Source organism: Bradyrhizobium sp. 160, from assembly GCF_023073735.1.
Classification (GTDB): Bacteria; Pseudomonadota; Alphaproteobacteria; order Rhizobiales; family Xanthobacteraceae; genus Bradyrhizobium.
The window spans coordinates 57672-113045 of sequence record NZ_JADPKD010000013.1; the positions used below are offsets into that span (position 1 = coordinate 57672).

At 62.8% G+C, this 55374-nt stretch carries 57 protein-coding genes and 4 pseudogenes (2 of these 61 running past the window's edge); 29 read left to right on the top strand and 32 right to left on the bottom strand.

What is annotated here, in order from left to right:
* The 3 genes and pseudogenes from IVA98_RS06380 to IVA98_RS37155 form a co-directional block, all read left to right on the top strand.
* Positions 1 to 1050: the 3' portion of a bifunctional aminoglycoside phosphotransferase/ATP-binding protein gene (locus IVA98_RS06380; RefSeq protein WP_247354497.1), read on the top strand. The gene continues 483 nt to the left of window position 1, outside the view; 1050 of the gene's 1533 nt are visible here — the last part of the coding sequence; its start codon lies off the left edge, out of view; the stop codon is at positions 1048 to 1050.
* 26 nt (positions 1051 to 1076) lie between these two features.
* Positions 1077 to 2048: a CHAD domain-containing protein gene (locus IVA98_RS06385; RefSeq protein WP_247354498.1), complete on the top strand. Its 972-nt coding sequence runs from the start codon at positions 1077 to 1079 to the stop codon at positions 2046 to 2048.
* Between the two features lie 2 nt (positions 2049 to 2050).
* Positions 2051 to 2234, top strand: a pseudogene (locus tag IVA98_RS37155) (CBS domain-containing protein); the annotation flags it as partial.
* A 16-nt stretch (positions 2235 to 2250) separates the two neighbouring features.
* Here IVA98_RS37155 and IVA98_RS06395 read toward each other — a convergent pair.
* From IVA98_RS06395 to IVA98_RS06405, 3 genes are all read right to left on the bottom strand, one after another.
* On the bottom strand, positions 2251 to 2712 hold the full coding sequence (locus IVA98_RS06395) for a RidA family protein (RefSeq protein WP_247354500.1): 462 nt from the start codon (positions 2710 to 2712) through the stop codon (positions 2251 to 2253).
* Positions 2713 to 2727: 15 nt separating this feature from the next.
* Complete coding sequence (locus IVA98_RS06400) at positions 2728 to 4419, bottom strand: benzoate-CoA ligase family protein (protein ID WP_247354501.1); 1692 nt, start codon at positions 4417 to 4419, stop codon at positions 2728 to 2730.
* Between the two features lie 147 nt (positions 4420 to 4566).
* The gene (locus tag IVA98_RS06405; RefSeq protein WP_247354613.1) at positions 4567 to 5085 is read right to left on the bottom strand and encodes a MarR family winged helix-turn-helix transcriptional regulator; all 519 of its coding nucleotides are present in this window, start codon (positions 5083 to 5085) and stop codon (positions 4567 to 4569) included.
* A 250-nt stretch (positions 5086 to 5335) separates the two neighbouring features.
* Between IVA98_RS06405 and IVA98_RS06410 the strand changes: the two genes are divergently transcribed.
* Together IVA98_RS06410 and IVA98_RS06415 are read left to right on the top strand one after the other, a co-directional pair.
* Positions 5336 to 6511, top strand: coding sequence for an ABC transporter substrate-binding protein (locus IVA98_RS06410; RefSeq protein ID WP_247354502.1), 1176 nt, complete (start codon positions 5336 to 5338; stop codon positions 6509 to 6511).
* 27 nt (positions 6512 to 6538) lie between these two features.
* The gene (locus tag IVA98_RS06415) at positions 6539 to 6994 is read left to right on the top strand and encodes a cupin domain-containing protein (RefSeq protein ID WP_080136282.1); all 456 of its coding nucleotides are present in this window, start codon (positions 6539 to 6541) and stop codon (positions 6992 to 6994) included.
* A gap of 9 nt (positions 6995 to 7003) precedes the next feature.
* Here IVA98_RS06415 and IVA98_RS06420 read toward each other — a convergent pair whose 3' ends face one another.
* The 4 genes from IVA98_RS06420 to IVA98_RS06435 all read right to left on the bottom strand — a co-directional run bounded on the left by IVA98_RS06420 (position 7004) and on the right by IVA98_RS06435 (position 12393).
* Positions 7004 to 8254 (bottom strand): flavin-dependent oxidoreductase, encoded by a 1251-nt coding sequence (locus tag IVA98_RS06420; protein ID WP_247354503.1) that lies wholly within the window; start codon positions 8252 to 8254, stop codon positions 7004 to 7006.
* A gap of 51 nt (positions 8255 to 8305) precedes the next feature.
* On the bottom strand, positions 8306 to 10657 hold the full coding sequence (locus tag IVA98_RS06425) for a bifunctional salicylyl-CoA 5-hydroxylase/oxidoreductase (RefSeq protein WP_247354504.1): 2352 nt from the start codon (positions 10655 to 10657) through the stop codon (positions 8306 to 8308).
* 94 nt (positions 10658 to 10751) lie between these two features.
* Positions 10752 to 11588: an enoyl-CoA hydratase family protein gene (locus IVA98_RS06430; protein ID WP_247354505.1), complete on the bottom strand. Its 837-nt coding sequence runs from the start codon at positions 11586 to 11588 to the stop codon at positions 10752 to 10754.
* 43 nt (positions 11589 to 11631) lie between these two features.
* Positions 11632 to 12393 carry an SDR family NAD(P)-dependent oxidoreductase gene (locus IVA98_RS06435; RefSeq protein WP_247354506.1) on the bottom strand — a complete coding sequence of 254 codons (762 nt, stop codon included), beginning with the start codon at positions 12391 to 12393 and terminating at the stop codon, positions 11632 to 11634.
* Between the two features lie 210 nt (positions 12394 to 12603).
* On the opposite strand from IVA98_RS06435, the gene IVA98_RS06440 reads away from it, so the two are divergent.
* The 5 genes from IVA98_RS06440 to IVA98_RS06460 are packed head-to-tail and all read left to right on the top strand — an operon-like array spanning position 12604 to position 18322.
* Positions 12604 to 13401 (top strand): alpha/beta fold hydrolase, encoded by a 798-nt coding sequence (locus IVA98_RS06440; protein WP_247354507.1) that lies wholly within the window; start codon positions 12604 to 12606, stop codon positions 13399 to 13401.
* A 12-nt stretch (positions 13402 to 13413) separates the two neighbouring features.
* Positions 13414 to 14703, top strand: a complete 1290-nt coding sequence (locus IVA98_RS06445) for an acyl-CoA dehydrogenase family protein (RefSeq protein WP_247354508.1) — start codon at positions 13414 to 13416, stop codon at positions 14701 to 14703.
* Positions 14704 to 14705: 2 nt separating this feature from the next.
* Positions 14706 to 16241, top strand: coding sequence for a class I adenylate-forming enzyme family protein (locus tag IVA98_RS06450; RefSeq protein ID WP_247354509.1), 1536 nt, complete (start codon positions 14706 to 14708; stop codon positions 16239 to 16241).
* The gene (locus IVA98_RS06455) at positions 16238 to 17326 is read left to right on the top strand and encodes an NAD/NADP-dependent octopine/nopaline dehydrogenase family protein (protein ID WP_247354510.1); all 1089 of its coding nucleotides are present in this window, start codon (positions 16238 to 16240) and stop codon (positions 17324 to 17326) included. Before IVA98_RS06450 ends, IVA98_RS06455 begins: the two co-directional genes overlap by 4 nt.
* Before the next feature lie 3 nt (positions 17327 to 17329).
* Entirely contained in the window at positions 17330 to 18322 is a 993-nt protein-coding gene (locus IVA98_RS06460) for a 3-hydroxybutyryl-CoA dehydrogenase (RefSeq protein WP_247280598.1), read from the top strand.
* Here the strand turns inward: IVA98_RS06460 and IVA98_RS06465 are convergent.
* The 6 genes from IVA98_RS06465 to IVA98_RS06490 form a co-directional block, all read right to left on the bottom strand.
* Entirely contained in the window at positions 18319 to 19365 is a 1047-nt protein-coding gene (locus IVA98_RS06465) for a 2,5-dihydroxypyridine 5,6-dioxygenase NicX family protein (protein WP_247354511.1), read from the bottom strand. The genes IVA98_RS06460 and IVA98_RS06465 overlap by 4 nt on opposite strands.
* Positions 19366 to 19402: 37 nt before the next feature.
* Positions 19403 to 20167: an ABC transporter permease gene (locus IVA98_RS06470; RefSeq protein ID WP_249816807.1), complete on the bottom strand. Its 765-nt coding sequence runs from the start codon at positions 20165 to 20167 to the stop codon at positions 19403 to 19405.
* Positions 20167 to 20952 carry an ABC transporter permease gene (locus IVA98_RS06475; RefSeq protein ID WP_247354513.1) on the bottom strand — a complete coding sequence of 262 codons (786 nt, stop codon included), beginning with the start codon at positions 20950 to 20952 and terminating at the stop codon, positions 20167 to 20169. Before IVA98_RS06475 ends, IVA98_RS06470 begins: the two co-directional genes overlap by 1 nt.
* Positions 20949 to 21794: an ABC transporter ATP-binding protein gene (locus tag IVA98_RS06480; RefSeq protein WP_247354514.1), complete on the bottom strand. Its 846-nt coding sequence runs from the start codon at positions 21792 to 21794 to the stop codon at positions 20949 to 20951. Before IVA98_RS06480 ends, IVA98_RS06475 begins: the two co-directional genes overlap by 4 nt.
* Before the next feature lie 123 nt (positions 21795 to 21917).
* Positions 21918 to 23612 carry a dihydroxy-acid dehydratase gene (gene ilvD, locus IVA98_RS06485; protein WP_247354515.1) on the bottom strand — a complete coding sequence of 565 codons (1695 nt, stop codon included), beginning with the start codon at positions 23610 to 23612 and terminating at the stop codon, positions 21918 to 21920.
* 77 nt (positions 23613 to 23689) lie between these two features.
* Positions 23690 to 24676, bottom strand: a complete 987-nt coding sequence (locus IVA98_RS06490; protein WP_524536346.1) for an ABC transporter substrate-binding protein — start codon at positions 24674 to 24676, stop codon at positions 23690 to 23692.
* Positions 24677 to 24728: 52 nt separating this feature from the next.
* Between IVA98_RS06490 and IVA98_RS06495 the strand changes: the two genes are divergently transcribed.
* The gene (locus tag IVA98_RS06495) at positions 24729 to 25775 is read left to right on the top strand and encodes an NAD(P)-dependent oxidoreductase (protein WP_346657688.1); all 1047 of its coding nucleotides are present in this window, start codon (positions 24729 to 24731) and stop codon (positions 25773 to 25775) included.
* A 5-nt stretch (positions 25776 to 25780) separates the two neighbouring features.
* On the opposite strand, the gene IVA98_RS06500 is transcribed toward IVA98_RS06495, so the two are convergent.
* The 4 genes from IVA98_RS06500 to IVA98_RS06520 all read right to left on the bottom strand — a co-directional run bounded on the left by IVA98_RS06500 (position 25781) and on the right by IVA98_RS06520 (position 30059).
* A complete protein-coding gene (locus tag IVA98_RS06500) occupies positions 25781 to 26344 on the bottom strand; it encodes a flavin reductase family protein (protein WP_247332752.1) in 564 nt (187 codons plus the stop codon).
* A 9-nt stretch (positions 26345 to 26353) separates the two neighbouring features.
* Positions 26354 to 27583, bottom strand: coding sequence for an acyl-CoA dehydrogenase family protein (locus IVA98_RS06505; RefSeq protein WP_247354517.1), 1230 nt, complete (start codon positions 27581 to 27583; stop codon positions 26354 to 26356).
* A gap of 181 nt (positions 27584 to 27764) precedes the next feature.
* A complete protein-coding gene (locus IVA98_RS06510) occupies positions 27765 to 29036 on the bottom strand; it encodes a CaiB/BaiF CoA transferase family protein (protein ID WP_247354614.1) in 1272 nt (423 codons plus the stop codon).
* A gap of 723 nt (positions 29037 to 29759) precedes the next feature.
* A complete protein-coding gene (locus IVA98_RS06520) occupies positions 29760 to 30059 on the bottom strand; it encodes a hypothetical protein (protein ID WP_247280589.1) in 300 nt (99 codons plus the stop codon).
* Between the two features lie 184 nt (positions 30060 to 30243).
* Here IVA98_RS06520 and IVA98_RS06525 point away from each other — a divergent pair, with 184 nt between their 5' ends.
* From IVA98_RS06525 to IVA98_RS06535, 3 genes are all read left to right on the top strand, one after another.
* A complete protein-coding gene (locus tag IVA98_RS06525) occupies positions 30244 to 30480 on the top strand; it encodes a hypothetical protein (RefSeq protein ID WP_247354518.1) in 237 nt (78 codons plus the stop codon).
* Between the two features lie 56 nt (positions 30481 to 30536).
* Positions 30537 to 30881 (top strand): response regulator, encoded by a 345-nt coding sequence (locus IVA98_RS06530; RefSeq protein WP_256464850.1) that lies wholly within the window; start codon positions 30537 to 30539, stop codon positions 30879 to 30881.
* Positions 30882 to 31107: 226 nt separating this feature from the next.
* On the top strand, positions 31108 to 32640 hold the full coding sequence (locus IVA98_RS06535; protein WP_247354519.1) for an FAD-dependent monooxygenase: 1533 nt from the start codon (positions 31108 to 31110) through the stop codon (positions 32638 to 32640).
* Positions 32641 to 33469: 829 nt separating this feature from the next.
* Here the strand turns inward: IVA98_RS06535 and IVA98_RS06540 are convergent.
* On the bottom strand, positions 33470 to 33955 hold the full coding sequence (locus tag IVA98_RS06540) for a DUF417 family protein (protein WP_247280585.1): 486 nt from the start codon (positions 33953 to 33955) through the stop codon (positions 33470 to 33472).
* Positions 33956 to 34304: 349 nt separating this feature from the next.
* Between IVA98_RS06540 and IVA98_RS06545 the strand changes: the two genes are divergently transcribed.
* The gene (locus IVA98_RS06545) at positions 34305 to 34505 is read left to right on the top strand and encodes a hypothetical protein (protein WP_247280584.1); all 201 of its coding nucleotides are present in this window, start codon (positions 34305 to 34307) and stop codon (positions 34503 to 34505) included.
* Positions 34502 to 34708: a hypothetical protein gene (locus IVA98_RS06550; RefSeq protein WP_247280583.1), complete on the top strand. Its 207-nt coding sequence runs from the start codon at positions 34502 to 34504 to the stop codon at positions 34706 to 34708. The genes IVA98_RS06545 and IVA98_RS06550 overlap by 4 nt, the downstream gene beginning before the upstream one ends.
* Here IVA98_RS06550 and IVA98_RS06555 read toward each other — a convergent pair.
* The gene (locus tag IVA98_RS06555) at positions 34702 to 34971 is read right to left on the bottom strand and encodes a DUF6894 family protein (protein ID WP_247280582.1); all 270 of its coding nucleotides are present in this window, start codon (positions 34969 to 34971) and stop codon (positions 34702 to 34704) included. The two genes, IVA98_RS06550 and IVA98_RS06555, sit on opposite strands and share 7 nt — an antisense overlap.
* A 779-nt stretch (positions 34972 to 35750) precedes the next feature.
* On the opposite strand from IVA98_RS06555, the gene IVA98_RS06560 reads away from it, so the two are divergent.
* Complete coding sequence (locus IVA98_RS06560; RefSeq protein ID WP_247354520.1) at positions 35751 to 36077, top strand: nuclear transport factor 2 family protein; 327 nt, start codon at positions 35751 to 35753, stop codon at positions 36075 to 36077.
* A gap of 175 nt (positions 36078 to 36252) precedes the next feature.
* Here the strand turns inward: IVA98_RS06560 and IVA98_RS06565 are convergent, their stop codons facing one another.
* Positions 36253 to 36666, bottom strand: coding sequence for a hypothetical protein (locus tag IVA98_RS06565; protein WP_247280579.1), 414 nt, complete (start codon positions 36664 to 36666; stop codon positions 36253 to 36255).
* Between the two features lie 270 nt (positions 36667 to 36936).
* Positions 36937 to 37065: a hypothetical protein gene (locus IVA98_RS36925; protein WP_256468156.1), complete on the bottom strand. Its 129-nt coding sequence runs from the start codon at positions 37063 to 37065 to the stop codon at positions 36937 to 36939.
* 553 nt (positions 37066 to 37618) lie between these two features.
* On the opposite strand from IVA98_RS36925, the gene IVA98_RS06570 reads away from it, so the two are divergent.
* The 4 genes from IVA98_RS06570 (at position 37619) to IVA98_RS06585 (ending at position 40480) form a co-directional block, all read left to right on the top strand.
* The gene (locus IVA98_RS06570; RefSeq protein ID WP_247337048.1) at positions 37619 to 37933 is read left to right on the top strand and encodes a hypothetical protein; all 315 of its coding nucleotides are present in this window, start codon (positions 37619 to 37621) and stop codon (positions 37931 to 37933) included.
* A gap of 12 nt (positions 37934 to 37945) precedes the next feature.
* Positions 37946 to 38572, top strand: a complete 627-nt coding sequence (locus IVA98_RS06575) for a general stress protein (protein ID WP_247354521.1) — start codon at positions 37946 to 37948, stop codon at positions 38570 to 38572.
* Positions 38573 to 38804: 232 nt separating this feature from the next.
* Positions 38805 to 38990 carry a hypothetical protein gene (locus IVA98_RS06580; protein WP_247354522.1) on the top strand — a complete coding sequence of 62 codons (186 nt, stop codon included), beginning with the start codon at positions 38805 to 38807 and terminating at the stop codon, positions 38988 to 38990.
* 203 nt (positions 38991 to 39193) lie between these two features.
* The gene (locus IVA98_RS06585; RefSeq protein WP_247354523.1) at positions 39194 to 40480 is read left to right on the top strand and encodes an NRAMP family divalent metal transporter; all 1287 of its coding nucleotides are present in this window, start codon (positions 39194 to 39196) and stop codon (positions 40478 to 40480) included.
* Positions 40481 to 40548: 68 nt separating this feature from the next.
* On the opposite strand, the gene IVA98_RS06590 is transcribed toward IVA98_RS06585, so the two are convergent.
* Positions 40549 to 40833, bottom strand: a complete 285-nt coding sequence (locus IVA98_RS06590) for a hypothetical protein (protein WP_247301807.1) — start codon at positions 40831 to 40833, stop codon at positions 40549 to 40551.
* A gap of 115 nt (positions 40834 to 40948) precedes the next feature.
* Positions 40949 to 41926 (bottom strand): arginase, encoded by a 978-nt coding sequence (rocF, locus tag IVA98_RS06595; RefSeq protein ID WP_247354524.1) that lies wholly within the window; start codon positions 41924 to 41926, stop codon positions 40949 to 40951.
* 261 nt (positions 41927 to 42187) lie between these two features.
* Between rocF and IVA98_RS06600 the strand changes: the two genes are divergently transcribed.
* Positions 42188 to 42448, top strand: a complete 261-nt coding sequence (locus tag IVA98_RS06600) for a hypothetical protein (RefSeq protein WP_247354525.1) — start codon at positions 42188 to 42190, stop codon at positions 42446 to 42448.
* 46 nt (positions 42449 to 42494) lie between these two features.
* On the opposite strand, the pseudogene IVA98_RS06605 reads toward IVA98_RS06600, so the two are convergent.
* Positions 42495 to 44094: pseudogene (locus IVA98_RS06605) on the bottom strand (putative bifunctional diguanylate cyclase/phosphodiesterase); the annotation flags it as partial.
* A gap of 143 nt (positions 44095 to 44237) precedes the next feature.
* Here IVA98_RS06605 and IVA98_RS06610 point away from each other — a divergent pair.
* The gene (locus IVA98_RS06610) at positions 44238 to 45068 is read left to right on the top strand and encodes an alpha/beta fold hydrolase (RefSeq protein ID WP_247354526.1); all 831 of its coding nucleotides are present in this window, start codon (positions 44238 to 44240) and stop codon (positions 45066 to 45068) included.
* Positions 45069 to 45529: 461 nt separating this feature from the next.
* Here the strand turns inward: IVA98_RS06610 and IVA98_RS06615 are convergent, their stop codons facing one another.
* The 4 genes from IVA98_RS06615 to IVA98_RS06630 form a co-directional block, all read right to left on the bottom strand.
* Positions 45530 to 45871 carry a phasin gene (locus IVA98_RS06615; protein ID WP_247301816.1) on the bottom strand — a complete coding sequence of 114 codons (342 nt, stop codon included), beginning with the start codon at positions 45869 to 45871 and terminating at the stop codon, positions 45530 to 45532.
* Positions 45872 to 46011: 140 nt separating this feature from the next.
* Positions 46012 to 46197: a hypothetical protein gene (locus IVA98_RS06620; RefSeq protein ID WP_247354527.1), complete on the bottom strand. Its 186-nt coding sequence runs from the start codon at positions 46195 to 46197 to the stop codon at positions 46012 to 46014.
* Positions 46198 to 46696: 499 nt separating this feature from the next.
* Positions 46697 to 47272 carry a hypothetical protein gene (locus tag IVA98_RS06625; RefSeq protein WP_247354528.1) on the bottom strand — a complete coding sequence of 192 codons (576 nt, stop codon included), beginning with the start codon at positions 47270 to 47272 and terminating at the stop codon, positions 46697 to 46699.
* 49 nt (positions 47273 to 47321) lie between these two features.
* Positions 47322 to 47855: a GcrA family cell cycle regulator gene (locus IVA98_RS06630; protein WP_247354529.1), complete on the bottom strand. Its 534-nt coding sequence runs from the start codon at positions 47853 to 47855 to the stop codon at positions 47322 to 47324.
* 165 nt (positions 47856 to 48020) lie between these two features.
* Between IVA98_RS06630 and IVA98_RS06635 the strand changes: the two genes are divergently transcribed.
* Together IVA98_RS06635 and IVA98_RS06640 are read left to right on the top strand one after the other, a co-directional pair.
* The gene (locus IVA98_RS06635) at positions 48021 to 48629 is read left to right on the top strand and encodes a S24 family peptidase (RefSeq protein ID WP_247280567.1); all 609 of its coding nucleotides are present in this window, start codon (positions 48021 to 48023) and stop codon (positions 48627 to 48629) included.
* A gap of 96 nt (positions 48630 to 48725) precedes the next feature.
* Positions 48726 to 49002, top strand: a pseudogene (locus IVA98_RS06640) (hypothetical protein).
* 40 nt (positions 49003 to 49042) lie between these two features.
* Here IVA98_RS06640 and IVA98_RS06645 read toward each other — a convergent pair.
* Positions 49043 to 50017, bottom strand: a complete 975-nt coding sequence (locus tag IVA98_RS06645) for a quinone oxidoreductase family protein (RefSeq protein WP_247354530.1) — start codon at positions 50015 to 50017, stop codon at positions 49043 to 49045.
* 239 nt (positions 50018 to 50256) lie between these two features.
* Here IVA98_RS06645 and IVA98_RS06650 point away from each other — a divergent pair, with 239 nt between their 5' ends.
* From IVA98_RS06650 to IVA98_RS06660, 3 genes are all read left to right on the top strand, one after another.
* The gene (locus IVA98_RS06650) at positions 50257 to 50457 is read left to right on the top strand and encodes a hypothetical protein (protein WP_247301825.1); all 201 of its coding nucleotides are present in this window, start codon (positions 50257 to 50259) and stop codon (positions 50455 to 50457) included.
* A 146-nt stretch (positions 50458 to 50603) separates the two neighbouring features.
* Positions 50604 to 51551: an AAA family ATPase gene (locus IVA98_RS06655; RefSeq protein ID WP_247301828.1), complete on the top strand. Its 948-nt coding sequence runs from the start codon at positions 50604 to 50606 to the stop codon at positions 51549 to 51551.
* Positions 51552 to 51556: 5 nt separating this feature from the next.
* Entirely contained in the window at positions 51557 to 52933 is a 1377-nt protein-coding gene (locus IVA98_RS06660; protein ID WP_247354531.1) for a vWA domain-containing protein, read from the top strand.
* A gap of 25 nt (positions 52934 to 52958) precedes the next feature.
* Here IVA98_RS06660 and IVA98_RS06665 read toward each other — a convergent pair whose 3' ends face one another.
* Positions 52959 to 53141: a hypothetical protein gene (locus IVA98_RS06665; RefSeq protein WP_247354532.1), complete on the bottom strand. Its 183-nt coding sequence runs from the start codon at positions 53139 to 53141 to the stop codon at positions 52959 to 52961.
* A 346-nt stretch (positions 53142 to 53487) separates the two neighbouring features.
* Between IVA98_RS06665 and IVA98_RS06670 the strand changes: the two genes are divergently transcribed.
* Positions 53488 to 53709: a hypothetical protein gene (locus IVA98_RS06670; protein WP_247280561.1), complete on the top strand. Its 222-nt coding sequence runs from the start codon at positions 53488 to 53490 to the stop codon at positions 53707 to 53709.
* A gap of 124 nt (positions 53710 to 53833) precedes the next feature.
* Here the strand turns inward: IVA98_RS06670 and IVA98_RS06675 are convergent, their stop codons facing one another.
* On the bottom strand, positions 53834 to 55204 hold the full coding sequence (locus IVA98_RS06675) for a hypothetical protein (protein ID WP_247354533.1): 1371 nt from the start codon (positions 55202 to 55204) through the stop codon (positions 53834 to 53836).
* 97 nt (positions 55205 to 55301) lie between these two features.
* A pseudogene (locus IVA98_RS06680) lies at positions 55302 to 55374 on the bottom strand (allantoate amidohydrolase) (it continues 1174 nt past the right edge of the window).

Genomic DNA, 55374 nt, shown 5'->3' on the forward strand with positions numbered 1-55374 from the left:
ATCGATGGCAACAGCAATGGCCTGGGAAAAGATAATCGTTTTGACGCCGAAGAAATCGCGCAGCTCGGCAGAGCCTCGCACGCGATGTTCCTGCGCCTCCGCACCTTGCTCGAAGCGCGCAGCCACCGCGGCTTCGTGCGGCATTGCCACGGGGACCTGCATCTTGCGAACATCGTCTTGATCGGCGAACAGCCGGTCCTGTTCGACGCCATCGAGTTCGATGCGCAGATGGCAACAGTCGACGTGCTCTACGATCTCGCATTCACGCTGATGGACCTGTTGCACCACGATCAAGCACGCGCGGCCAACGTTGTCCTGAACCGATATCTCGCTGCGACGCCAGCCGACAATCTCGACGCGCTCTCCGTCCTGCCGCTGTTCATGTCGATCCGGGCGGCGATCCGCGCTCAGGTGGCGCTGGCACGGCTGAAGCTGCCGCGTTCTGATGATGCCGGCATCCTTGACGATGCACGGCGCTATTTCGGCCTCGCCCGGGCGGTGATCCACCCCCCAGCTCCGCGGCTGATTGCCGTCGGGGGACTGTCCGGCACCGGAAAGACGGTTTTGGCGCGCGCGCTCGCATCGGTCGTCGCGCCACAGCCGGGGGCGATCGTGCTGCGCAGCGACATCGTCCGCAAGCAGATGTTCGGAGTCAAGGACACGCAGCGACTGCCACCATTCGCATACACGCCAGAGGTCACGGCCCGCGTCTACGACACCTTGGCTCAGTACGCCCGGCGCGTGCTGGCGCAAGGCCATTCGGCGATCATCGACGGCGTATTCGCCGCCGAGGGCGAACGAGACGCGATCGCCGCACTGGCGCGCGAGCGCAACGTGCCGCTGAACGGTTTTTTCCTCGTCGCCGACCTCGCGACCCGGCAGGCGCGCATCGGAAGCCGCCGGGGAGATGCATCCGACGCCACGCAAGAGGTTGCCGCGCAGCAAGAGCGCTATAATATCGGTCATGTCGGTTGGGCAACCATCGATGCATCCGGTACACAGGAGCAAACGCTCCAGAGCTGCCGGGACGCAATCGCTGAGGGCAAATAAAGGCAATCTGATTGACGCGGGCAAGGATGGCGCGACCCAGCACGACCTCGACGGCCGCCCGCGCAATGCCGGCAACACGGCGCAATGCCCTGCCCGGCCGCCTCAGCTCCGGCATGGCCTGCGACACGGCGTTCCGGATCATCGCACGCCGTCACCTTGATGCCGTCCTCGCCCAGCACGACGGCACCTGCCGCGGCGATCCTGATGCCCTGCACCAGATCCGGATCGCGCTGACACATCTGCGCACCGCCATCCGCTTCTTCTCGCCGATGCTCGACGACGCGCTGCGGCCGACTGTCTGGGCCGAGCTGAAATGGCTCAACAGCCAGCTCGGCATGGTGCGGGACCTCGACGTGGCGATCGAGCGGGTCGTCGCCGAAAGTGGCGACGAGCTCGCCGTGATCGCCGAGCTCCAGCACTGGGACGAGAAGCGCGCCGAGAGCCACCGCCTGCTGGCGCGCGCGCTGCAATCCGCACGCTATCGCCGCCTGGTCGAGCAGACCTCGGCCTGGATCGAGAGCGGCCCGTGGTCGACGCGGCGCAGCAAGGAAGCCATCAGATTGCGTCGCTGTTCGCTCGCCGAGCATGCGACAGCGCGATTGACCGAGTGGGAGACGACGCTGCTCAAGAAAGCGCGAAAGCTGGGCAAGCTCGACGTCGAGAAGCGGCACAAGCTGCGGCTGCTCAATAAGCGGATGACCTATTCGGTCGAATCGCTGGCGGATCTGTTCACCGACGGGGCGGCGACGAAGCAGAAGTCCATCCTCAAGCAATTGCGCAAGGCGCAAAGATCTCTCGGGCAACTGAATGATGATGCGCGAGGGCAAACGCTGGCGGCGTCGCTGAATGGTGTCGGCTTCGAGGCCGGCACTCGCTTCCTCGACCGCAAACGGGAAAAGAAGCTGTTGCGAACCGCCGCGGCGGCCTACCGCAAACTGGACAGAGCCAAGCCCTTCCGCTCCTCCGACCTCGCGCCGAACGCAGAGCCTGAGAATTAGGTGTGAGGCAGTCGGTCATCTCGGTTACCCCCAAGATCAGCATCGTCGAGACCGCGAACATCATGCTGAAGCGGCATGTCAGCGGCCTTATGGTCGTCGTCGATACCGGCAAGCTGGTCGGCGTCGTCTCGGAAGGAGATTTTCATCCGTCGTAGCGAAATCAGCACCGGACGCAGGCGCGGGCGCCGCCGGACGGCCGAGCTCAGCGAGGAACGACGGCGGTGGCCTCAATTTCGACGCGCGCCGCCTTCTCGACGAGACGGACCACCTGAACCAGGGCCATCGCAGGATAGTGCGCTCCGAAGACTTCGCGGTAGGCCCTGCCCAACTCCTTCAGATTGGCCAGGTATTCGTCCATATCGACGACATACCAGGTCAGGCGCACGAGGTGCTCGGGCCGTGCTCCGGCTTCGGCCAGGATCGCAGCGATGTTGCTCAGGGTCTGGCGCACCTGCGCGACGAAGCCGTCCGCGAGACGCTCTTCGGCATCCCAGCCGATCACCCCGCCGGTGACGACGATGCGTCCCTCGGCAGCCATGCCGTTGGCATAGCCCTTCGGCATTGGCCAGCCAGATGGCTGGAGGATCTGCGCCTTGGGGCGGATTTCCTGCTCGGCTGCTGTCGGCAGCACCGCGAGCTGCGGGCCTTTTGACGTCACGGACAATTCTCTATCCTTCTCTCATTCCGCAGCGACGCCGGAGGACGTCGCTGCAGCCTGCGCCAGCTGACGCAGGGCAAAGCGCTTCAACTTGCCGGTCTCGGTTTTTGGCAGTTGCGCAACGAATTCGATCGCGCGCGGATATTTATATGGCGCGATCTCGCGTTTGACATGCTCCTGCAATTCGGTCACGAGCTGCGCGTCCGGCGTGACACCAGGCGCGGCGACGACATACGCCTTCACGATCATGCCGCGTGCCTCGTCCGGCGCGCCGACCACCCCGCATTCGGCGACCGCCGGATGCGTGAGCAGCGCCGCCTCGACATCGGTTCCTGCGATGTTGTAGCCCGCCGACACGATCATGTCGTCGGAGCGCGACTGGTACCAGAAATAGCCGTCGCTATCCATCACATAAGTATCGCCGGTGATGTTCCAGCCGTTCTGGACGTATTTCCGTTGTCGCTCATCGGCAAGATAGCGACAGCCGGTCGGGCCGCGCACGGCGAGACGACCCATCGTCCCCGGTGGCACGTCACGGCCTTCATCGTCGACGATCTTGGCCTCATAGCCTGGCACCGGCTTGCCGGTCGCGCCTGGGCGAATCTCGTCCTCGGTCGCGCTGATGAAGATGTGCAGCAATTCGGTCGAGCCGATACCGTCCATCAGCTTGATGCCGGTGGCCTTCAGCCAGGCCTCGAATGTCGGCTTGGGCAGCGTCTCGCCCGCGGAGACGCATTTGCGAAGCGAGGAGATGTCACGGCCGGCGAGCTTGCCGAGCATGGCCCGATATGCGGTCGGCGCAGTGAAGCAGACCGTGATCTTGTACTGCTCGATCGCATTCAGAATGTCGTCCGGCGTCGTCTTCTCCAGCACCACGAAGGAGGCGCCAATATGCATCGGAAACAACACGCCGCCGAAGCCGAAGGTGAAGGCGAGCGGTGCCGAGCCGACGAAGCGATCCTTCTGCTCGGCGCGCAAGATGTTGCGCGCATAGCCGTCGCAGACCGCGAGCATGTCCCGGTGGAAATGCATGGTGCCCTTGGGATCGCCTGTCGTGCCCGAGGTGAAGGCGATCAGGCAGACGTCGTCGGACGAGGTATCGACAGCCCTGAACTCGGGGCTCGCATCCGCGATCAGCGCTTCGAGCGAATCGGCCGCGCCATTGCCCCAATAGACCACGTGCTTGAGGCCGGGCGCCGCGGCCTTCGCCTTCTCCATCTCCTCGGAGAGCTTTCCGTCACACAGCGCGAGCCCGATCTCCGCCTTCTGGATCGGATATGATAGCTCCTTGGCCCGCAGAAGCGGCATGGTCGCCACGACGATGCCGCCGGCCTTGATGACCGCGAGATAGGTCGCGACCAGCATCGGATTGTTGGCCGAGCGCAGCAGCACGCGTCCGCCGGTCACGAGACCCAGCTTGCCGACCAGCACATTGGCGATGCGGTTCACGAGCGCTTGCAGCTCGCGATAGGTGTAGCTGACCGCAGGACTGATGACGCAAGGCGCATCGCCGTGGCCTTGCTCGACCCAGCGATCGAGGAAATAGCTGACGCAGTTCAATCGCGCGGGATAGCGCAGCTCCGGTCGCGTGAAGATGAATTCGGGCCAGAGCTCGCGCGGCGGCAGATGTTGCCGCGCGAACGTATCGACATGGGCCGTCGCAGCATTGCCGTCACACGAACCCGACACTTGAACCTTGGCAGCGTTGGCCATCGCACGCTCCTTTCAGCATGGATTGCACCCGGCAGCACGATCTGGAAAACATTTTAGGCTTAAAACAATTTGGTGCAATAGCGGATTCTGGGATTTCCTTGCTTTTTCCTGCGGCAAATAGGGTCTGTGGCCCGTCCCGCCGCCTACTTACGGTCGGCTGCGCGCGGCCGATTTCTGCGCCGACGCCTTGGTCTTGGCCAGGAGCCGCATCAATTCCCGCACATCCTTCGGCGTCAGATCGGCGAACAGGTCGGCAATCCAGGTTTCGTGTTCCGCAGCCATCCTGCGAAACTCGGCGCGCCCGAGTTTTGTGAGGCGGATCACTTGGACGCGGCGGTCCGTCTCCGAGGTACGCCGATCGAGGTGACCGGACTCAACGAGACGCTCGACAAGACCGGTGACGTTGCCGTTCGACACCATCATGCGCTTGGAGACATCGGACAGCGTCATGCCGTCCGGCGCCTTGTCGAGCTGCGCCATAAGGTCAAACCGAGGCAGCGTGACGTCGAACCGCTGCCGCAGCCGGCCGCGGACTTCCCCTTCGATCAGGGTCGTGCAGGTCAAGAGCCGCAGCCACAGCCGAAGCTCCTCGGCATGGTCCTCCGGCGTTTCTACGGCCTTGGTTTCGGAATCGAGCATGTTGATGCAGTCACTCGCGGCCGGCATTGGCGCCGGCACGGATTCCCCAACGTTTTGAGCTTCAAATAAATCGGAGCCGGCCGCAAGTCCAAAGCTGCACCAATCGACCGCCGGTCAATTTCTTTAGGCTTCAAATAATTGGCGCGCCGCTTGCATGCGCTGCTGCCCGCAGGATACGACGTCTTGAGCTCGGCTTGCCGCGGCAGCCATCATCGGCATAAGCTTGGATTGGAGTACGCGGCTTGCAGCGCAAGCCGATGGTCATGAAGGACAGATCATGAAGACGCAAATGGCCTTGGCCGCAGCCGCCATGCTGCTCGGCACCGCGATGAGCCCTGCCCTCGCCCAGGAGAAAATCAAGCTCGGCGTGGTCGTAACCCTGTCGGGACCTGCCGCTGCGCTGGGCCAGCAAGTCCGTGACGGCTTTGCGCTCGCGATGAAGGATCTCGGCGGCAAGATGGGCGGCCGCAATGTCGAGGTGATCGTCGCAGACGACGAATTGAAGCCCGATGCGGCGGTGACCAAGGTGAAAGGCCTGCTCGAGCGCGACAAGGTCGACTTTGTGGTCGGCCCGATCTTCTCCAACATCCTCCAGGCGATCCACCGGCCCATTACAGAATCGAAAACCTTCCTGATCAGCCCCAATGCCGGTCCGTCGACGTTTGCCGGCAAGGACTGCAATCCGTTCTTCTATGTGACGTCCTATCAGAACGATCAGGTCCATGAGATCCTTGGCAAGGTCGCGCAGGATCGCGGCTATAAGCGCATGTACCTGATGGTCCCGAACTATCAGGCCGGCAAGGATTCGGTGGCGGGCTTCAAGCTCGACTACAAGGGCGAGATCGTCGAGGAATCCTACATGCCGCTGAACACGCTGGACTTCCAGCCGGAGCTTTCCAAGATTTCCTCGCACAAGCCCGATGCGCTGTTCACCTTCATGCCGGGTGGCCTCGGCGTCAACCTCGTCAAGCAGTACCGGCAGGCAGGGCTTGCCGATACCATCCCGGTGCTCTCCGCGTTTACGGTGGATGAATCGACCTTGCCGGCGCAGCAGGACGCGGCCGTCGGCATGTTCGGCGGCGCGAACTGGGCGCCCAATCTCGACAATCCGCAGAACAGGAAGTTCGTTGCCGCCTATGAGGCCGCCTACAACAGCGTGCCCGGCACCTACGCCTTCCAGGCCTATGACGCCGCCATGCTGATCAACAGCGCGATCAAGGCCGTGAAGGGCGACCTCTCCAACAAGGAGGCAGTCGCCGCCGCCTTGAAGAAAGCCGATTTTACCTCGCTCCGCGGCGCCTTCAAATTCAACACCAATGGCTATCCGATCCAGGATTTCTACCTGACCAAGGTCGCCAAGCGTCCGGACGGCAAGTTCCAGACCGAAATCGTGCAGAAGGTCTTCGAGAATTACGGCGACCGCTACGCCAAGGACTGCAAGGCGGCGAACTAGGCTGAAGCGTATTACGGGAGGACTGCAATGAAGAGCGAAATCACCGGCATCACCCGGGCCAATGAGGGCATCCAGGGCATTTCCTGGAACATCCTTGGCCAGACCTATGTGCCGAAGAGCTACGCCGAAAACAGCTTCTCCTGGCATGCGACACTGCCGCCGGGCACGTTCGTGCCGCCGCACATTCACCCCGATCAGGATGAGTATCTGTACATGCTGGAGGGCAAGCTCGATTTCATGCTCGGCAATTCGGAGGCGCAGGCGACCGCGGGCGACCTGATCCGCCTCGGCATGGGCGTGCCGCACGGCATCTTCAACAAGTCGGAGCAGACCGCAAAGGTGCTGTTCTGGGTGTCGCCGAGCCGCAAGCTGTTCGATCTGTTCTGGGGGCTTCACAACATGAAGGAGCAGAAGCCCGAGGACGTGGTGGCGATGGCCGCCGAGTTCAACATCCACTTCCTGCCGCCGCCGCCCGGCGGCTAGCCGGGTCTTTTAAGCGCGCACCGCCGCAAGTCCCGGCACTGCGGCGAAGCCTGCCTTGGTGGCGTAGCCACGCACGATCGCTTCGCGCTGGGAATAGCTCAGGACGTTCTCGACATTGTCGAAACCATTAGGCGCAAGCTGCTCGACGGCGTCGATGACGCCTTCGGGACCGCCGCGCCGGTTGGAGCGGACGATCTCCGCCGTCATCGGCAGACGCTTCTTCTCGTACTCGACCAGCGCCTGGCGCGGATGCTCGGCGCGCACCAGTGCATCGGCAAGGCAACGCGCATCGAGGATCGCCTGCGAGGCGCCGTTCGAGCCAACCGGATACATCGGATGCGCGGCGTCGCCGAGCAGCGTGACGCGCCCGGACGACCAATAGGGCAAGGGATCGCGGTCGCAGGTCGGATATTCGTAGAATTCGGGCGTCGCCGAGATCAGGCTCTTTACGTCGATATAGGGCACCGAGAAGCGCGCGACGTGCGGCATCAGTTCCTCGCGGCGGCCCGGCCGCGACCAGTCTTCTTTCCGCGGTGGGGGTGCATTGCCTTCGCCCACCTTGACCAGCACCGCCCAGTTGGTGAGCCGGCTCGCCGGGCTTGATCCTTCCGCGATCGGATAGATCACCACCTTGGCGTTGAGACCACCGGCCACGATCATGGATTTGCCGGTGAGGAACAGCGGCCAGTCGCGGGCGCCGCGCCACAGCATCAGGCCGTTCCAGCACGGCGGCCCCTCATTCGGGAACAGCGTGTCGCGGACGCGCGAATGGATGCCGTCGGCACCGATCAGGATATCGCCGCGCGCGGTGTGGACATGGGCGCCGACCCGATCGAAGAAATAAGCGGTGACGCCGCCCTCGTCCTGCGTGAAAGCGCCGAGCCGGCGGCCGGTGTGAATCGCTTGCTGCCCGAGCCGCTCCTCGACGGCGCGATGAATGACGCCCTGAAGGCGGCCGCGATGGATCGAGAATTGCGGCACGTCGTGGCCGGCGTCGATGCCGCGGGCTTCGCGCCAGACCTCCTGGCCGTGGCGATTGAGATAATAGAGCTGATCGGTGCGGATCGCGACCTCGTCGAGCTTCTGCAACAGGCCGAGCCCCGCCAACTCGCGCATGGCATGCGGCAGCGTGTTGATCCCGACGCCGAGCTCGCGAATGGTGTCGGCCTGCTCGAAGATCTCACAATCCAGGCCTCGCGAGCGCAGCATCAATGCCGTGGTGAGACCACCGATACCGCCACCGACGATAATCGCCTTCATCGCCCTCACTCCACTCGAAACACAGGCAATGGGTTAAGGTCGCACGGGCCGTCACTCCGCCGCAAGCGGCTTTGTCGCCTCCGCCTTGAGCTCGGCCCGGGTCTTGGGCTTAGCCTTAATTCTCAGCTCCTCGAGGTCCTCCCGGTCGCGAACGCTGTTGCGGAAAATCTGATCTTTTCCGGGCAGATATTGCGGCGGGCAGAACACGTCGTTTGCCCCGTACCAGGCTGCCGCCTTCATGGTGAAGAACGGGTCGACAAGATGCGGACGGCCGAGCGCGACGAGATCCGCCCGGCCGGCGGCCAAAATGGTGTTGGCCTGATCCGCCGTCGTAATGTTGCCGACGCACATGGTGGCTACCCGCGCCTCGTTGCGGACCTGGTCCGAAAAGGGCGTCTGGAACATGCGCCCGTAGACCGGCTGTGCGTCGCGCACGGTCTGGCCGGTCGAGACGTCGACGAGATCGACACCAGCCTCCGCAAAGGCGCGCGCGATGGCGACGGCATCATCGCCAGTGATGCCGCCATCAGCCCAGTCGGTTGCGGAGATGCGCACCGACATCGGCTTGTGCGACGGCCATGTCGCGCGTAGCGCCTCGAAGATCTCGAGCGGGAAACGCAGACGGTTGGCGAGCGAGCCGCCATAGTCGTCCGAGCGGGTGTTCGTGAGCGGCGAGATGAAGCTCGCGAGCAGATAGCCGTGGGCACAGTGCAATTCGAGCATGTCGAAGCCGCAGCGCTCGCCGCGCTCGGCCGCCGCGACGAAAGCGTCCCTCACCGCATTCATGCCGGCACGATCGAGCTCGCGCGGCACCTGACTGTCGGGGAAATAGGGCAGCGGCGATGCCGAACAGACCTCCCAACCGCCCTGCTCCAGCGGCCGGTCCATGCCGTCCCACATCAATTTGGTCGCGCCCTTGCGGCCGGCGTGGCCCAATTGCAGGCAAATTTTCGCGGCCGAATTGCCGTGGACGAAATCCACGATGCGCCGCCACGCGGCTTCCTGCTCGTCATTCCAGAGGCCGGCGCAGCCGGGCGTAATCCGGGCATCGCGGCCCACACAGGTCATCTCGGTGAAGATCAGCCCGGCGCCGCCGATCGCACGCGAGCCGTAATGCACCAGGTGGAAGTCGGTCGGCACGCCTTCCTTGGCCGAATACATGCACATCGGCGACACCACGGCGCGATTGGCAACCTCCATCTCGCGCAAGCGGAAGGGTTGGAACAGCGGCACGCTCGGGTTGTCGATGTCGGCATCGAAGCCGCTGCTGCGCACCTGCCTGGCGAACGTTTTTTCGACCTCGGCCACGAAATCCGGCGCGCGGAGCTTGAGGTTGTCATAGGTGATTGCCTTCGAGCGAGTCATGACGCCGAAGGCGAATTGCACGGGATCAAAATCCCAGAAGCGGTCGACGTGCTCGAACCAGACCAAGGAGACGTCCGCGGCATGCTGCGTCTTTTCGACCTCCTCGCGGCGGCCGTTCTCATACTCCGCCAGCGCCGCCTCGATGCTGGGCGCCTTCTCCATCGCTTCGGCCAGCGCGATGGCGTCTTCCATCGCGAGCTTGGTGCCCGAGCCGATGGAGAAATGGGCGCTCGCCTTGGCGTCGCCGAGCAGGACCATGTTGTCCTTGACCCAGCGCTTGCTGCGGATCATCGGGAAGTTGCGCCACATCGAGCGGTTGGTCAGCAGCTTGTGCCCATCGAGGAACCAGCCGAAGATCTCCGCCATCCGCGCGGCGGACTGAGCCTCGTCCAGCCCCATCAGCCCGGCGCGCGCAAACGTCTGCGGATCAGTCTCAAAAATCCAGGTCGAATGCCCGGCCTCATACTGATAGGCATGGGCGATGAATGGCCCCCACTCGGTTTCCTGGAAGATAAAGGTGAAGGCATCGAGCGGCCTTGTCGACCCCATCCAGGCGAACTTGTTGGAGCGGACGTCGACCTCGGGCTGGAAGTGATCGACGTATTTCTCGCGGAAGCGGCTGTTGATGCCGTCCGCGAGCAGGATGAGATCGACATCGGCGAAACGGGATTCGTCGTCGATATCCACTTCGAAATGCAGGGAGACGCCGAGCTCGCGTGCCCGCTCCTGAAGAATCAGCAGCAGCTTCTGCCGTGAGCAGCCGCAAAAGCCGTTGCCGCCGACCCGGTGCACCGTGCCGCGGAAATGCACGGCAATGTCGTCCCAATAGGCGAATTCCTGAGTGATGCGGCGGTAGCTCGGAAGATCGTGCTTCTCGAAATTGTCCAGCGTGGCGTCGGAGAACACGACGCCAAAGCCGAAAGTGTCATCGGCTCGATTGCGCTCATACACCGTGACTTCGGCGCCTGGGCGCTGCTTCTTGAGCAGGATCGCAGCGTAGAGACCCGCAGGTCCGCCACCGATGATCGCGATTTTCATGGGAGCCTCGCCAATTCACCTGCAAACTATTTTAAGCCTAAAATAATTTCGCGCAAGCCCCCGTCGCTGGTCTGGCCCCGTACAGACGGTTATCCTAGTCGCCCCTGAAGACCGGCTTCACCTTGTTGGCGAAAGCCTCGAAGGCGCGCTCGAAATCGGCCGTCGTCATGCACAACGCCTGCGCGACGGCTTCCGCCTCGATCGCCTCTTCCACCGACATCGCCCATTCCATCGCCAGCATCCGCTTGGTCATGGTGTTGGCGAAGGTCGGCCCTTCCGCGACCTGCTTGGCCAGCAATTGCGCCTGGGGCAGCACCTGCTCGGGCGTAACGAGGCGGCTGAAAAAGCCCCAGCGCTCGCCCTCCTCCGCGGTCATGAACCGGCCGGTGTAGAGCAGTTCGGAGGCGCGTGACTGACCGATGATCCGCGGCAGGATCGCGCAGGCGCCCATGTCGCAGCCGGCAAGGCCAACCTTATTAAACAGGAACGCGACCTTTGTGCCACTCGCCGCGAGGCGCATGTCCGACGCCATGGCGATGATCGCCCCAGCGCCGGCGCAGATGCCCTCGACGGCAGCCACGATCGGCTGCGGGCAGGCGCGCATCGCCTTGACGAGGTCGCCGGTCATGCGCGTGAAGGCCGTCAGCCCCTTGGTGTCCATCTTCACGAGCGGGCCGATGATCTCGAACACGTCGCCACCAGACGAGAAATTACCGCCAGCGCCGGTGACGACGATGGCCTTGACCGCTTCGTCGAACGCGCAGGCGCGAAAGAAATCGGTCAGTTCCCGATAGCTTTCGAAGGTGAGCGGATTCTTTCGTTCGGGGCGATTGAGCGTAACCGTCGCAACACCATCGACCACCGCCAGCAGGAAATGCTGCGGCGAGTAATCTGCAAGCGGTATGGTGACGGGATTGGCTGGTCTGCTCATGCGATCTCCTTAGCTTCCTTGTTCCGCGCCTGCGCCACACACGCTAGATTTCACCGCCCGCAACCGCGATCGCCTGCCCGGTGATCGCGCCGGCACCCTCGCCACACAGCCACAGCACGGCATCGGCCACCTCTTGAGGCGTGATCAGCCTTCCTTGCGGATTATGTTTGGCGAGCTCGGCAATCGCCTGCTCGCGGGTTCTGCCGGTCTTCGCCATGATGTTTTCGATACTGCCGGCGACGAGATCGGTGTCGGTGAAGCCGGGACACACTGCATTCACGGTCACATTGCTTCCGGCCATCTCGAGAGCGAGCGAACGCACGAGACCGACCACGGCGTGCTTGGCCGCGGCGTAGGCGCTGACATAGGCATAGCCCTTGAGCCCGGCCGTGGACGCAACTGCGACAATGCGGCCATAGGGGCGGTCTTTCATGCCCGGTAATACACCGCGGATGGCATGGACCACGCCCATGAAATTGACATCCATCATGCGGCTGAACAGAGCGCTGTCCGACGTCGCGAATGGCGCGGATTCAGCACTGCCTGCGTTGGCAACCAGGATGTCGATCGGCTTGCGCGTACTCGCCTCAAGGATGGCGGTCTTCAATGAGGCTTCATCAGAGACGTCGGCAACAGCCGCGAAATGCGCCGCGCCTGCGTTGACGGCCCCTGCAAGAGTCGCGGCATTCCGACCGAGCACGGTCACGGTCGCGCCGGCACCGACAAGCGAGGCCGCGATGGCACGGCCGATGCCGCGACCGCCGCCGGTCACCAGCGCGTGCGGCGAATGCGGCAATCCGGACATGCGCTGGCTCCCTGAGATGCTGATCGTTTCCTGGATATATTTTAACCTTCAAATTTTTGCAACGAAAGCGCCGATAGACGATCGGGAACGGCCGCACGGCGATCGGCCCGAAAATTGCTTTAAGTATAAAATTATCCCTTCCCATCGCCCGCGAGCCTGTTAGCATCATAGAGCCAAGCAAAAGGATGTCGCGTGTCGCGGCCAGTGCCAATGATAACAAAGGACGGACGCTTCGCCTACGAAGCCGCGGGCGATCCGGTCGCGACACCTTTGATCTTCCTGCATGGCATTGGCGGCGCGGCGAGAGCCTGGCGGCACCAGCTCGCCACATTCGGCAACCGCTTCCACGCGATCGCATGGGACATGCCGGGCTATGGCGGATCGGCGCCGCTCGCCAGCGTCAGCATCGCTGCCCTGGCGGATGCACTCAAGAGATTCATCGAGCAGCTCGGCGCAAGCAGGCCCATTCTGGTCGGCCATTCGATCGGCGGCATGATCGTCCAGAAGTGGCTGGTGCAGTCGCCGAAACTGGCGCGCGCGGTCGTCCTGGCGCAGACCAGCCCGGCCTTCGGCAAGGCTGAGGGCGATTGGCAGAGATCCTTTATCGCAGCGCGGCTCGGGCCGCTCGATCGTGGGGAGACCATGATGTCGCTGGCGCCTTCGTTGGTGAAGGAGCTGGTCGGCGACGATCCCGATCCAAAGGGAATGGAGCTCGCCCGCGAATGCATGGCAAACGTGCCTGAAGCCAGTTATCGCGCCATGATGCTGGCTCTCATCGGTTTCGATCAGCGCAGCACGCTCAGGGATATTTCAGTCCCAACGCTGCTGCTCTCCGGCTCAAAGGACAACAACGCGCCGGCGCCGATGATGGCGAAGACGGCGACCTTTATTCCTGGAGCTGAATATGTCGAGCTCGCTGGCGTGGGCCATCTCGCCAATCTCGAACGCCCCGATACCTTCAACGAAGCGCTCGGCCGATTCCTGAACTCTCTCGCGACCAAAGCCTAAGGTGATTGCGCCATGACCATGCAAGTCGGCAAGAATATCGGCGCAAGCGACAAGGCCGTGCTCGATGCTCCGATCTTCGATCCTGTCGCATACCGCCTCAGTGACGAGCAGGCCGGCATCATCGCGCGCGCCCGCGAGATCGGCCAGAGCGTGTTCGCCGGCCGCGCTGCGACCTACGATCGCGAGGCGACCTTCCCGACCGAGAATTATCGCGATCTGCATCGCATTGGCCTGCTCGGTATTGCCATCCCCAAGAAGCACGGCGGCCTCGGCGCGAACTACCAGACTTATGCCTTGGCGGCGGCCGAGATCGGCCGGTACTGCGGCGCGACCGCGCTGACCTGGAACATGCATGTGTGCTCGACGCTGTGGTCGGGCCCGCTGGCCGACGATCTCGACATGGACGCGGACACCCGCGCCGCGCACGAGCAGCGGCGCGCGGTCCATTACAAGCGCATCGTCGAGGACGGCGCGATCTACTCGCAGCCGTTCTCGGAAGGTGGTGCGGCGGCGGCGGGCGGTGTCGCTTTCGGCACGGAAGCAAGGCCGGTCGAGGGCGGCTGGATCGTCAATGGCAAGAAGATCTTTGCATCGCTCTCCGGTCATGCCGATTATTACGGCGTGCTCTGCACCGAGATCGAGGTAGGCGGGAAGGCATCGCGCCGCAATACGCTTTATCTGGCTATTCCTGCCAAATCGGAAGGCGTCTCGGTCGTTGGTGACTGGGATCCGCTTGGCATGCGTGGCACCGTCTCGCGGACGCTTCTGTTCACGGACGTGTTCGTGCCGGAGGATTCTGCGCTGATGCCGCGCGGCGTCTATTTTCAAGCCGCAATGCGCTGGCCGCACATGTTCCTGACGCTGTCGCCGACCTACATGGGCCTGGCGCAAGCCGCTTATGATTTCACCGTACGTTATCTACGCGGCGCGGTGCCGGGCATGCCGCCGGTCAAACGCCGGATGTACCCGACCAAGCAGATCGCGGTCGCTCAGATGCAGATCAAGCTAGAGCAGATCAAGGCAATCTGGTTCCAGGCCGTGACCGAGGCCCGCGCCAATCCAAGCAAGGAACAGGTGCTGCGCGCCTACGCCGCACAATATTCGGTGATGGAGGGCGCAAATGAGCTCGCCGCGCTCGCAATCCGCACCTGCGGCGGTCAGGCCATGCTGCGGTCGCTGCCGCTGGAGCGGATCTACCGCGACAGCCGCTGCGGTTCGCTGATGCTGCCCTGGACCGCCGAGCTCTGCCTCGACCGGATCGGACGCGAGGCGCTGTACGAGGCCGGCGAGACGGACGACTGACGGTGGACCTCTGTAGCCTGATCGACCGCAACGCGGCGTTCGCGCCAGACAAGACGGCCATTGCCTTCGAAGGGGAACGGCTGAGCTATGCCGCATTCGCCGCGCGCATCGAACGGACCGCAACTGCTTTGAAGCGGGAACTCGGCGTCGGCCACGGCGACCGCGTCGCGATCCTGAGCCTGAACCGGCCTGACTACCTGGTTCTGCTCTACGCTTGTGCGCGGCTCGGGGCGATGCTGGTGCCGCTGAACTGGCGGCTGGCGGTCGCCGAGCAGCTGTTCATTCTGAGCGATGCCGGCGCCAAGATCCTGGTGCTCGAGCAGGCATTTGAGGGAGTGCTTGGCGAACTTGGGCGGACTGCGCCAGGGACATCGGTCGTCGGCCTCGACTTCACGCCGCCTCGCGGCACGACATTCGAAGATCTGCTGGCTCGCAGCCCGGGCAGCGGCCGCAATCCGCACACCGATCTCTCCTGCCCGCTCCTCATCGTCTACACCTCAGGAACGACGGGACGGCCGAAGGGCGCGGTGCTGCGGCAGGAAGCGCTGTTCTGGAACGGCGTCATGAGCCAGCACATGCACAACATGACGTCGGACGACCACGTGCTGACCGTGCTGCCGTTCTTCCACGTCGGCGGCCTCAATATCCAGACGACGCCGGCGCTGCAGTTGGGCGCAACCGTCACGATCCACGCCCGCTTCACGCCGGATACAGCGCTCGCAGCGATCGAACGCGAGCGGCCGACGCTGACCGTGATGGTGCCGGCGATCATCCAGGCCGTGAGCGAGCATCCCGCCTGGACGACGGCCGATCTCTCGTCACTCAAGGCCGTCGCCACGGGCTCGACGATCGTGCCGCCGCACTTGATCGACCGTTTCGTCGCGCGGGGCGTTCCCGTGCTTCAGGTCTACGGCTCGACGGAAACCTGCCCCATCGCCATCTACACCCGCCTCGGCGGTGACCTCTCGAGGGTGGGATCGACCGGACTGGCCGGCCTGTGCTGCGAGGCAAAGGTGGTCGATCAGGCCGGAGCCGAGGTGCCGGCCGGCACACCGGGCGAAATCGCGGTGCGCGGCGCCAACGTGTTCTTCGAATATTGGGGCAATGCGGACGCCACACGTGATGCGCTGCACGACGGCTGGTATCGCACCGGAGATATTGGCCTGTGCGATGCGGACGGCTATTTCTGGGTGCGCGACCGCAAGAAGAACCTGATCATTTCCGGCGGCGAGAATGTCTATCCAGCTGAGGTCGAGCGCGTCCTGCTCGAACATCCCGATGTCAGCGAATGCGCCGTAATCGGCCGGCCGGACCCGCGCTGGGACGAAGTCCCCATCGCTTATGTCATCCGGCGATCCGGCTCGCATCTCGAAGCGGATGAGCTCAGAGCGTACATCCAGGCACAGCTCGCGCGATTCAAAGTTCCACGCGATATCGTCTTCGTCACCGACCTGCCGCGCACGGCACTCGGCAAGGTGCAGCATTTCTTGCTGAAGCAGCTCGATTCGCAATCGCGCGCGCAAGGAGAAAGATCTTGAAGATTGCGGTTCTGGGTGGGGGAAACGGCTCGTTCGCAGCCGCGGGCGATTTTGCGCTGGCGGGGCACGACGTCCGGCTCTGGCGCCGCGATGCGGATCAGGTCGCAGCGCATCGCGCCACCGGCTCGCGCATTCTGGTCAAGGATCATAACGGCCGCCACGACGTGGAGCTCGCGCTGGTCACGGCCGACATCGCCGAAGCCGTCAACGGCGTCGAGCTGATCCTCTGCCCCGCGCCTGCCTTCGCACAGCCGGATATTGCCCGTCAGCTCGCCCCGCATCTGCAGGACGGCCAGGTTATTTTTCTGCCGCCGGCGACATTCGGCTCGATGATATTCGCCCAAGCCGCCCGAGATGCCGGTAACCACGCCGAGGTGAGCTTTGCCGAGACTGGGACGTTGCCCTGGCTGACCCGCAAGCATGGACCATTCGAGGTCGCGATCACGATCCGTGCCAAGCGACTGCCCGTCGGCGTGTTCCCGCTCGATCGTGCCGCACATGCGCTCGAAGTCATTGGACGCGCTTTCCCCGGCGTGATCGAACCGTGCGGAGATGCGCTGTCCGGCGCCCTGATGAATGCAGGGCCTATCATCCATCCACCGTTGATCGTGATGAACGCCGGCCCGATCGAACATTTCGAGCGCTGGGACATTCACAAGGAAGGCACCCAAGCCGCGATCCGCCGGGTCACCGACGCGCTCGACGCGGAACGCATCGCGGTGCGCGAGGCGCTCGGTTACGGCGCGCCGCATTTCCCGCTGGCTCATCACTATGCGATGGAAGGCGACATTTGGATGTATGGCCGCGGCTCGCACGACCGGCTGACCGATTCCGGCGACTGGCGCGAACGGATCGTGCTGACCGAGCACCGCTACATGCGAGAGGATCTGCGGCTCGGGCTGTCGTTGCTGGTCTCCGTCGCCGCCTTGGCTAGCGTGGCCACACCGCTGGCCAAAGCGTTCCTCGCGATCGGCGGTGCGATCTGCGGCGAGGATTTTGCGCGAGAGGGCCGAACGCTCGAGACGCTGAGGCTCGGCAATCTCAACAAGGCTGAATTGCAGACGCTGCTTCGCAATGGATTCTGATCGATGACCAATCGCGTCAATATCGCCTGTCTCGGGGCTGGCCGCATGGGACGCGGCATCGCCGTCGCGTTCGCCTATGCGGGGCACAGGGTCACGATGATCGACATCAAGGCGCGCTCCGCGGACGATTTCGCCAAGCTGGAGGCGGACGCGCTCGGCGAAATCAGGAAGACCTTTGCCAGCCTGTCGAAGCTGGGGCTACTGACGGAGATGGACGTCGATCCGCTGATCGCGCGGGTCTCGGTGGTAGCGGCCGGCGACAGCGGCGCAACGCTGTCCGAGGCCGGTATGGTCTTCGAGGGCGTCCCTGAGGTCGTCGAGCTCAAGCGGGAGGTACTGGCGGCCGCCTCGAGGCAAGTCGGCCCGGACACGATCATTGCATCGACGACGTCGACGATCCTCGTCGACGATCTGTCCGGCGCGATCGTGAACCCTCGCCGCTTCCTCAACGTGCATTGGCTCAACCCGGCCTATCTGATCCCCCTGGTCGAAGTTTCGCCTGGCAAGGCCACCGACCCCGCCATCATCGACGAGGTCAAGGTGCTGCTCGAAGGCATCGGCAAGATACCGGTGGTCTGTGCGGCGACGCCCGGATTCATCGTCCCGCGCATCCAGGCGCTGGCGATGAACGAGGCCGCTCGGATGGTTGAGGAGGGTGTCGCCAGCGCGGAGGAAATCGACAAGGCGATCCGCTACGGCTTCGGCTTCCGCTACGCCGTGCTCGGCCTGCTCGAATTCATCGACTGGGGTGGCGGCGACATCCTGTACTATGCGAGCCGCTATCTCGAAGGTGCACTGGGGAGCGATCGCTATCGGGCGCCAGAGGTGATTTCGCGCAACATGAGCGAGGGGCGGATCGGCCTGCGGACGGGCGCGGGCTTCCTCGACTACTCCGGCCTCGATGTCGATGCCTATCGTGTCGAGCGACTCAGGGCCATGGTCGACCTGCTCCGCCACTTTGGCCTGGCGCGACCGCCCGTGCTCGATCGCGGCTAGCCGAAGACGTCCTGGAGCATACCTTCGCGGACGACGGCAACACCGTCGAGCTCGATCGTCGTTCCCATCATTGGCAGGTCGAAATGACCCGCCGTGTAGCGGCCCGCGAATTCATTCGCACCAGTCGAGAACAGGAAATTGCCCGACACGGCGCGAAGCTCGGTACCGTTGGTATCGCGCTGGTCGTACATCGAGAGCGCCTCGTACCGCGCGCCGGGGTTCATGCCAAAACCGACATGCGAGACCGCATAGGCTTCGCGATCACCCCAGGCGGCGAGATAGCTGCGCATCATCGCGGCATCCGTACCTTCGCCTTCCAGCTCGACCACGTAATCGTCCTTCAGCGTCATCTTCACCGGTGACGTCAGATAACGTTTGAAGGTCAGGTTGATGTCGCCGGGCGCCATCACCAGCGTGCCGTTGATGGTCCCACTCTTGGGGAAGCTGACGACGATGCCACCCGGCCAATGCGCGAGTGTGCCGGGTTTGTCGGTCCAGCCCCACACGCCGACCGTGGAGGCTCCGACCATGTCGACGTCAAGCGCCGTTCCGGCCTTTGAAGTGACCCGCATCCGCTTCGTTCCGCGCAGCATCTTCGCCGCGGCACGAACGCGCTTCTCGAGCGCGGGATCCGGCACCATCCGTTCCAGCGCCTCGGGATGCTCGTTCGAAATCACCAGAATGCGCGCGCCAGCCTTGAGAATTTCGGGTGTCTCCACCGCGTGCATCAGGCCTTCGATGGTGCAATCCACCACAATGCCGGCCTGCTGAAGCGCGCTGATCACCGGCCCCAGGCGCTGGATCGCCTCGCTCGCCCCGGTCGAGCGAACCGGAACGACATGACGGTTACGCGGTGTCGGCATAACCACGTGAAACGGCCGTGCTCCCATCCGCAGCAGCGCGAGTTCCGCCAGATGCACGTTCAATGCGCGCGACTGGGTTTCCGAGAGGATCGCCGCGGTATCGCCTGCCCTGACGGCGCATCGGTCAAAGATTTCGCAAAATGCGTCGATCCATTTTGCCTCGATGCGATCAGCCAGCATGGTCCACTCCCGGTCGTCAGGATTCTCTATTTGTCTGTTACGCTTCGGGGAAGCCCCGGAGCAGATACGATCGCACGGCGCCGAGCAGACCGTTCAGGATCAAACCCAGCAGCGAGATCGTGATCAACGGAACGAACATGTCCACAGCCTGGAAAGTTCGAGCCGCCGTCACGAGCGCATGGCCTAGTCCATCCGTTGACGTGATCATCTCGGCCAGAAACACTACGATGCAGGAAATGACAAGGCCGATCCGGCAGCCGGTCAGGATCGAAGGCATCGCCGCCGGCAGCACGACCTTGAAGAGGATTTCACAGCGCGGCGTTCCTGCCGCCATTGCCGACCAGATCAGCTTCTGCTCCACGGTCGACGCGCCGTAATAGGTCGAGAGCAGAATGGGAAAGAGTGCGTCCGCGGCCACCAATGTGATCTTGGATCCGTGGCCGAAGCCGAGCAGCAACAGCAATGCCGGATAGAGCGCGACCTTGGGCAAAGGCGCCAATACGCGCACGATTGGTCGAACCACGGCATCGATCGCGGGACTGGCGGCGGCGGCGATGCCGATACTGACACCCAGCACGACGGCAATCGCGAATCCTGCAAACAGCCGGATCAGGGTCGCCGCGATCTCCTGCTGAAACGTCCACGTTACGAGTTGCTGGAGCAGCCGACTGAAGACATATCCTGGCGGCGGCAGCAGAGCCACAGGCGCAAGGCCTGTTGACACGAGGCCTTGCCACACTGCGATCACCAGTACGATTGGCGCGAGCCCGAGAGCAAGATTTGGGGAGAGAAGGCGCGACATCACGAGAAGCTCAGCGGCAGGTCGAATTGAGGCGCGGACCAGCGGACAAGGTGGGCACGAACCCTTTCGAAAATCGCGTCGAGGCAGATTCCCATTGCCCCCACGATGATGATCATCGCAAAGACGGTGTCGTATTGGCCCATGTCGAGTGCGTTGAACAGGATGTTCCCGGCGCCGGACTGACGGGCGATCATCTCGCTGGTGATCATCGTGATCAGCGCCAGCACCAATCCCGTGCGGCAGCCGGTCAGAATTTCCGGCAGAGCGGCGGGCAACACGATCCGCACCAGGCGCTGCGCCGGAGAAAGCCCCATCGCGGCGCCCGACCACAGCATCTTTTCCTCAACCGCTTTGGCGCCCTCAAAACTGTGATAGATCACGGGCAGGCTGACGCCAAGGAAGATCACCAACGTCTTCGTAACGTCGCCAACCCCCAGCCACAGCATGATGATCGGCATCAAGGCCGCCTTCGGCACCGGATAGATCACCATCAGGAGCGGATTGAAGAAGGCCGCGACAGCAACGCTACGTCCCATTAACAGCCCAAGTGGAATCGAAACAAGCACGGCCACGCCAAACCCGATTGCCATGCGGCGGAGCGAGGCCAGGATATTGATCAGCGCTTCCCTGTCGCCAAGGATGTCCGGAATCGCGCGGATTGCTTCGATCGCCGTGGGAAAGCTGTCATTCTTCAGCGCGAGTGACGCGACCTGCCACACCGCCAGCAGTCCGATGCAGGCGAGCACCGGGGCAGCGCGTTTGACTATGGCGGCCGACGACATCATGCGAGCGAGCCGGCTTGGTCGCTTTCATCGAACATGCGCTCGATGTCGACGACGTACTTCTGGTAGCGCGGATCAAGCAACAGCTCGCTGCGGCGGCGCGGCCGCGGCAGATCGATGTCGATGACCTGCCGGATGCGGCCTGGCGATTTCGACATCATCACGACCTTGTCGGAAAGGAAGACGGCTTCGTCGACCGAATGGGTGACGAATAGCACCGTCTTGCGATCACGCTCCCAGATGTTCAAGAGATCGTTCTGCAAGCGGGTCCGGGTATAGGCGTCGAGCGCGCCGAATGGTTCGTCCATCAACAGGACTTCGGGATGGTAGGCGAGCGTTCGCGCCAGCGCGACACGCTGCTTCATTCCGCCTGACAGCTCCTTGGGGTAGAAGTTCTCGTAGCCCTTGAGGCCGACCATCTCGATCAAGGTCCGGCTCTGCGCTTCGGCGTCGGTGGCGCGCACGCCTTGCTGGCGGGGGCCGTACATCACATTTCCGAGCACGGTCTTCCAGGGAAACAGCGCAAATTCCTGGAACACCGGTCCGCGATCCGGACCCGGCCCTGTGATCGCCTTTCCCTTCATCTTCGCCGCGCCGCTGGTCGGACTGACGAAGCCTCCGACTATGTAGAGCAGGGTCGACTTGCCACAACCGGATGGGCCGAGGATGGAAACAAAAGCGCGTTCCTCGATCGTCAGCGAGATGTCCGACAGCGCCATATGAGCTCTGCGCGCCGAGGTCTGAAAGACCTGCGACACGTGGTCGATCTCGATGATCGCAGGAGCCGGCTCTTGTCGCGTCACCGGTTTCACCCATTTGCTTGATCTTGAAGGCACTACCTTCATCGCGTCTCTCGCCTCGCTCGCGCGCGAATATCGCGCGACACGCCCCGCTGAATGTCCATCAGCGGCAAGACCTTAGCAAGAAACTTGCCAGACTGACGGTCGTGTTCGCACGGGTGCAGTTCGTCATTCGAACCAAGGCCATTCCGCCGGGCCCTCGTGCGTAACGGCTCCGCCCGGCGCCTGCCCGACAAGTCGCGCATACTTTGCGAGCGCGCCGGCGCGATGGCGCGGTGACCGCGGCTTCCAATCGCACCGACGTGCCGCAAGTTCCTGCTCATCAACCAGCAAATCCATCCGTCGGTTTGTGGCATCAATCCGGATCCTGTCGCCGTCACGCACAAGCGCCAAGGGTCCGCCAACAAAGGCTTCGGGAGACACGTAGCCGATACACATGCCGCGGGTCGCGCCAGAAAACCGTCCGTCGGTGATCAGGGCCACCTTCTCGCCCATGCCCTGCCCGTAGATCAGCGCGGTGACGCCGAGCATCTCGCGCATGCCGGGGCCGCCGACCGGCCCTTCATTGCGGATCACCAGCACATCGCCTGCCTTGTAGCTGCGGTCGCGAACCGCCGCGACGCAAGCCTCCTCGTCTTCAAAAACGCGTGCGACGCCCTCGAAGAACTGGCTCTTCAATCCCGCAACCTTGATCACCGCGCCGTCGGGGCAAAGATTGCCTTTCAGCACCGACACGCCGCCATCGGGCATGATCGGCGCGCGGGCCGCGTAAACGACCTCACCATCGGGCGCATTAGCCGCACCATATTCTTCGGCAAGCGTGCGGCCTGTGATGGTGATGCAGCTGCCATCGATATGCCCGCTCTGGATCAGTTCGCGGACCACCACGGCGGCGCCGCCGATGTCGTAGACGTCCTTCGCAGTGTATTTGCCTCCGGGCCGCAGATTCCCGATCAATGGTGTCCTGGCAAAGACCTCGCCGACGTCATCGATCGTGAACGCGATGCCCGCCTCGTTCGCGATCGCCGGAAGATGCAGAGCGGCATTGGTCGAACCGCCCGTCGCTGCGACGATCGCCGCACCATTCTCCAGGGACTTCCGCGCCACGATGTCGCGCGGCAGCGGACCGCCGCGGTCCAGCATCTCCATGATTAGGCGCCCGGCCCGGCGCGAGATTTGCGCTCGCTCAGCGTAGACACCGGGGATCATCGAGACGTTGGGGATGGTGAGGCCCAGCGCCTCCGACACCATACCCATGGTATTCGCAGTGAACTGGCCCGCGCACGCACCGATGGTCGGCAGGCAGGCGCGCTCGATCCGCTCGAGCGTCGCGTCATCGATCTCGCCGGTCATAAAGCTGCCGACGGCCTCATAGGAGTCGAGCACCGTCAGGGTCCGCCCGTCCGCGCGGCCCGGCAGCGAGCTGCCGCCGTAGATGAAAATGGACGGCACGTTGCAGCGAACCATGCCCATCATCACGCCGGGAAGCGTCTTGTCGCATCCACCGTATCCGATCAGGGCGTCGTAAGCCAGACCATGGACGACCGCTTCGATCGAGTCCGCGATCAACTCGCGCGAAAACAGGGAGAACTTCATCCCCTCATGATTCATGCTGATGCCGTCGGAAACCGACACGGTGGAGAACTCCCGCGGTGTGCCACCGGCCTCCTCGATTCCGGTCTTGGCCGCGGCGACCTGAAACTCATGGGTCATATTGCAGGGCGTCTGCTCGCCCTTCATGCTGACGACGCCGACCATCGGCTTGGCGATCGCGGCGTCGTCGAGACCCATTGCGCGCATGAATGCACGGTGTGGAGCTCGGTCGAGACCGTCTGTGGTGACCCGTGATCGCAGCTTCTTCATACGTGGATCTTCTTCATGCTGCGTTCCGGATGATCCGGGACGCCACGACCCCTGGCCTGGATAATTCGCCTGCTCGCTTATTGCAGCGGAGCGACGATCGTCGGATGCTTGAACTGTGCGACATCCAGCTTCGGCAGCATTCCCGTCTCTGCATAGATGTCCAGCATCTTCTGGATCGCGGGGAAATTCGGTGCCGCACCCGGATCGCGACCGAAATCGTTGTCCTTGAGCAGGTAAGTCTCAAGCACCGGAATAGGCGCCTTCAGAACTTCATTGACCACCTTGAGGGTCTCTTCGCGGTTTGCCAACGCTTTCTTCATGCCCGACGTGATGTCGCGGACATAGGTCTTGACCAGTTCGGGGTTCTTATCGACGAAATCAGCACGGCAGGCTTCCAGGATATGCACGATGTTTGGCATGGCCTGCGACAACGAGAACAATTTCCTTGTGCCGCCCTTCGCCTCCGCACGCGCGGCAAAGGGCTGGTTCATGTTGACCGCATCGACACGGCCCTGCCGGAGCGCGTCTTCAGAGACGGCAAAGCCAACCTCGACCAGCTTGATGTCCTTGGCAGGATCGACACCATTCTGCTTCAGGAGCAGGTTGAATGGCCCCTGCGTGCCGCCGCCGATCACAGAAATTCCGACCGTCTTGCCCTTGAGATCGGCAATGGTCTTGATCGGCGAGTCATCCATGACAGCCCAATAGACCGAAAAGCCGCCGGGCTTCTCGAAGACGTGCTGTGCCACGATGTAGGCTTTGAGGTTGCCTCCGACCACGCCATTGGAGAGCGAGAGTGGCGCCTGCGTCGCGCAATCCAGCGCCCCGGCTGCGAGTGCCTGCGTCATTGGGGCGGTGCCCTGAAATTGAGTCCATTCGATGTTGTAGGTCTTGCCGATGTTGGGAAACTCGGCCGGGCGCCGCATCATCCAATACTTGGATTCTTCGGCAGGGATGGTCCAGCCGACGCGGATTGTCTGCTGCGCCTGCGACGGGGCTGCGTCCGCGATCAGGGCCGCAACCGCGCTCATTGCCAGGATCCACCTCGAAACGGTTCGCATCATGCCACTCCGCTGCTCCGGCGCCGACGGGCGCCACCGAACCCGACCTGTCCAAATGTTTCATGGTTCAAACAATCAGGCAAGCCATGCATGCCGACCGGTGTCACCGAACGATACGCCATGTAAGGTAAGTCGGCGGTCGCACGGCGTTGCGCTGCGGCAGAGGAGGCAACCTATGGCTGATGCGAGCAGAACAAACCCGCAAGATGTCGAGAGGCTCGGTTATATCGGCCTTGGGCTCATGGGGGCACCCATGACCAGGCGCCTGCTCAAGGCTGGCCATCAGGTCACCATCTGGAACCGTTCGCAGGACAAGACGACTCCGCTGGTCGAGGCCGGCGCAGTTCGCGCAGCCACGCCCCGCGACGTGATGGCGAAATCGGACATCGTTTTCATGTGCGTGACAGACGCCGCCGCCGTTCAAGAGGTGATCTTCGGGCGCGAAGGTCTTTCATCGGCGCCCGGCGCCGGCAAGCTCGTGGTCGACTTCTCGTCGATCCATCCTGACGCCGCACGCGATCTTGCAGCGCGTCTGAAAGACGCGAACGATACCGGTTGGATCGATGCGCCTGTGTCCGGGGGTACGAAGGGCGCTGAGGAGGGCACCCTTGCGATCATGGCTGGCGGAGAAGCGCGCGACATCGAGAGGGTGCGGCCCTATGTGCTCGCCATGGCGCGCAGGTTCACCCACATGGGCTCGATCGGCGCCGGCCAGACCACGAAGCTGTGCAATCAGGTGATCGTCGGATGCGCGATGGCCGTGCTCGCGGAGGCAACGCGCCTTGCCGTGAACGCCGGAATTGACGCCAACCGATTGCCCGAAGCGCTCGCCGGCGGCTTTGCGGATTCCATCCCACTCCAGCTCTTCGTGCCGCGAATGGTTCAGGGCATTCACACCCCACCGCTCGGTCACATCGCAACGATGCTCAAGGACCTCGATACGGTCGCGGACGTCGCACAGGCGACGTCGACGCCGGTGCCGATGGCCTCGCTTGCAGGGCAACTTTTCAGGTTGGCGAAGGCGGCGCGCGGCGCGCAAGCGGATGCGCTTGAGATCTACAAGCTTTCAGGGCAGAGCCTTGCATCGTTGAACGCGACCTAAGTACGCTACGGCGCTTTCTTGCGCTCATCGTCGGACCGGAACCGACCAAATGTCCCACGCGCGAAGAGCAGCGGCTCTTTCGCGTTGTAAGTATAGGCCTCGACCGCGCCGAGAAAGATCACATGGTCGCCGCCATAGTAACGATTCACCGAGCGGCATTGAAAATTGGCAACGCTCTCAGCGAGCACGGGCGCATTGCCGAGGCCCGGCGACCAAACCACGCCAGTGAACTTGTCGTCCGACGACTTGGCGAATTTGTTCGCGAGCGCCTGTTGCGAAGCGCCAAGCACGTTGACCGTAAAATGACTGGCGTTTTGGAATACGGTCAGACTCGAGGAATAAACGACAAGGCTCCACAGAACCAGCGGCGGATTCAGCGAGACCGAGGCGAACGAATTGCAGGTCAGGCCATAGGGCTTCCCATCAGCGGCCGCGGCCGTGATGATCGTCACACCCGTCGCGTAGGTGCCGAGCGCGTTGCGAAAATCGCGGGGGTCGATTGGCGAGTTGTCGCTCGCGAATTCGTTGGCTGGATCGGAAGCGGCCGGCTTCTTCGGCAGATCATTCATCGGCCGGCCTCACAGCGTGAGATTCTCGGACGGCAGGCCCAGCGCCACGCGTCCGTAATTGGTCCCGGCCGCGTCGAAGTTGAACGCCAGATGCGAGTTGATCGCGTGCGCATCGCGGAACTGCCGCTGCAGCACGCCCGTCGTGAACAGGCCGCGCGCTCCGCTCGCGGCAAACAGCATGGAGACCGCCTCGGTGCACAGATTCACCGAAAAGGCTCCATCGCGCCGATATCTGGTCTTGGTCGCCATATCTGGAATACGACCGCACCGAGCGTCCTCCATCGCATTAAGGCAGGCCGAGCGCATGATCAGGCGTCCAGCGTCGATCTTGGCCGAGGCCTCAGCGATCTTGATTTGCGTGCTTTGAAAGTCGCTCAGCTTGGCGCGGTTGTAAGTCGAAATGCGATGACGCGCGACCTCGGCGTAATCGTCGAGGCAGGCCTGCGCGTTTCCAAGCGCAACACCGGACAGGACGTAAGGAAAAAGCGAGAAGACAGGGAGCGCATACAGCGGATTCGGATTGACCTTGCTCCCCGGCGTTGGGCCTCCGGCGAGTTCGCCGACGGCGACCGTCATATGGTCAGCCACGAAGGCGTCCTTGACCTCCACGTCGCATGATCCCGTCCCGCGTAATCCCGCGACATTCCAGGTATCGAGGACTTTGTAGTCGCCTTTGGGCAGCAAGAAGATTCGATACGCGATGCCGTCGGCCTCGTCATCGGAGTAAACGACGCTTGCAAGCATATTCCATTCGCAGGAGGCAACGCCGGAGGAGAACGGCCAGCTACCATGCAGCCGATATCCACCCGCGACCCTCGTGGCGCGGCCGGCCGGAAAAATGAAGGAGGACGCAATCAATACGTCCGGATCACGGTCCCAGACCAGATCCTGAGCCTTCTGCTCGAACATGCCGAGCATCCAATGATGACTCGCCAGGTTGGCGAGGTTCCAAGCCACGGAGGCATCCGCCGATCCGAGCAGTTCGGCGCAGTCGACCAGGGCGACGTAATCAAGCTCGGCGCCGCCAATCCGCCTCGGCTGGAGCATCCGGAACAGACCGGCATCGTGGAGATCCCTTTCAGTCTCCGGCGGAAGATGCCGCAGCTCCTCCGTCCGCGCTGCCCGCTCTCGCAACCGAGGTAGGAGCGCCCGGGCCTTCGCGATCATTGCCGCATAGGCGCGCTCACCGGCTTCCAGTCCGGCGGGCCCGCTCATGCTCGGCTCTCGACCAGGCGCCATGCCGTATCCCTCACTTTCACATATTTATGCGGCGGGCCCTTCACCAAATCAAGTCAAGGGAGGGCTAGCAGGTGCGGTCGCGGGGCACCTCGGCCGGACAATGAAGCAGGATCGCTCGCGCGAGCATAGCAAAGCGGTGATCCGCGGGCATCGCCATACTTGCCCCGTGGCGATCAACTGCCTAGCTCAAATCGGTCGAAGGCTTGACTGATCCAAAGGCGCCCTTTTCGGCGAACTCCGCGATGCGACGTTCGTCGTAGCCGACCGTATCGTGCAAGACTTGTCTCGTATGCTCGCCCAGCAGCGGAGCAGCCACGGGATCAACGGCCCCAGTCAGGCTCATCGTAATCGGCGGCTCGATGTTGGGGACCCATTCTGCTGTACGATGCGGAATCCGGCTCAAGCGGTGGCGCTCGCGCGCTTCCGGCGCATTGAACCCCTCCTCAACCGTTCGAAGATAGCCGACCGGGATATTTGCCAGCTTCATCTTTGCCATCCAGTTCTCGAGGGTATCGCTTGCAAAGACCTCCGCAATGGCTGCCCGCAGGAGCTCCTTGTTCTCGGAGCGGGCCTTCCGCGTTGCAAATCGCGGATCGGTGATCAGATCGGGCCGGTTGAGCACCTCGACCGCGAGCCGGCGATAGAGCCGGTCATTGGCACAAGCCATGTAGAGCGGTCCATCGGAGGCCTCGTAGACGCCGACGGTGGGAGAGCCGCTCGGCGAATTGCCAAACCGGCCAGGATTCTCGCCGTTGATCAGATAGGCCATGCCGTAGAAACCCGTCATCCCCATCGCGACATCGAACAGCGCCACCTCGACATGCTGCCCGCGGCCGAGCCGGTCCCGCGCCAGTAATGCCAGCAGGATTGCGTTGCAGGCACACATTCCCGTTGCCATATCTACGATCGGCGGGCCAGTACGAACCGCCGGGCCGTCGGCAAACCCGTTGAGCGACATGAAGCCGCTCTCCGCCTGCGTGATGGGATCGAAGCCTGGGCGCGAAGCGAACGGTCCGGTGCGTCCGTAGGCGGAGATCGAGCAATAGACCAGCCGCGGATTGAGCGAAGCGACAGCTTCGTAATCGAGGCCGAACCTCTTCATGACGCCACTGGAAAAATTCTCGACGACGACGTCCGCTTTGCGGATCAGGTCGAGCGCGATTTCGCGGGCCTCTGGCACGGCAAGATCGAGCACGATGCCACGCTTGTTGCGGTTCAGGCTAAGATAGGCGGCACTCTCTCCGCCGATTTCGGCGTGTTCGTAGGCACGTGTATCGTCGCCGCCGTCGGGATTCTCGATCTTGATGACTTGCGCGCCGAAATCAGCAAGCGTCTGTGTGCAGGCCGGGCCGGCAACGACACGCGTAAAATCGACAATCAGCAGACCATTGAGCGCAGTTGGCCCTTCCGTCGTCCGCGACGAACGTTCCGGCAATTGAGGCTTGGTAGGCATTGATGGCGCTCCTTTACATCGGCTTATGGCCGCCGAATTTCCTGCAAGACCGAACTTAAAGCCCGACGCTACCGAATTCGCAAGTGTTTCACCCGGCTCGCCTGAAACGCAAAAGGCCCGGCAGCCATCCAGCTGCCGGGCCTCTTGACACTCTGCGCATTTGGGCTGCGCCACATCTCGTCAGCGAGGTTGTTAGTCGCCTTCCGCATCACGGGAAGCTCAGCGCCACCACTCAGCGCAGCCACTTTCGCCAGCAAAGCGTATGAGACCAGGCCCAGCGCACCTCGGGCTGATAGAGGCCGACAGCCCGTCTGGATGAAGTATTGGCGGACACGGGATTGTCCATCGTATCCCAAACGACGCTGTCCCAGCCGATACGGCGCCCCCTTGCCTCGATGGCTCCCATCAACCTGATTTGGACCCTGGGCCTCAATGCCGCCGCAAGACCCCGAACCTTGAGAAATAGCCGCAATGTCGCACGGGTGTGGACGATACAACATCGGCAAAAGGCGACTGCGTCATCGCCAGATAGACCAGGCACCAGGTTCCAATGTCGAACCGGGGCATCGCCGCGGCGTCGAAAACGTCAGCTGGTGCAGATCGGCGAAGCTGCCGGCAACGTCATCATCAGACGCATCGGCCACACAAATTCTGTACCTGGCATACCCATTGGTGAGAAGTGACCTCGATCCGTCGTGCGGCGATGTCGCCGCAGTGGAAGCCTCACTTGGTCAGCACGACCTTGACGCCGACCCAGATGGCCCCCATCAGACCGGTGGCGATCACCGTGATTACGACCTTGAATGCATAGCTCTGCGCCTGCTCCACGCTCTTCCGCCATCGCCGCAGATGCTGGAAGTCCGCCCTGAGCTCTTTCCGATCGTCATCCTCAATTCCAAAAGAGGCCACCACCGACGCCATTGCTTTCAATGCGATCGCATCGATGCTCTCCTGCCGCAGTCTGTGTTGCGCGGCCAGCGTCTCGGCAACGATGGCCTTGATTTCGTCGTCCGGCATCTTCACCGCCTGATGATCCTTGCAACATTCTCGAAGCCGCGCTTGGCGAAGTAGAATGTGGCGACGAGATTGGCTGTGACAGCCGCAAATCCTGCGAGAGCGTCCGTAGAGTCAAGACCAAGCACTTTTACCCAACGTTCAAACGAACTTGCGGGTCTGGCAAAAGTTAGCCGATCAGGAGGATCGGCCGATGACACCCAAGGCGACGTCACAACAGACATTGCGAAACCTGCCGGGAGCCAGGCCGCGCAGCGACAACAAGCCGCGCAGCGATGACAAGCCGCGCATCGACAAGGCGCGAGAGACGCAACAAGCGATCAGCGAAGACGTCGGCGAGACCGAGGACAGGGACCGCGACCTCGCGCATGGCGAGGGCGGCGCCATCGACCTTCCCACCAGACCCGGCGATTTATCGAAAGACGATTAGGCGGAACCTACCTGACGAGAGGCGCGTTTACTCTCGTTGGAAGGAACGTTCGTTCGATGAGTCACACTGTCCTGGTTGTTGACGACGACCCCGCCGTCCTCGAGGTGATCGTCGGCATGCTGGAGGATCTCGGCTGCCAAGTGGTCAGCGCCCAAAACGGTCGGGATGCGCTCGATCAGCTCAAGGAGAACCAGGACATCTCCGTCCTGATCACGGACATCAATATGCCGGGCATGGATGGTCATGAACTGGCCGAGCTGGCCAAGCGAATCCGCCCCGAGTTGAAGATGCTTCAACTATCCGGTCGCGAACCCCGGCGCGGCGGCCTGCCGATGATCAGGAAACCGTTCTCGTTCGAGGAACTCGCCGACATCATGCAGCGAACCACCGGCATTTGCTGACCGTCACACCCAAAAGAAAGGCCCGCAGCGGAATGCTCCGCGCGGGCTGAACCAAACTCTTTGGACGATGCCATTCTGCCAGTGTTTTGCCCGACGTGTCAAACACCGTCGAACGCAAGAGGAAGCCTTCCTCCCAGCTAGATATGTGGTGGGCAAGGGGCTTGCTTCAAGTCCCTGCTCCTGCCGTAGAACCCGTGGCCCGGCCAACACATCGAGGGGTCACGACATGCCTGTATTGCTTCCGACGTCCCGTTCGCGCCACGAGGCTCGTCGCGCCGGCGCGGGCAGCGCAGCGACGACCGATCATGCCGTGGTGATCGCCGGCGGTGGCCCGACCGGCCTGATGCTGGCTGCGGAGCTCGCTCTCGCCAATGTCGACGTCGCAGTGGTCGAGCGGCGTGCGAACCAGGAGCTGGCCGAGACGCGCGCCGGCGGATTGCACGCCCGCACCATCGAGATCCTCGATCAGCGCGGCGTCGCCGACCGCTTTCTGCGCGAGGGCCAGATCACCCAGCTCGCCGGCTTCGCCTGGACGCGGCTCGACATCAGCGACCTCCCGACCCGGCACGCTTACGGCCTCGCGCTGCGGCAGAGCCACATCGAACGCATCCTGGCCGGCTGGGTCGAAGAGCTCGCAGTGCCGGTCTATCGCCACGCCGAGGTGACGGGATTTGCGCAGGATGAGACCGGCATCGACGTCGCACTGTCGGGCGGAAAGAAGCTGCGCGCAAATTATCTCGTCGGCTGCGATGGCGGCCGCAGCACCGTGCGCAAGACTGCAGGCATCGACTTCGCCGGCTTCGATCCGACGCTCAGCAATCTCATGGCCGAGGTCGAAATGCGCGAGGCGCCAGCCCTTGGCCTGCGTCACGACGCGCTCGGGTTTCACGGCCTCAGCAAGACCGAGAGCGGCCGCGTGCTGGTCGTCGTGACGGAAGCAACGCTCGAGCGCACCGGCGAGCCCACCTTGCGCGACCTCAGCGAGGCCCTCGTCGCGGTCTACGGCACCGATTTCAGCCTCCACAGCCCCGCCTGGATCTCCCGTTTCACCGATGCGGCACGGCAGGCGGTATCCTATCGCAGCGGACGCGTGCTGCTCGCCGGCGATGCCGCGCATATCCATCACTCCGTCGGCGGGCAAGGCCTCAACCTAGGTGTGCAGGACGCCGTCAATCTCGGCTGGAAGCTGGCGCAGGTGGTCAGGGGCATCTCGCCCGACAGGCTGCTCGACACCTACCATTCCGAACGTCACCCCGTTGCCGCGCGCGTCTTGCGCAACACCATGGCGCAGATCGCGCTGCTCCGCCGCGGCGATGACGGCCTCAAGGCCGCGCGCGACGTCGTCTCCGAGGTGCTCGCCATGGACCAGCCGCGCCAGCGCGTTGGCGCAATGATGAGCGGGCTCGACATCCGCTACGATCTCGGCGATGGCCACGCGCTGCTCGGACACCGCATGCCGGATCTCGGTCTGTCGGTCGAAGGCCAGAAGCTCAAACTGTTCACGCTGCTGCACAGCGCGCGCGGCGTGCTGCTCAATTTTGGCAAGCCCGACGGCATCGACGTTACGGCCTGGGCGGATCGCGTCAGTTACATTATCGCCGATTACGATGGCCCATGGGAGCTTCCGGCTACCGGATGGGTCGCCCCGCCGAGCGCAGTGCTGGTGCGACCCGACGGCCATGTGGCCTGGGTGGGAGACGAGCGTCAACGCGGACTGGCGGATGCGCTGACAACCTGGTTCGGACCCGCTGCTGCGTAGCGCACGAACGTCACAGCCGCGACACCCCGCGGGCTGATCCGAACTCTTTCGATGATGCTATTCTGCCAGTGTTTACCAGTCCAGAACTCGATCTCGCGCCCGACGAAAGCGGACAATCTCACCGTGATTGTGCCAATCTTCCCATCCGACTGGAAGGGAAGAATGTCGACCCACAGGGTGAAGGGCTGGTCACGAACGGCCGAACGATCGGCTGGACATGTCCAGCCAGAGACTAGAAGGCCGCGCGACTTTGCTAGCCGACACCACGCGGCAGCATTCCGGCTTGCGGCGATCAACGCGCCCATGACTGCGGTGGTTATGCGCGGCAACGAGCAGTCGCTCGTTCTTTCCCAGCATGGAGACGATCAGGTGACCTCGATGCCGCGTCGCTACCACCTTACTCCCCGGCCAAGTACGTGGTAGCGTGCGCCCACCGGCCCGAGCCGCCATCGAATGACCGCGATAAGCTCTTTGCCGCAGCGAATGAGCGGCGAATTTGCCAGAGACTGTTGCGGATCGTCACCCGGCTATGTTGCCAAATTCGGATGTCGCGAGCGCAGGATCTTGGCAACGCCGAACATGTCGGGCGTTGCCGGACGTCCAACAAGACCAAAGCGAGAAGCGAATTACTCATCGACCAACCCCGCAGAAAATTTAGGACGAGATTCGCTCCTTCCCCAAAGGTTGACACTTCAGTCTAGAACAAACAACAATGTCCACAGACCTTCCTTGGCGCGTGTCGCTGAGCAAGAAGATCGGTGCCAATTAATTCGAGCATGAGCGAAGGTGGTTGAGCTAAGTCGCGCCCCCTCTTCCACCCCTCAGCTCCTCACTCCCGCACCCGACCCATCGCCTCCGGCAGTGACGCCAGCAGCAACACGACGCAGACGCACAGCAGCACGATGTCCTTGAACAGAAACTCGCCGGTGAGATTCCAGGCCATCGGATCGGTCGAGAGGCTCCATGTCACCACGCCCGGCGTGGTGAAGAAGAACGAGAAGGTGACGGCGAAGGTGACGACGCCCATGAAGGCGCCGAGCGCCGACATCAGCGGATTGAACGCGCCGGCGATCAGCAGCGCGCCGATCGCGAACTCGGTGACACCCAGCACATAGGCTTCGCCGCGCAGGCCAAACAGCGAAAGCCAGGAGATGAACGGGCTGTTGCTGATGAACTGCGCGATGCCTTGCGCCGATTGCGGCGTGAATTTCTGCATGCCGAACGAGACGAAGATGATCACCATGACCCAGCGCAGGATCGCGAGAAGGCGATAGGATCCGTTGCCGGCTTCGGCGACGTTGAATTCTGCTTTCATTGGACGTGGTCTTCCCCTGGCTGCTCGGGCGTTTGTTGCGGGCTGCCGGTGATACGCAGGCAGCGGCCGATCCGTTACGCCGTCCCGGTCACGACCGGTTCACGAGCTCGTGGGCGCCGGGTCGGCCGAGGCCGGCTCTGTTCAAAATTGAACACAGCGTCGCTGCACTCAGTTGAGTAAGTGGCTCAACTTGCTCTCGAAAATAGTTCTTCGCTACATATCAAAAGATACTGACTCTGCGTAGCCGCAGGCGTACGGTTCATACATCACCGCAAGGCCCGTGGCATGAGATCGGTGATGAGAACGCCGGATTGCGCTCCCGTCCTATCTCGAACAAGGGAGATGCGCCATGCAGACGCGTCGTCGCTTCAAGCAGACTAAGACACTCACCGAACGGCTCGCAGACGATGCCGCACGCCTGCGCGAGGAAGCGCGCACGCTGACCCCGGGGCGCCGTCGCGAGATGCTGCTGCGCCGGGCGCGGCAGGACGAGACCGCCATGCAGATCGATGCCTGGCTGCATTCGCCCGGCCTGAGGGCGCCCACATGACAAATCAATATCGCGCCTATCTGGTCGGCGAGAACGGCGTGTTCCGCTCCGCCGAGGCGTTCGAGGCGGCCTCCGACGCCTCCGCCCTCACCTTCGCGCGGCAGTTCACGCGCCACGGCAAGGTCGAGGTCTGGCAGCTGGGCCGCAAGATCGCCGTGCTGGAGCCCGAGCAATCGCCGGCGCACCAGCTCACGCGTCAATGATCGCGCCCGCGCGGCCGCGTCTCGTAACTCTCGATGGCGAAGGAGAACGTCACCTGCATCACGGGACCGTTGCCATCGCGAACCTCGATCGCCATCGTCTGCCTGCTGCCGCTTAGCGACGCGGAGAGGATGGCGTCGCGTGCCATGTCGCCCAGCGATTTGGCCGCCTCCGCCTGAACGGCGCGCGGACTGGACAGTTCCAGCCCCTCCTCGTCGAGCGCGGTGCCGTTCTCGTCGCGCAGGTCGAAATAATATCGGGGCATTTCGGCATCCTTTGCCCTAATAGGCGCGAAGGCGGCAAAGGTTTCTATGCGGGGCGAAAAAGTTGCCTTGGCATCAACGGATTGTTCCGGTCGCGAGGCCCGTCACGCTCCGACGTCCGCACGCTCTTCCGTCAGCTTACGCGCGATATAGACGTCCACTGTCTCCGGAACGAGCGCTGCACCACGATCGCGGCCCCGTTCTGGTCGCGTGCGTCGCGCTGGAGCTCGCACAGGCCGCGTCCGCGCGCGCCGGCCGGCGTGATGGCCAGATACTGATCGATCGCATTTTCGGCCAGTGGGATCGCCTGGGGATCTCCCCTCCAATCAAGAGACCCAGGAAGCTCGGCCAAACCGGGCATGGGACGCGCCTCATCCGCGGGAGGATTTCGGCCTCGGCGTCCTGATGGGCTGGGTGTGGGTGCCGAACAGCGCCAGCACCAAGGCGACTTCTTCCTTCGAACCGACCTGGATCATGATTGTCTCCTTTTCGCAGGGTTGGTCAGAGGCGACGGCTGTGGAGTTCAGGACAATCGGGTTTGAGCATTGTTTCAGGCGCGTTTCGTCGGGGGCGCCGCCTGGCCACGCGACTTGTGTGCACAATTGAACACCGCAATGCGCGAAGCCGCCGGGCGCCGTCTGCACCCGGCATAGACTAATGCGGCAAGCTCCTGTTCACCCTTCCGACAGATAGGTGAACGGCCACCCGCCACGACTTTCACGTCGCATTCATTGTCCCTGTCCTAAACCGCCGGCCGACGAAACGGCACGTAGGTAGGACGATGTCCTTTGACCCGATGGCCGCTGCGGTCGACTGGCTTGATGCCTACCGCGCCGGCGATATTGAGACCATCCTGGGAATGTATGCCGATGACGCGGTGATTCACCGCGGCTGCGGCGGCATGAAGACGTGCTCCGGCAAGGATAGCCGACGCGCCTATTGGCGCGATCGTCTGCGGGACTATCCCGCCACAAGCCTGAACGACCTCAAGCCATCGGGAGATACGACGGTCATTTCATATATCGCGAGCGGCGGCGTCGTCAGCGCAAGCCTGAGCTTCAACGCGCAGGGGCAGATCGCCTCGCACGTTTGCGGTCCTTCGAACTAAGGCCGTACTCATGAAAGCACCGTCGGCTCCTTGGTAAGTGATCGCCGTCGCCATGCGATCCTCCGCCTCCGTCAGCCCTCGCGCCATTCCGATGATCTCGCCGATGCGCTCTGCAAGCGCTAAATAGAGGGGCCGCGCCGATGTAGCGCGGCCCCACGTCAACGCTGCGGAGTTTCTAAATCCCGTTTGGCGTACAGGCCATTAGCAACTTGGCCGTCTCAAGAAGATTTGTTCCGTTCACGCGAGAAGCTTTTGGAAGCACGAAGACCACATCTTCGTCAGTTTCCATCGTGTATCCACTATCGTGCTCGTCTTCAGTGATTATTACGGCCCGCATTAAACCGTATCCCGGTGCCGCTGCATTGATTGCCGCTGTGGCTTGCGCGACGGCATCTGCCGTGGCCATTCCTTTGTTCGGTCCGGCCGTGGTACGGTCCAGTATCTTGTCGAGGCTTGGATCGCCTTGCCATGCATTGACGATCACTTGCGCAATGCCGGGAACAGCACTTGCCGGCATCGCAAATTCCGGGACCGTCATCTCTCCGCCACCCTTCTTCTTTTTGATACCACCTGGTGCCGTTGGTGCCATTGTTAGGCCCTCCCTGATGAAAGCTGCCACGGCACCTGACCGCCTGGCCAGGTGCCTGGCATCATCTCACACCTGAGCCCGCAGAACCGCAAGGCCCAGTGAGGCGCGCCCCATTCGCCAACTCCGCTTTGGGCAAAGCCTTATGTCCGGTGTGGCCCATCGGCGGCGTTCAACGATGTCGGCCGTTTGTGCCGCTGTCGAGGGATGAGCGGACATCATCTGGAGCGCTCAAGCTCAACGCATGTTTTGTGAGTAGATGTCTAGCTGCGCTCACTTGCCGCGCTTCGATGTGACGAGGCGCCGCGCAATGCCGTGCTGCCAGGCGCGTATCCTGACGGCCGCTTCACTGCGATGGAGCTCTTTCGCAATCTCGTCCGGTTGCCGGCCCGCTTCAGCCATGGCCTTCAATGGCTCATGCTCTTTCCACTGTCCATTCTTCGACAACGGATAGCGGGATTGCATAGGTGGCCTTGGAGAGTCGAAGCGTTCGAGAAGGGCAACAAGGCCTCCCTACCCAAGTTCCTACATCACTCCGTTCGAGCGCACGCAGGTGGTCCAGCAGCTCGGCCTCCAGCTCACGGATATGCTCGGCCGTGGGCCCGCTCGGAAAATCACGCGAGAGCTTCCGGCAGCGCTCCAGCAGTTCCTGAAGAATCCGCTTGTCTCTGTCTCGGTCCATGCTGGCCTTGATTCAACAGAGCACAGACGGCTTCAAGGGAATGTCCAAAAGTGCACGCCGCCATGGGACGCAATTGAACAGCGGTCGCGTGTTGAAGTGGCGGTTGGATCGAAGGTCGGCCAACGGGACAAAGCGGCAGAAGTTCCTACTTCAGCGCCTTCCCAAGCTCGGTCGCAGCAAGATCGTGCTGCGCCACTCCGTGCCTTCGATCGCAGGCAACCAATTCGAATCTCACTCGTTGTCGCCGGCACAATCCCTTGCAGGAGACAAAACATGTCACGTCTGACTTTGCTGGCCGCAACCTTGTTGCTGCTCGCATCTGCGCCCGCGGGCGCCCAACCCGCGCAAAGCGGACCGGGCAACAATGCCGTCAACAGCTCCGACCAGAACAACTCGAACGCGCCGGTCGCCGGCCGCAACAGCTTCACCGAGGGACAGGCGAGGTCGCGGATCGAGAACGCGGGATATTCCAACGTCTCCGGCCTGCAGAAGGACAACGAAGGCGTCTGGCGAGGCAAGGCCGACAAGGCCGGCACCAAGACCGATGTCAGCGTTGACTTCCAAGGCAACGTCAATCCCGCGAAGTAAGGAGGAGACAGCATGACGATCACCATTTCTCGTCTCTACGACAATTATTCCGATGCCGAGCAGGCCGTCACCCGGCTCCAGAGCGCCGGCGTGCCGCACTCCGACATCAGCATCGTCGCCAACAATTCCGACAATTGGTACGGCTCATCGCGCGGCAAGATCGATCGTGACCGCGACGGCGTCGACGATCGCGCCGAAGGCGCCGGCACGGGTGCCGGTATAGGCGCCGGCCTCGGCGGCGCAGCAGGCCTTCTCGCCGGTCTCGGCCTGCTCGCCATTCCCGGTCTAGGACCGGTCGTGGCTGCGGGATGGCTCGCCTCCACGGCTGCCGGCGCAGCCGCAGGCGCGGCCACGGGCGGCATCGTCGGCGCACTGACCCAAGCAGGCGTCTCCAAGGAAGACGCCGCGCGCTACGCTGAAGGCGTCCGCCGCGGCGGCACGCTCGTCTCGGCGAGGGTCCCTGACCAGGATCGCGCACGGCTCGATGCGCTTCTCCATGAGAGATCCGTCAACCTTCAGGAGCGCAGCTCTGCCTGGCAGAAAGCCGGCTGGACCGACTTCGATGCCGCAAGCCCGCCTCTCGCTCCCGACGACATCCGCCGCGAGCGCGAGCTTTACGGCATGGGCGCGCGGCGATAGGTCCCGGCCGACCCGACAAGACAAAGGCCCCGCGCTGGTGGGGCCTTTTTTTGATGGTCGAGCGGGTCTGCCTTGCCGAAGCCGCGTCGGGAAAAACAGGGAACCACCTGTCAAACTTTATCTAAAAGGCGCCGAATCGGTTTCGGCGAAATGAAAGCTTTTCGCGCCATGCTGGGCATGTCGATTTGCTCTCGTTGCGAAAGAACGCAAACGGGACCGGGAGAGACCACCGATGTACTTCGTCGCCGCTGCATTGCTGGGGCTGTCGGGACTGTTCTACTCCGCCAGCCGTCATGAGCTCGGCCAGTTCGGAGCAGACGTGTGCCGCTATGGCGGCGCGTTCTGCGACAATCCGGTGGTCCTCTTCACGGGCGCAGCGCTCGCCGCCGCCTGGGGCATGTTCGTTAGCCTCAAGTAGCATCGCGCTGGCCGAAAGACGATCTTGCGAAGCCGGCGAGGATCTAGATCGACGGCTCTTGCGATGGTCCGTTTCTAACACTGTTTTGCCGGACATCAATCAAAATTCGCCTCATCCGAAGTGCGGCCGCGAGCTCCAATGGGGAACTTCTGTTCCCCCATTAGCATTTGCTATGAAGTTCTCATAGCAAGGGCCTTCCTTCCATGCGCGACAGCGCTCACGCTTCCAAGACGTCCGCGCCGTCGCTTTTGAAAAGGCTGGGGCCCGGTCTGATCACCGGCGCGGCCGACGACGATCCGTCGGGCATCGCTACCTACTCGCAAGCCGGCGCGCAATTCGGTTTCGCGCTGCTCTGGACGGTGTTTCTGACCACCCCGTTCATGATCGCGATTCAACTCGTCAGCGCCCGGATCGGCCGGGTCACCGGCAAGGGGCTCGCCGCCAACGTCATGCGGCTCGCGCCTCGCTGGGCGGTGCTCGCGCTCGTGTCCATGCTCGTTGTCGCGAACACGTTCAACATCGCCGCCGACATTGCCGCGATGGCGGAGGCGCTTGGGCTCGTGATCGGCGGGCTCCAGCACGAACATGCGCTGATCTTCGCCGCCGGCTCGACCCTGCTCCAGATCTTCCTGCCCTATCGCCGCTATTCGCCGGTGCTGAAATTCCTCACTCTTGCGCTGTTCGCCTATGTCGCCACCGCTTTCACCGTGCAGATTCCGTGGAGCACGGCGCTGCTCGCCGCAGTGTGGCCCAAGGCGAATGTCAGCGCCGACTATTTCCTGATGGTCGTCGCCGTGCTCGGCACCACCATCAGCCCTTACCTGTTCTTCTGGCAGGCCTCGCAGGAGGTCGAGGAGATGAACCAGGGCAAGCGCGACAAGCCGCTGCGCGATGTTCCGAGCGGCGGCAATCCGGAGCTCGCGCGCATCAGGGCCGACACTATCTCCGGCATGTTGCTGTCCAACGGCATCGCCTTCTTCATCATCCTGACCACCGCATCGGTGCTGAATGCCAACGGCGTGACCAAGATCAATTCGGCGACGGAGGCCGCCGAAGCGCTGCGGCCCCTCGCCGGCGACTTCACCTTCGCGCTGTTCGCGCTCGGCATCATCGGCACGGGTCTCTTGGCCATCCCGGTGCTGGCGGGCTCGGCGGCTTACGGCGTCGCCGAGATCTTCGGCTGGCACGCCACGCTGGAGGCGAAACCTGAGAAAGCAGTCGGCTTCTATACGATCATTGCGGCCGCAACTATCATCGGCTTCGGCCTCGGCTTCACGGGAATCGACTCGATACACATGCTGGTGTGGAGCGCAGTGCTCAACGGTATCGTCGCCGTCCCCATCATGACGATGATGATGCTGATCGTCTCGAGTCGCGCCATCATGGGCCACTTCAGGGCCCGCTCATCGCTGATCGCGCTGGGCTGGCTCGGCACTGCACTGATGGCGCTCGCCGTCCTCGCTCTGCTCGGCTCGTCCGTGATCGGCTGATGAGAAACGAAGCGAGCCGGAAGGGCGCTCCCGGCCGCGCACCCATGCCCGAGATCAACGTCGATAGGCTACGGTATGACGGGATTAACGGTTGGCGACGTCTTCGGCCCCGGCCGGGCCGGCTCTATCGGCGATTTCGGTTCGGTCGGAAGCACGGCGGCCCCTGCGGCGCGCGCAGCTTCCCCCGTCGTCGCATACATAGCAACGTGGGCCGGCTGGGTCTTAGCGCGGTTCCAAGGTCCGTGGTCGACGATCAGCATCGCTGCAATCGTCACGCCGGCCACGATCAGCGCGATCACGCCGGGATGACGAAGTGCCGTAGAGATGGAACTCGCGAAACGATCAGCCGTCATCAGAAGCGTCCGCAATTATCCTACTGCAGGTTAATTCAATTGCGTGCCCCCGGTTCCGCTCCGGCTTCGGTAAGGTCCCGGCGAAGGCGGGAACAGCCCGTCATGCTTTACCGATTCACTCGCCCGGCGCGATGGCATTGCTCGGGGTCGGCCGGTCCGTGATCTGCTGACCGAACAGACTGCCGATCAGCTCGACCGCTGTGCGTGCCGTCCGGCCACGTTCGTCCAAGAAGGGATTGAGTTCGACGATGTCGACCGATCCCACCACGCCGGAATCGTGCAGCAGCTCCATGATAAGATGGGCCTCGCGATAGGTGGCGCCGCCGGGCACGGTGGTGCCGACGCCTGGCGCCACGCAAGGGTCGAGAAAATCGACATCGAAGCTGACGTGCAACACGCCATTGCTTGCCTTGACCCGCTCGATGACGCGCCGGATCAAGACAGCGACGCCGAATTCGTCGATCTGCCGCATGTCGACAACCCTGATCCGGCGCGCGCGCATCAAGTCCTTCTCGAGCTTGTCGATCGAACGCGCGCCGAACAGATCTAGCCTCTCAGGGGTGATCGAAGCGCGGGGATCGTCACCCAACAGTCCGTCGAGGCCGGGCTCCCCGCACAGGAACGCGGCCGACATACCGTGCATATTGGCCGTGATCGTCGTTTCCGGCGTGTTGTAGTCGGCATGGGCATCGAGCCAGAGCACGAACAGGTCGCGGCCGCGCTCCTTCCAATGACGCGCCATCGCATTGACCGAGCCCATCGACAGCGTGTGATCGCCGCCGAGGAAGATCGGCACTGCGCCGCTTTTCGCGATCTCATAGCCTCTGAGACTCAGCACGCGCGTCCAGCGCTGGATTTCCCGGTAATGATTGGCTTTCTCGGGCGGCCTGTCGGCGAGGTCACGGACCTCGGCCACGGAAAGATCGCCGTAGTCGACGACCTCAAAATCGAGGCTATCGAGCAGTGTCGCAAGGCCTGCGGTGCGCAGCGCAGCAGGGCCCATCAAGGTGCCGCGCTGCGAAGCTCCCATGTCGATGGGCGCGCCGAGCAAGGCGATGCGCCGGTTTCGATCCGTCGCGGTCCGATCGGTCACGGCAATCTCCTGATATCGGCCTGGCTACCGCCCAGCCTAACAGAGATTCGCACCCGTCGTTTCCCCGTGAGGTCCGCCGTGGGCGTATTGTCCCGGAACAAAATCCCGCGCGCTGAATTGCCCATTCCAAGGCCGGCACCCGCCGTAAAACCACGGCGCCTGTCGCGGATAGCCAAAGGTCGTCAGACCCGCTGTTCAACACGAGCGCTCGCGCGGATAGCCAAAGGTGCCGGCCTCCATCATCGGGCCTGGAGGTCGCGCTTGAGCACGGAGATACCGCAGTCCAATCCCCAGCCCGGCATGGCCGAACGCGCCATCGATGCAGCGACGGATGTATCGCGCACAATCGGTGAAGTCGCGGGAGGCCTGCATGCAGCGGTCGATCGTCTTACCTCTACGATCGAGGAAGCGCGAAAGCCGGGCCGGCCGCTCTCGACGATTGCGGCGATCACGCGCGAGGCGCCGCTCGCCAGCCTGTTCGTTGCTTTCCTGTTCGGCGTCGCGGTTGCGCGTCGACGCTAGAACATGATCCGAAAAGCTATCCAGCGGTACTCCGAAGAGGCCATGCTCAAACAATAACCCTAAATCGAAGCGGGCCCGTCAGGCCGCAGTGATGGCGGCGCACTTCAAGCGCCAGGAACTGCCGATCGAACGCTTCCACCGGCATTGGACGACAAAGAAGTACCCCTGCCCTTCCTCGCATCCCATGCTCACCAGAAAGTCCGCCGTGGCGCGGTTCTCGATACCTTCAGCCACGACTGTGAGACCGACCTGCTTGCTAAGCCCGATAGTCGAGCTGACGATCGCAGCATCGTCAGAATCGGCAAGCAGATCGACCACGAATGAACGATCGATCTTGAGCCCGTCGAGCGGAAACTTCTTCCGGTAGCTCAGGCTTGCATAACCGGTACCGAAAGCGTCGAACAGAATGCGGACGCCCAGCTCCTGGATCCGTTTGAACATGTCGAGCACGCGGCTTTCCTCATGGAGCAGGATGTCTTAGGTGACCTCCAGCTCGAGCAGCGGCGGCGTGAGCCCCGTCGCTTCGAGCAACGCCGCAAACGAATGCGCGAGATCGCCGGAGTGGAGCTGCGAGGGTGATAGGGTGATCACGACGCGCACGGCGTTGCCCGACAGTTCCCAGGCGCGTGCCTGACGGCAGGCGGTCTCCATCACGCAGTCCGCGATCCGCTCGGACAGGGCCGAAGTGTTCACCACGGGCATGAACTCCGCAGGCGAGACGTAGCCGCGCAAGGGGTGCCGCCAACGGATGAGCGCTTCAGCTCCGATCAGGCTGCCGTCGACCAGACGAACCTGGGGCTGGTAGAACAGTTGGAACTCGCCGCGATCCGCGGCAAGCGCCAATTCGCTCTCAAGCTTCAGCCGCTTCTCCAGCTCCTGTCTGATCGCACTCTCGAAGATCACGTGGCTGCCGCGCCGCGTCAGCTTTGCCTTGGTCAGCGCGAGATGGCCGTTGCTTAGGAGATCGTCAGCATTACGGCCGCCGTCGGGATAGATGGCAACGCCGATGCTGATCTTGACCTGATGCTGCCTTCCCGTTGCGAGCGGCGTTTCGAAGGCGCGCACGAGTCGCTCGGCGAATTCGGCAATCGGCTCGCTGGCGTCCGCGCAATCGCGCGCGACCGCATACTCGTCGCCACTGAGGCGCGCGACGATCGCCCCGGCGCCGACCTCAGTCGTCAGGCGCTCGGCGACCGCCCGCAGCACGAGGTCGCCCGCTGCATGCCCGCACATGTCATTGATTTGCTGGAAGCCGTCGAGCCCGAGCACGAGCAGTGCGAGGTCGGAAGAACGCCGCTCCGCCGCGGTGATCAGACCGATGAGGCTCGCCTGCAGCATGCTGCGGTTCGCAAGACCTGTCAGCGTACCATGTTCGGCGAGATACCTGACGCGCTCGGCCTCGCGCTTGGGCACCGAGATGTCGCGCAGGATCGCTCCATACTGAAAGCCGTCCGCTCCCTGCCAGCCCGAGAAGCTCGCCTCGACGGGAAATGTCTCGCCGTTCTTGCGTCCTCCCTCGAACTTGACGACGACGACGGCGCCGCCGGGAACCAGCAGCGCCTGGCGCGCGGCATCGTGCATGGACGGCCTCGCGTCGCCATCCCCAGGGCGCACAGCGTTCCGAACGGGCGACCGATTATTTCGGCAGCGTCGAGGCATCGCCGCGCACGGCGCTTTTGCGGCCTTTGCTCACAGACTTGCCTAAATTTAATCCCGTAACCTGCTCATGATCGCTCGATCCGGCGGTTGCCATTGACCATGTTCAGCCAAAGGTGATTGAGACGGAGCCATGAAGAGGGTGTTTGCAATCCTGGCGTTTCTCTGCGTCCTCGGGTTCGGCCAGTATTTCGTCGTCAGCCGGTTCGCGATCCGCCATGAGGCTTTGGCCCTGTTCGACGCTTCTCGCCAGCGGCCGATCTCGGTTGAGGTCGCGGTGAGACGCGACTACGAGACAAAGGCCAATCTCGGCCTCTGGAAGCTTCCGCTCGCCGTCATCAGCAACGGCAACACCGTCAAGGCAACCGAATATTCCTTCCTGGCCAACGTGCTCGCCGCACGCGGCTATCTGGTTGCCAGCATCCAGCAGGATCTACCGAGCGATCCGCCGCTGATGACCCATGCCGGCCAGCAATATGTCGGCCGGCGTGAAGTCTATGTCCGCTGCGAGGCCAACATACTGTTCGTCTTAGGCGAGTTGAAGAGGCGGCAGGTGAACGTCGACTACGACCACATCACTCTAGTCGGCCATTCCAACGGCGGCGATGTCTCGATGTATGTCGCCCATCAGCACCCGGAGCTGGTATCGAAGGTGATCACGCTCGACAATCTGCGGGTGCCTTTGGTGCTCAGCGACAACATGAAGATCCTGTCGTTCCGCTCGAAGGATCCGCATTTCGTGGCCGATCCCGGCGTGCTGCCGACGCCGGAAGAGGCAAAAGCGCGCGGTATCGACATCGTCCATACCGGCGCACAGCACACCGAGATGAGCGATCGCGGTCCCGATTCGGCCAAGGCGAAGATCCAGGAGACGCTCGATCGCTTCCTGCGTGACAGCGCCAGCAGCGCGCTCGCGCCGGCCGATACGAAGAGCCCGATGATCATGAACCCCGGCGACTATTAGCCAGAAACCCCTTTGCGGCAGGTCAAGGCAGCTCCGAGCCGCCATGATAGGAGGGTCCCGCGATCTCGGAGGGACACCGCGGCACGGGCGCCCGCATTCGTAGATCTATCGTTCGAGGCGCAGGCTGCTGCAGTCGATCATCGCGCGCATCGATCTCTCGCAATTCCAGAATACTCGATTTCTTCCTGCTCGACGGCGCGAAGATGCCGAGCTTCCCTTGAGCCGCACGGAAGCCGGCGACATCATGGCCTATACCGGATCGCTGCGCCGGTAGAACGCCGGGCGAACGTGACAGGTGGAATTGCAAATCCCTGCCGGAAGACCGACCGGATCAGCAGAAAAGGATGATGGACGGCGAATGAACCCATTAAGTGCCCATCATGGACCTGCCCGGCATCAGAATGCGCACTCGCCGGCGCGCAAAGTCAAATTTGTGGGCATGCAGCGCCGCACCAACAGAATCAGGACTTGTCCTTGCCCGGTTGCATGAAGCTGCCAGTCATCTGGCGCATGTGGTCCCCTGCGTTGGTGAACTGACTGCGCAGGAAGTCGGACTGAATTCGCATCGCTTCCTGAAGGTCTGTGGCGTGAACGAGCTTGCGCGCATGCTCGAACGCCGACTTCATGTTCTGTTCGGTGAAAGCGAGCGCCTGCTTCGACACCTCGGTCCCCGCGCCGGGAACGGTCGTCATCGATTTGGTGGCGGCTTCGAAAAACATGCCGAATGCCTTTTCCGCCTGGTCAATCGTCTTCTCGGCCAGGTCGCGCAGCTCGGCCGGAACTTCAAGCTTCGGGTCGATCATGGTCGCACTCCTCCCTTTTCCCGACTGAATACCACACTTACCGGATCGCCTTCCAGCGGGCCGGCCCCTGACGAGGGCTGCCTGGTGGGCCGAATCTGGCAGGAAACCAAGGAGAAGGCGTAAGGCCGGCGCGGCCTTACTCAGGACAGGGGATGTTCGGAAAGAGCTTCTTCGGTGGCGAGGTCTTCGACGAGCTTGATGACCTCGAAACGCTGCCGAGGCTCGAGCTTCAGGAACGCACGGAGCAGGCGCAGGCTTTCGACGGTGCCGCCCGCGGGCGCGCCTAGCTTGAGGTGCAGTTCAGCCGCGAAATTAAGGTTCTTCATCTCGCACCTATGACAAGCTTCGCCTTCACGTTCTTGCGTCGAAGTCGCACGCGAGGGACCGAACGCCGCAACCCGATTCTATGGGGATCAGTTCTCGGCCGCAGGCCCGGCTGTCTAGCATGGCCCAACCGAACAGGTTGCAATTATGCCAAGGAACAACTCATCCGGCAAGCCCAACAGCCGCTGTAGCAATGCGTCCGGATCGCGCCACGGCAATTCCGGATAACACGAATATCGACTGCCGTCACCTACCTGCGTCAAGAAGCGGCATCGATCACGCACACAGCCGAGATCGCTGTCAATTGGCCCTGCATTTCGACTTGTTTCCGATATGAACAGAGATAGGCTGACGCGAGCTGGCGCTTCGGCAGCATATACACGCAATTATTGAGTCGCGTCTCAGCGGTTGTATCGTCAGCGATAGGAAAGCCAGTGACCCGTACCGCATCCCTGAGCAGTCGATCGCATGCCCGCGGGCGAGGCCGCGGGCATGCGATCGCTAATTGCGCTGCCCTGCCCGTGGTGCCCCCGTCGTCGTGGCGAAGCCGTAGATCAGTGCCAGCCGGTCCAGGCATTCACGAAAACGCCGTGCAAAATAGTCGTTCCAGCGCTGCGTACGAACGGCGCGGCGCTGCCCGATCTGATCCATGGTCAAGCCCAGCACGAGCACGTCGTGCACCAGCGCCGCGCCGTCGGTGCCGAGTTCGCGCTCGACCCGATTCAGCCGCAGCACCGCCTGGCGCTGGCTCTCGGTAATCGTCTCGCGCGTGCGAGCGCCATCGACATATACACGGGTCGGGTCCATAGCCTGAGGCCCCCGCTCCGCCCTCTCCCAATCGCTCTGGAAGGCGCGCCCGCCGCGGTATTGTGCCTCGTCGATCTGATGGTGCGCGTGCAGCCGGCCGAGCGGATCGCTCCGGACCGACCGGATGGCCACGATCTTCTCGCCGGGGTCGACCGCCAGCGGATTGTCGACCTCGACTTCCGCCACCTCGGCATTGAACGGCACATCGCGGGACCGCCGGTCGTAGATTCCAGCCAGTTTGTAAGATTTGTTGCGTCGGGCAGGTGCCACTCGATACTCCTTTGTTTGCGAAATCGACGATGAACGGCTGGCCGCGGGTTCAGGCAGCGCAGATCAGCCTGAGCACGACGGGACGGGTGGCACGGGCGCACTCAGCTCCAGAACGGCGCGTCAGACGCGCATGCGGCGTGCAATAGCTGGAACCCGGCTGGCGCGGATGGCCACAGAAAGTGATTTCCTCCCCGTCCTTGTCGCCGCCACAGGGGTAGCGGCAGTCGTGGTCCGCAAGGTCGACCAGCGGGACCAACCGCGGCTGGATGCCGACGCACCGCAATTTGGCGCGCGCAGCAGGCTTCATGGCGGATTTCGGCGGCACATGCAGGTTCGGCAACGCCGACCGGCGCGGCGACGGCGGGCAAGCCTCGCCGGGCAGCGACGGCACGACCGATGGGCTCGTCATCCAAGCCGGTATGACGAGACCGAGCCGCTTGGCGCGGCCGACCACCGCGCTACGTGTGTAAGCCGTTCCAAACCTTGCATTAATCTCTCGGCCGATGGCCGCATAAGACATCCCCTTCAGAAAATAGTCGCGAAGCGCGTCGGAGTGCTCCGACGACCAATGGCCCGGTTCCATGCTGCTGTCCTGTGATGCACCCTCCGACCGCATGATCGCGAGGCGAAAGATACATTCCGGTATTCCGAATCTAAAAGTCAGGCGACAATTCTGATATTCATAATTGCATCAATTCCGAATTTCGGATTATAAGAGGCAAGACCATGCGCAATCGAGGGAATCACCATGTTGGACGTTGCAATGATCGAGCGGGGCCTGGAAAAGACCGGCAAGAGTAAGGGCGGCCTGGCGGCGGCCATGGGCGTGCGACCCGGCGCGGTCTCGGAGATCCTCGGCGGCGAACGCCTAGTGAAGGCTTCGGAGATCATTCCGATCATGGAATATCTCGAACTCAACCTCGCGCCGATCATGGGCCGCGTCGGCGCCGGCGCCGTGATCGAGCCCGATTATGAACAAGTTCCGCCGGAGGGACTCGGTGACATCACGCTGCCCTTCCCCATCATGGAAGAGACGGTCGCCTTCGAGATCGTGGGCGATTCGATGCTACCCAAGTACGAGAGCGGCGACGTGATCGTGGTCTACAAGGACCAGCGTCATCCGCTGTCGAGCTTCTATGGCGAGGAGGCCGTGGTCCGCCTCAAGACCGGCGAGCGCTATTTGAAGACCATCGAGCGTGGCAAAAGCCCCTCCGTGGTCAACCTCACCAGCTTCAACGCCAAGCCGATCGTCGGCGTGAAGCTCGAATGGGTCGGAGAGATCTGCCTGTCCATGCCCAAGGGACAGCTCGAGCGGCTGCGCGCCAAGTCGGCCCGCCCCCGCAAGAAGGGCAGGTAGCGCCGATTTCCGTTTTTGGAAGTCGCTCTTGACTTATTTCTGATTTTCAGAAATACTCTGCCGCACTCTCGACTACGGGTGCGGCAGGTTCGTTCTATGCAATATTTCGTCGTGATGATCGACTATGGGCGGGCGCGGCAGCGAGGCGGTCGTGGACCCCGAAATCACGAGGCGTGAGATCGTCTGCCGCATCGTTTCGGGCGAATACCGGAACGTCTCGTTCGTCCACGAAATCGCCGACAATTCGGTCGAGGACGTGACCGAGGCCATCCTGTCGGAGGCCGCCCTGCCCCAGATCCCGCCCGAAGATATCGACCTCCAGGCATGCCGCCTCGATCACGCCCGCGATCTGCGCAAGCACGAGCGGACGTGACGGAAGCTGGCAGCCTGCATCGCGCCGTCTCGAATGAACGTTACACCGTAAGCACGGTCGACCCCGTGGTCTTGCGCGCGGCGAGATCGGCATGCGCCTTGGCGGCGTCCTTAAGCGGATAGGTTTGGTGCACCTCGATCTTGACTGCACCGGACTTGACGACCTCGAACAGCTCGCCTGCCATCGCGACCAAACTTTCGCGCTTGGCGGCATAAGTGAACAGCGTCGGCCGCGTGACGTAGAGCGAGCCCTTCTGGGCCAGCAGGCCGAGATTGAGCGGATCGACGGCGCCGGAGGACTGACCGAACAGCGCGGCAACGCCGAGGGGCGCCAGGCAGTCCAGCGATTTCAGGAACGTGTCCTTGCCTACGGAATCATAGACGACAGGCACCTTCTTGCCGTCGGTGATTTCGTCGACGCGCTTCACGAAATCCTCGCGCGTGTAGACGATGACATGGTCGCAGCCATGCGCCTTGGCGAGCTTCGCCTTCTCGTCGTTGCTGACGGTGCCAATCACGGTGGCGCCGAGGTGCTTGGCCCACTGGCTCAGGATCAGACCGACGCCGCCGGCCGCGGCGTGGAGCAGGATGGTGTCGCCGGCCTTCACCCGATAGGTCTGCCGGATCAGGTACTGCGTCGTCAGCCCCTTGAGCATCATCGCCGCGGCAGTCTTGTCATCGACACCGTCAGGCAGCTTCAACAAGCGGTCGGCGGGGATCAGCCGGGCCTCGGAATAGGCGCCGAGCGGCGAGGCGCCATAGGCAACACGATCGCCCGGCTTCAGATCGGTGACGCCTGGGCCGACTTCCTCGATGACGCCGGCCGCCTCGCTGCCGAGCCCGCTCGGCAGCTGCGCCGGATACAGGCCCGAGCGGTTGTAGATGTCGACGAAATTGAGACCAACGGCGGTGTGGCGGATGCGTGCCTCGCCCGGTCCGGGCTTGCCGACGCTGACCTCCTCCCAGACCAGGACTTCCGGGCCACCGGTCTTGTGAAAGCGAATGGCATGCGTCATGGCGTTACTCCCTTATCGTTGCAGTGAATATCGTTGCGGTGAAGTTCGGAGAACCTGATCGCACTGGGAAGTAGGCATTTGGCCCGGCCGTTACAGTACCGATACGTAACAAGAATGTCACAGCGGCCGACAAATGTCCGCAGTTCCGGCTCTGTTCGGAAGAGTTGATGACGGGCCTGGCGCGAGTGGCGGTAGCCTCCACGCGGGGGTTTGGTGGTCGCCTGCGAAGGAGAGCCGAGATGCCAGCTTATGTTCAGCATCATCAGGATGTCGAGATCGCGCCAGTGACTTGCCCCACCTGCATGGGGTTCCTGCCGATGTATGTCCGCGAGGTCGAACCGCATTGGAGCCTTGCCAAGATCGACCTTGTCTATGAATGCGCCGATTGCGGCGCCGAGGTCAGACAGACCATCCGCAAGCCGAAGCTGCTGCGGCACTGATCGCGCGCCGGCGCACCGTTCAACTATTTGCGTTAAGCGGAAAAAACGCTGCACCCGCGGGTCTGGTGGCTCCCAAACGAGGCTTGTTCTTTGCCCGGAACGCAGGCAGAACAAGCCTCAAGCAAGACCTTTAGGAGCGCCGTTTCGTGGCTGATCAGAAGGCCTCGACCTCGATCGAGGCAGTGGAGAGCGGCCTCGCCGCGCAAGGCTATATCGCGAGCCGGCAGATCGCGACCGCCGTCTATCTGTCGCAACAGATCGAGAAGCCGATCCTGGTCGAGGGCCCCGCGGGCGTCGGCAAGACCGAGCTTGCCAAGGCGATTGCCGCTTGGCGCGGCATGAAGATGATCCGCCTGCAATGCTATGAAGGCCTGGACGAGGCCAAGGCGCTCTACGAATGGAAATACGCCAAGCAGCTTCTCTATACCCAGATCCTGAAGGACAAGCTCGGCGAAGTCCTGGGTGGCGCGCAGACGCTGCATGCAGCGCTCGACCAGCTCCACGATTTCGGTGACGTGTTCTTCTCGAAGGAATTCGTCGAGCCGCGGCCCCTGCTCCAGGCGCTGGAGCAGCCGGGCGGCTGCGTGCTCCTGATTGACGAGATCGACAAGTCGGATGCGGAATTCGAATCGCTGCTGCTGGAGATCCTGTCCGACTTCCAGGTCACCATCCCCGAGCTCGGCACCGTCTCGGCGATCACGCCGCCGACCGTGATCCTCACCTCCAACAGCGAGCGCGACCTCGGCGACGCCTTGAAGCGACGCTGCCTGCATCTGCACATCGGCTTTCCCGAGCACAGGCTGGAAGAACGCATCGTCGAGAGCCGCGTGCCCGGCATCTCGCAGGCGCTGCGCCGGCAGATGGTCGGTTTCATCCACGAGATCCGCTCACTCGATCTGAAGAAGCTGCCCTCGGTCAGCGAGACCATCGATTGGGCGCGCGTGCTGGTGCTGCTTCAGGCCACCGAACTCGATACCGAGATCGTCAAGGACACGCTCAACGTGCTCCTGAAATACGAAGCCGATATTGAAGCCGCGTCGCCGCAAGTTACGACCTTCATTGCCAAAGCGGCGCGGTCCAACGTCTTCGGTTGAGACCGATGCGCGAGAACCTCCATCGCTTTTTTCGGGCGGCCCGCGGCGCCGGCGTTCATGTCTCGCCCGCCGAAAGCATTGATGCGATGCGTGCGGTCAAGCAGGTCGGTTTCTCCGACCGCGCGATCTTGCGCGACGCCCTGCTGCTGACGCTCGCCAAGTCGCAGGACGAGAAGCTCGCACTCGGCGATTGCTTTGATCTCTTCTTCAGTCAGCCGGAACCGCGGCAGGATCAGCCTGAGGCCAGCAGCGATGACGCTTCGCAGGACCTAGATCAGTCGCCCTCATCGGACGCGGGCAGCGAAGCCGGTGAAGGTCAGCCTCCCCAGGAACTGGGCGCTCTTGCGCAGATGCTGCTGTCGCAGGATCGCAATGCGATCGCGGCGGCGATCGCCAGTGCCTCCGGTGTCGCCGCGCTGTCCGATATCCGCTATTCCACCCAGCGCGGCATCTTCTCCAGCCGCATCCTCGACGCCATGGGCCTCCAGCGCCTGCGGGACGATCTGGACCAACTGACCGCGACCAACCCGTCACTGGCCGAGCGTCTGCGCGCTGCGCTCGATGCCTTGCGCGAAGCGGTGCGCGACACGGTCTCCCAGGGGCTTGCGCTCTACGCCCGCGAGGAGGCCGAAAGCCTCCGCAACGAGATCCTGCGCAACGCGCCGCTCGCGCGCATCGAGCGGCGCCAGGTCGCCGAGATGCGTGCCCTCATCCGCCAGATCGCGCGCCGGCTGCGCGAGCGCTACTCGAAGCCGCGCAAGCGCCAGCGCCGCGGCCATCTCGACGTTCGCCGTACGCTCCGCCGCAACGCGGCCTGGGGCGGGGTGCCGTTCCTCACCGCCTGGAAACGCAAACATCGCGACCGGCCCAAGATCGTGGCCCTTTGCGACGTCTCCGGCTCGGTCGCCCAGGTCTCCGACTTCTTCCTGCTGTTGATCCACTCGCTGCATGAGGTGGTCGACGACGTCCGCTCCTTCGCCTTTTCCTCGCATCTGATCGAGGTCAGCGAGATCCTGGAGAACAACTCGCCGGAAGAGGCGATGGCCGAGATCATGTCCAAGGTCGGTTTCGGCTCGTCCGACTACGGCTCCTCGCTGGCCGATTTCGAGAAGGAATTCATGAGCGCGCTGACGCCGCAGACCACGGTCATCGTGCTCGGCGACGCCCGCAGCAATAACCTCGACCCGCGCGCCGACATCCTGCGCCGTATCTCCGAGCGCTCAAAGCGGCTGGTCTGGCTCAATCCCGAAGGACGGCTCGCCTGGGGCTTTGGCGATTCCGAGATGCCGCGCTATGCGACCTTTTGTAGTGTCGTGCGCCAGTGCGCCACCGCGCAGCAGCTCGAGCGCGCGGTGTCCGATATCGTGGCCACTTATCAGTGAAGGCCTAACACGCCCCTGTCTGAGGTCAGGCGGCGGTCAACTCGGCCCGGGCGATATTGCACTCCCGAAAGTGATACGCAATTTCGTCGAGCGCGCGCTGCTCCCATTCCTGGGCTTGCGCGAGCCAGAAAACCCGCCGCTCAAAATCGAGCGCGGCACGCTCGCGGCACAGAGATTCTTGACTGCGAATTTCCACCAGCCTGTTCATGCAGTCCACCTCTGCCTGTGAAGCCATTCCCCGCGAACCTAACAGGGCCCCGAACGCTCCGTCCCATCATTTCTGTGCATATTGCGACGCAGAATGGGACAGTAGCTGTTCCCGTGCAGCGCAGCAGTTCGCGCCGCAACACAAGCCTAAATCATCAATATGTGATCGAGGTCTGGGACAATATTTGCGCTCAAACGATCTTAACTCCTATGACGCAATGAAGTGCGGCAATTCGGTGAAGAGACGTTCTAAACAACTCACCGAATTCCCGACTCATTGTCGTCGCATGGTGTTCATGCAGCGCCGCTAACAGAGGCGCGCAAACGTTACTATCGCTTGAGGCAGCATGAGCAACGATGTCGACTTCGATCTTTCGCCGGATCAATGGGAAGCGCTACGCACGCTTCGCAATCCGGCATCGAACGGTCGCCTCTCGAAAGCCTATCTGGTCGAAAGCCTCATCAAGCTCGGCCTTGTTGTCGTCAATGGCGGCGTGCCTGAGATGACGCCCACCGGACGCAAGGTGCTGGTCCGCGGATCGTGCCGGCTGCTGGATCTCGCAGCGTAGTGCGAACGGCGGTTGGCCGCCCTCACCCGAACATCAATTCTCGCCGAAATCGGATCAGATGACCTTGGCAGCAAGAGTGCTCGAGGGTGGCCCCGCCGACTGCTTAACCGACGTTGCGGATCAGTCATTCCCATTGGAGGAGCGGCGTTCCATACGCCCTCCTCCAGACCGACAGGAAACGCGGGAACCAGGAGTGCGCCACAGCACCCTTGTAGGCCCAGGTGCGATATTTGAGGCCCCGCTCGGACAGCAATTCCTGATAGCCGCCATGGACCTCGGTTGCGGTCCGAATGTCCTTCAATATTCCCTGGGCGCAGGCCCGGTAGGTGTCGCTCCCCGAGAATTCGTCGTAATCCAGCATGCGATCCGCAAACTCGACGTTGAATGTCGGCCAGGATGAGCGTCCCTGGTAGGCGGGAGCGGCGATCTTGTGAATCATCTTGGTCTGCGGATTATCTGCCGACACCAGGAAGTGGAACGTGTTAGGGATGCGGAAGCGCGGCTCCGCAATGATTAAATCCGCCGTGGCCGCGAACAGCGCCCGCTCGCACTCCTCGTTCAGGTCCCAGAAGCCGCGATGCACGCTGACGAAATCCAGCGCAACCGAGGACGCTGGCGGAGCCGCCGGGCCGTCCAGCGAATGTCTGATATAGCCGTCCTTGCCGAACAGCCGGAGCAGGTCCTTCTTGTACTGCCCGAGGTGACGTCCCAGCAGCCGCTTTAGCTCATTCTCGTCCACGACTCCGAGCTGAATGCCCCACACGAACGTCGTGTACACACAGGCATTTGTGACGAACCGCCGTCGCTCGGCGCGGGTGTCGGTGGCTGCAGAGCGCGGGGCGCGGGCATCGCACAGCAAATATCTGGTGCCGCCATCGTCGAATGACTCCAGCTCGCTTGCGAGCTGCAGGATCGCCCGCTTCAGGTCGGCTCCGTATTCGGCCAGCAGCAGACGGCCGGCATGCGCGCATTGCGACATCGCCAGATAGGACGACGCCCTGTCCTCCGCGGAAACCATCTGCTGGAGACCGGCCAAGATACCGAGCAGCGTATCCGAAGGACGCGAGAAATAATTCACGCCGAGATGCCGGCCGCGTCCCGCCGGCACGATGGTCGTGGTGACGACGCCAGCGCGAACCGCCTCCAGCAACAGATGCACGCTCCTTTCGAGCAGATTGGCCCGTCGCACCGCGTCATGCGAATCCATGATGGTTTGGGGATCGAGAATGTCGGGATAGAACCAGGCAAAGTCGCGCGGATAGTACGCGCAGGCGTGCGGCGCCCCCGTGACGAGGAAAGTCTCGGTCGCCGAGAAGGCGCTGTCCATCGAGTGCCGGTAAAGGTCCGCGATAGCCGAGAGTGAATGAGGTGACTGCCTCAGGAATCGATCGCCGAGAAAATTCACCGCCTGAAGCGCGTTGGCAACGAAGGTCGCTGTCAGGCCCTGATAAAACCGGTTCTCACGACGTGATGGAAAAGAGGTGCCGCTGTTCATAGGTGTCTTCGAATTGTGTCTCGTGATCCCGGCAATACGCCGCGAGTTTCTAGAGCTGTCTGATTCGTGTCTCTATCCGGTGACTTGCGGGCTCGACTTACCTTCCCAGGGCCTGAAAATTCTCGATCACCCGCAGCAGCACGCGGGCGCCAACTTCGGCATCGGCGAGC

Bases quoted from the DNA above. Each gene is read 5' to 3' on its own strand.
- IVA98_RS06385 (WP_247354498.1), top strand. From the start codon at position 1,077: ATGGCGCGACCCAGCACGACCTCGACGGCCGCCCGCGCAATGCCGGCA.
- IVA98_RS06400 (WP_247354501.1), bottom strand. From the start codon at position 4,419: ATGGCCAACGCTGCCAAGGTTCAAGTGTCGGGTTCGTGTGACGGCAAT.
- IVA98_RS06405 (WP_247354613.1), bottom strand. From the start codon at position 5,085: ATGCCGGCCGCGAGTGACTGCATCAACATGCTCGATTCCGAAACCAAG.
- IVA98_RS06410 (WP_247354502.1), top strand. From the start codon at position 5,336: ATGAAGACGCAAATGGCCTTGGCCGCAGCCGCCATGCTGCTCGGCACC.
- IVA98_RS06415 (WP_080136282.1), top strand. From the start codon at position 6,539: ATGAAGAGCGAAATCACCGGCATCACCCGGGCCAATGAGGGCATCCAG.
- IVA98_RS06420 (WP_247354503.1), bottom strand. From the start codon at position 8,254: ATGAAGGCGATTATCGTCGGTGGCGGTATCGGTGGTCTCACCACGGCA.
- IVA98_RS06425 (WP_247354504.1), bottom strand. From the start codon at position 10,657: ATGAAAATCGCGATCATCGGTGGCGGACCTGCGGGTCTCTACGCTGCG.
- IVA98_RS06430 (WP_247354505.1), bottom strand. From the start codon at position 11,588: ATGAGCAGACCAGCCAATCCCGTCACCATACCGCTTGCAGATTACTCG.
- IVA98_RS06435 (WP_247354506.1), bottom strand. From the start codon at position 12,393: ATGTCCGGATTGCCGCATTCGCCGCACGCGCTGGTGACCGGCGGCGGT.
- IVA98_RS06440 (WP_247354507.1), top strand. From the start codon at position 12,604: ATGATAACAAAGGACGGACGCTTCGCCTACGAAGCCGCGGGCGATCCG.
- IVA98_RS06445 (WP_247354508.1), top strand. From the start codon at position 13,414: ATGACCATGCAAGTCGGCAAGAATATCGGCGCAAGCGACAAGGCCGTG.
- IVA98_RS06460 (WP_247280598.1), top strand. From the start codon at position 17,330: ATGACCAATCGCGTCAATATCGCCTGTCTCGGGGCTGGCCGCATGGGA.
- IVA98_RS06465 (WP_247354511.1), bottom strand. From the start codon at position 19,365: ATGCTGGCTGATCGCATCGAGGCAAAATGGATCGACGCATTTTGCGAA.
- IVA98_RS06470 (WP_249816807.1), bottom strand. From the start codon at position 20,167: ATGTCGCGCCTTCTCTCCCCAAATCTTGCTCTCGGGCTCGCGCCAATC.
- IVA98_RS06475 (WP_247354513.1), bottom strand. From the start codon at position 20,952: ATGATGTCGTCGGCCGCCATAGTCAAACGCGCTGCCCCGGTGCTCGCC.
- IVA98_RS06480 (WP_247354514.1), bottom strand. From the start codon at position 21,794: ATGAAGGTAGTGCCTTCAAGATCAAGCAAATGGGTGAAACCGGTGACG.
- ilvD (WP_247354515.1), bottom strand. From the start codon at position 23,612: ATGAAGAAGCTGCGATCACGGGTCACCACAGACGGTCTCGACCGAGCT.
- IVA98_RS06490 (WP_524536346.1), bottom strand. From the start codon at position 24,676: ATGATGCGAACCGTTTCGAGGTGGATCCTGGCAATGAGCGCGGTTGCG.
- IVA98_RS06495 (WP_346657688.1), top strand. From the start codon at position 24,729: ATGTTTCATGGTTCAAACAATCAGGCAAGCCATGCATGCCGACCGGTG.
- IVA98_RS06500 (WP_247332752.1), bottom strand. From the start codon at position 26,344: ATGAATGATCTGCCGAAGAAGCCGGCCGCTTCCGATCCAGCCAACGAA.
- IVA98_RS06505 (WP_247354517.1), bottom strand. From the start codon at position 27,583: ATGGCGCCTGGTCGAGAGCCGAGCATGAGCGGGCCCGCCGGACTGGAA.
- IVA98_RS06510 (WP_247354614.1), bottom strand. From the start codon at position 29,036: ATGCCTACCAAGCCTCAATTGCCGGAACGTTCGTCGCGGACGACGGAA.
- IVA98_RS06525 (WP_247354518.1), top strand. From the start codon at position 30,244: ATGACACCCAAGGCGACGTCACAACAGACATTGCGAAACCTGCCGGGA.
- IVA98_RS06530 (WP_256464850.1), top strand. From the start codon at position 30,537: ATGAGTCACACTGTCCTGGTTGTTGACGACGACCCCGCCGTCCTCGAG.
- IVA98_RS06535 (WP_247354519.1), top strand. From the start codon at position 31,108: ATGCCTGTATTGCTTCCGACGTCCCGTTCGCGCCACGAGGCTCGTCGC.
- IVA98_RS06540 (WP_247280585.1), bottom strand. From the start codon at position 33,955: ATGAAAGCAGAATTCAACGTCGCCGAAGCCGGCAACGGATCCTATCGC.
- IVA98_RS06545 (WP_247280584.1), top strand. From the start codon at position 34,305: ATGCAGACGCGTCGTCGCTTCAAGCAGACTAAGACACTCACCGAACGG.
- IVA98_RS06550 (WP_247280583.1), top strand. From the start codon at position 34,502: ATGACAAATCAATATCGCGCCTATCTGGTCGGCGAGAACGGCGTGTTC.
- IVA98_RS06555 (WP_247280582.1), bottom strand. From the start codon at position 34,971: ATGCCCCGATATTATTTCGACCTGCGCGACGAGAACGGCACCGCGCTC.
- IVA98_RS06560 (WP_247354520.1), top strand. From the start codon at position 35,751: ATGTCCTTTGACCCGATGGCCGCTGCGGTCGACTGGCTTGATGCCTAC.
- IVA98_RS06565 (WP_247280579.1), bottom strand. From the start codon at position 36,666: ATGGCACCAACGGCACCAGGTGGTATCAAAAAGAAGAAGGGTGGCGGA.
- IVA98_RS36925 (WP_256468156.1), bottom strand. From the start codon at position 37,065: ATGGCTGAAGCGGGCCGGCAACCGGACGAGATTGCGAAAGAGCTCCAT.
- IVA98_RS06570 (WP_247337048.1), top strand. From the start codon at position 37,619: ATGTCACGTCTGACTTTGCTGGCCGCAACCTTGTTGCTGCTCGCATCT.
- IVA98_RS06575 (WP_247354521.1), top strand. From the start codon at position 37,946: ATGACGATCACCATTTCTCGTCTCTACGACAATTATTCCGATGCCGAG.
- IVA98_RS06580 (WP_247354522.1), top strand. From the start codon at position 38,805: ATGTACTTCGTCGCCGCTGCATTGCTGGGGCTGTCGGGACTGTTCTAC.
- IVA98_RS06585 (WP_247354523.1), top strand. From the start codon at position 39,194: ATGCGCGACAGCGCTCACGCTTCCAAGACGTCCGCGCCGTCGCTTTTG.
- IVA98_RS06590 (WP_247301807.1), bottom strand. From the start codon at position 40,833: ATGACGGCTGATCGTTTCGCGAGTTCCATCTCTACGGCACTTCGTCAT.
- IVA98_RS06610 (WP_247354526.1), top strand. From the start codon at position 44,238: ATGAAGAGGGTGTTTGCAATCCTGGCGTTTCTCTGCGTCCTCGGGTTC.
- IVA98_RS06615 (WP_247301816.1), bottom strand. From the start codon at position 45,871: ATGATCGACCCGAAGCTTGAAGTTCCGGCCGAGCTGCGCGACCTGGCC.
- IVA98_RS06620 (WP_247354527.1), bottom strand. From the start codon at position 46,197: ATGAAGAACCTTAATTTCGCGGCTGAACTGCACCTCAAGCTAGGCGCG.
- IVA98_RS06630 (WP_247354529.1), bottom strand. From the start codon at position 47,855: ATGGAACCGGGCCATTGGTCGTCGGAGCACTCCGACGCGCTTCGCGAC.
- IVA98_RS06635 (WP_247280567.1), top strand. From the start codon at position 48,021: ATGTTGGACGTTGCAATGATCGAGCGGGGCCTGGAAAAGACCGGCAAG.
- IVA98_RS06645 (WP_247354530.1), bottom strand. From the start codon at position 50,017: ATGACGCATGCCATTCGCTTTCACAAGACCGGTGGCCCGGAAGTCCTG.
- IVA98_RS06650 (WP_247301825.1), top strand. From the start codon at position 50,257: ATGCCAGCTTATGTTCAGCATCATCAGGATGTCGAGATCGCGCCAGTG.
- IVA98_RS06660 (WP_247354531.1), top strand. From the start codon at position 51,557: ATGCGCGAGAACCTCCATCGCTTTTTTCGGGCGGCCCGCGGCGCCGGC.
- IVA98_RS06665 (WP_247354532.1), bottom strand. From the start codon at position 53,141: ATGAACAGGCTGGTGGAAATTCGCAGTCAAGAATCTCTGTGCCGCGAG.
- IVA98_RS06670 (WP_247280561.1), top strand. From the start codon at position 53,488: ATGAGCAACGATGTCGACTTCGATCTTTCGCCGGATCAATGGGAAGCG.
- IVA98_RS06675 (WP_247354533.1), bottom strand. From the start codon at position 55,204: ATGAACAGCGGCACCTCTTTTCCATCACGTCGTGAGAACCGGTTTTAT.